We start from the raw sequence: 46,996 nt of genomic DNA, 5'->3' as shown, positions 1-46,996 counted from the left end.
CCTTAATATGGATAGCTTGTACTAGACAAGCGAGAAAGGACCTCGGAGAGGTCCGATTTGTTGTAGCCCCCGCGTCGGAGGGCAAAGCCCGAACGACCGGGGGAATAGNTATAGGGCACATTATATCGACCCCTTGTGGGTCGGACAATAGGACCTAGGATATCAAAATTAATCCTGGAATAGGTTGTCCGACCCGCAAGGGGTCGTGGATTTTGGTTGTCTTATTTACCCCCATTCATCGGCTCTGCGAGCCTCGAATGGGGGCTACAACAAATCGGACCTCCTACGGAGGTCCTTAACCATAGATACTCAGATGAATACTACTCGACAAGTCTTTTTCTAATGCGTAACCCCTGCCTTATCTCGGTTGAGGACCTACCCGATTGCTGAAATATGGGTATATTTGTGGATATTTTAATCAGCAACACACATATATTATATTGAGCAATATGGAGAGTAAAGAGCAAATCCGAGAGCACCTCTCGGTATATAATAGTAGGACGAGAGCAATAGAGCCCCTTCGACCCAAGCAGTCACCCCACGTGGGAATGTACGTTTGTGGTCCTACCGTTTACGGCGATGCCCACTTGGGGCATGCTCGCCCTGCCATCACCTTTGACCTCCTCTTCCGTTACCTTACCCACTTGGGCTACAAGGTGCGGTACGTGCGCAACATCACCGATGTAGGTCACCTAGAGCATGACGCCGATGAGGGAGAGGATAAGATTCAGAAGAAAGCACGACTAGAGCAGATAGAGCCAATGGAGGTGGTGCAGTACTACCTCACCCGCTACCATAAGGATATGGATCTCCTGAATGTGCTTCCACCCTCTATTGAGCCAATGGCAAGTGGGCATATTATTGAGCAGATTGCTTTAGTGCAGGAGATTCTAGACGCTGGCTATGCCTATGTTTCCAATGGATCGGTCTACTTTGATGTACCTAAGTACAATAAAGATCACCAATATGGCGTACTCTCGGGCCGTAATATTGAGGATATTTTGGAGAATACCCGCAGCCTAGATGGGCAAGAGGAGAAGCGGAGCTCTGTGGACTTTGCCCTTTGGAAAAAAGCAAGTCCAGAGCATATTATGCGTTGGCCTAGCCCTTGGAGCGATGGCTTCCCCGGCTGGCATGCGGAGTGTACGGCGATGGGACGTAAGTACCTTGGCGATGGATTTGATATCCATGGCGGGGGTATGGACTTGATCTTTCCTCACCACGAGTGTGAGATTGCCCAGGCAGTAGCAGCGGAGGGGCACGAGATTGTGCCGGTATGGATGCACAATAATATGATCACCATCAATGGGCAGAAGATGGGCAAGAGCCTAGGCAACTTCATCACATTGGAGCAATTTTTCTCTGGTGAGCATGAGTCGCTAGAGAAGGCGTACGACCCTATGGTGATCCGCTTCTTTATCCTTCAAGCCCATTACCGTTCAACAGTAGACTTTAGCAATGAGGCACTACAAGCATCGGAGAAGGGGCTGGAGCGCCTGATGAGTGCCTACGCTACTTTGGGCAAGCTAAAGCCAGCTAAGCAGGAGACCGAAGTGATGCCCAACTATAGAGAGCAGTGCTACGCGTCGCTTAATGATGACCTCAATAGCCCTAAGGTGATTGCGGAGCTCTTTGATGCCACCCGCAAAATCAATCAGGCGGAGAGTGGTGAGATTGGGCTGACGGCAGAGCAGATAGAGGAGCTCCACCAGCTCTTTGACACCTTCTTCTTCGAGATACTGGGTATGCGACCAGCTGGTGCAGGGGAGTCCTCGGCGCACCTCGAGGCATTTGGCAAGGCGATGGACCTACTTCTGGAGATCCGTCAGGGCGCCAAAGCAGCTAAGGACTGGGCGACCTCGGATAAGATCCGTGATGAGCTGAAGAAGATAGGCTTCGAGATCATGGATGGCAAGGAGGGAAGCACGTGGAGACTCTGACACTCATCACAGGTGGCAGCCGTTCGGGCAAGAGTAGTGAGGCGGAGCGAAGGGCTTTGGCACTTTCGCCTCGCCCCATTTATCTCGCTACGGCTACGGTGCAGGACGAGGAGATGGCCGATAGGGTGCGACGGCATCAGGAGCGGAGGGCCGACAAATGGGAGACCATTGAGGAGCCACTTTGGCTAGGTCGGCTCGACCTTTCGGGCAGGGTGGTACTGGTGGACTGCCTTACCCTATGGACCACCAACGTCTTTTTTCATGTGGGAGAGGACGTGGACAAAGCTCTTGCCTTTATAAAGGAGCAACTTAAGGAGCTTCTTAGCCACCCAGCCACTTATATATTTGTGACGAATGAAATAGGAATGGGTGGAGTCTCGAGCAATGCGATGATGCGGAAGTTTTCCGACCTGCAGGGGTGGGTCAATCAGTATGTAGCCTCACTCTCGGATGAGGTGGTGCTGATGGTTTCGGGTATTCCTTTGAAAATAAAATAAGAGTAGTCAATCATTATGAGACACTTTGAAATTACCCCGCTAGATGAAGCCTTTGGGCAGAAGATGCTGGAGTATATAGATGATATTGCGAAACCAAAGGGCTCGCTGGGGAAGCTGGAGCAGATCGCACGCCAGGTGGCGATGATTCAGGGCACGATACACCCTACTCTAGAGCGGCCACACCATATCCTCTTCTCTGCCGACCACGGCATTGAGCAGGAGGGGGTGAGCAAGTCGCCAAGGGCGGTGACGTGGCAGCAGACGATCAACTTTAAGCGCTCTGGAACGGCGATTGATTACCTCACCCGCCAGCATGATATTGAGTTGGTGGTCGTGGATGCAGGGGTTAATTACGACCTCCCTAAGGAGCTAGGGATTATCGATTGTAAGGTGCGGAAGGGGACCTCTAACTTCCTTCATGAGCCAGCAATGACCCGTGAGGAGGCTGATCAATGTATTGAGGCGGGAGCAAGGCAGGTGGAAATCGCCCACGACAAGGGGTGCAACATCATCTCTTTCGGGGAGATGGGCATCGGTAATACTAGCCCCTCAGCTGTGTGGATGCACCTACTGACAGGGATTTCTCTGCACGACTGTGTCGGATCGGGTAGCGGATTACACGGCGAGGAGATTTCGCACAAGGAGCGGATACTTGCCAAGGCAATTGCTAATGCGCCCAAAGATTTGAGTGCAGAGGAAGTGATGAGATACTTTGGTGGATTTGAGATGGTGATGACGGTGGGGGCGATGCTACGTGCCGCAGAGCTAAAGATGACGATTGTGGTGGATGGCTTCATCATGACTGCCTGTATGCTGATGGCGAGCAAGCTCTCTCCCAACGTACTTCAGTACGCTATATTTGGGCACAAGGGAGATGAGAAGGGACACAGCTTGATACTCAATTACCTCCATGCCGACCCGATCCTTAACCTAGGCATGAAGCTAGGAGAGGGTACTGGAGCAGTTTGTGCCTACCCGATCATCAAGTCGGCGGTGCTGATGCTCTCGGAGATGGCTCTATTTGGCAACACCAATCCTATTGAGAAGTATTTTTAATGAATAAAGTCCGGTACTATACTTACGATATCTTAGCAGCCTTCTCGGCACTGACAAGGCTTCCCATTTGGCGGATAGTCACGATCCCAAAGGAACACTACCAGAGGGTCGTCTACTACTGGAGTGTCGTGGGGTGGCTCACAGGCCCTTTGACCGCGTTGGTAATATTGGGATTAGGGCAGTTTCTCCCAGTCACTCTAGCAGTGACTATAGGGTTTATTTTCCGTATCCTACTCACTGGTGGAATGCACGAAGATGGCCTGATGGACTTCTTTGATGGCTTTGGTGGAGGGCGGACGCGGGAACGAATCCTGGAGATTATGAAGGATAGCCACTCAGGTGCCTACGCAATTATAGGCTTTGTGAGCTATGCAGCCCTTTGGATAGGGCTCCTCGGGTGGATGCCACTAGAGGCAGCCTTTTATACCGTAATGGTAGGAGACCCGATCAGCAAGTTTGTCGCTTCCAACCTGCCACGGCTACTCAAGTATGCTCGGAATGAGGAGAGTGCCAAGATGAAGGTGGTCTATGAGGATCGCCCGCACCGAGGACTCTTTATCCTAGCTGCACATTTTGGTCTTCTACCAATCTCTCAATGGTCGCCTGCTGGATGGTGGATGCTGCTATTCTCGGCCCTCACATTTGGTTTGCTTTACCTCTTGATGAAACGACGGGTCAATGGCTACACGGGCGACTGCCTGGGAGCAACCTTTCTTCTCTGTGAGGTGATGAGCTACTTAGCCGTTTGGATATTTATATTATGAAAGAGTTATTGGTTGTACGACATACTTCGGTGGATGTACCCCAAGGCATTTGCTATGGGGGGACAGATGTGCCACTGCAGCCTACTTTTGCAGAAGAGGCTGAGCTAGTAAGGCAAAGGCTGGAGGGCTATACCCCAGATAGAGTGCTTTCGAGCCCCCTTTCGAGGGCTACTCGGCTTGCCAATGCAATAGGGTACCCTGAAGTGGATACTGATGAGCGACTGCGCGAGCAGCACTTTGGCGCTTGGGAGATGAAAGCTTACGACGAGATAGAGGATCCTCAGCTACTTCGCTGGTATGAAGACTATGTCTATGAGCGGCCGACCGATGGAGAGAGCTTTGCTGAGGTGGTCGATCGGGTGGGGTCGCTACTGGAGGAGCTGAAGGTGAGTAATCACGAAAAAATACTAATATTTGCACATGGAGGTATTCAGATGGCAGTGGGGGCTTACCTAGGTCTGTATGAGCTAATTGACGCACCACAGCACTTCCAAGGCTACGGAAGCGTGATGAAATACCAGCTATAACCTTCTTAAAAGCTACTAAAAGAGGTAAGAGGGGAAAATAGAAAGGGATTACTTAGAAAAAAAAGAGTAACTTTGCGTGAATGTATATCTAGCTTGAGGCATTGAGACCTCAGGAGCTAGGACTAATAGGATATTTGAATGGCGTGATGAGAAGATATAAATGGTATGTGGTTGGTGCCACATTGATATTGACGGCACTGTTATTTTCGGCCTGCCGAAAGGATAATGGACCCCACACGACTCCAATCTATACGGAGTACACCTATCCAGCCTCTATAAAAGCCTCTTTCCCTAAACCTAAACAGAAAGAGGAGAAGGATAAGGACAAAAAGGAGGAGGTGAAGGGGCTACCGAACCTAGACTTCAACATCGACAATAGGGCGATGAGGGTGTGGAATAAGATACCCCTCCCCTACCAGAGCAAGTTTGACTCCCTCGACCTCACAATAGCGGTGACCTCAGAAGCGGTGGTAAAAATCATCAATGAAACCACTCAAAAGGTCACTGTATACGCATCAAATAGGCGTGCCCAGCGAATAGATGCCACAGGAGGTAAGCTCAAACTTACCGTGGAGATCGAAAAGAAGCCAACACTCACCTACGACCTAAGGATACTCACTTATGGTTATGACCCCGACAAGTTCACTTGGACTAAGGAGTCGGCTTCACTGCCTATCGCAGCAGAAGACGCCAAAGTGCTGAAGTACCAGAACCGTATTTTCTGGGTTGCTAGCCTCTCAGATGATTCTAGCAAACTGTATGAGTATGACCTTTCGAATAGCACATTTACCGAAGTGGAAGGAGCTGATATCCCAGTGGACCTACTTCCCTCTAGCATAGTAACAGATGGGAAAAAGCAAGTATGGGCTATCTCTAAGGATCAGAAGCTATATAGCAGCAAAGACCTTAAGTCTTGGCAAGCCCACGACCTCGGGAGTGTAAAAGTCTCTCAGATGATAGGCGAAGCAACTACCATTGATGGGAAGAGCAACCTGCTCGTCATAGGGCACAAGGAGGGCTCAGACCTCTATCAAACCTACACTATCACCTCAAGTGGAGCAGAGCCACAAGGGGTTCTGCCTGAAGGTTTCCCTGTGAAGGAGGCATACGTCTATTCCTACTCACAAGATGGAATCACGGCGATTACACTCTACAGTGGATGGAGAGCTGATAACAAGCCATCGACTAAGAGTTACTTCCTCTCTGGTAGCTTACAATGGGGTGAGACACCTTATCAAAAGGAGAAGAAGGTACTCCCAAATAGTGGTGGTCTCTTCTTGCCAACCGGTAAGGAGGCGGAGCTATTTGTCATCGGAGGGCTCTATGGAGAAGCCAAGCAACCCTCTAGTGAGATCAAAAGAAGTAGTGATAAAGGCATCACGTGGATAGCTCTCCCCAATCAAACAACCGTAGGTGGCGACCTCCTTCCACGTCACTCAGCATCTGGTATCGCGCAGGGAAGTGATAGATCGCTTAATATCTACCTACTTGGAGGGATTATTAATGGAGCACCGAGCCAGGAGATTTGGCATGGTCACCTCGATACTACCGGCGGAATCATCAATAGCTTTAATTGACAAAGTATGATGGAGAGTGCCCTAGCGAAGATAGATAAGGATCGCATCCCTCACCACATTGCAATCATTATGGATGGCAATGGGAGATGGGCTAAGCAACAAGGTAATAAGAGAACCTATGGACACGAGCGTGGGGTAGAAACAGTCAGAACAATCCTAAAGGCTGCCAACGAGCTTGGGGTGAAGACGCTCACGCTATACACCTTTTCGGAGGAGAATTGGAAAAGGCCGCAAGAGGAGGTGGAAACTTTGATGAGGCTACTTGTGACAGCAGTGGACAACGAATTAGAAGAACTGAAGAGCAACAATATACGTCTAGAGGTACTCGGAAATATGGCGGAACTCCCTAAAGAGCCTCGTGAAGCATTACAAATGGCGATAGAGGAGACCGCCTCTAATACTGGTTGCCAGGTAGTATTGGCAATTAACTACTCTGGCAGGTCGGAGCTCATACATGCCGCCAAGCAATTAGTCAAAAAGGGATGCACGGAGATTGATGATAAGCTCTTTGCAGAGAATCTATACCTACCAACGCTGTCGGATCCAGACCTGCTAATTCGCACTGGTGGGGAGTATCGGATTAGCAACTTCCTGCTTTGGCAATTGGCCTATACCGAGCTCTATTTTACCCCCACCTTTTGGCCTGACTTTGGGAAGGAAGAACTATTCAAAGCGATACTTGACTTCCAGCAGAGAGAAAGACGGTTCGGGAAAACAGGCGAGCAGGTAAGTGACAGAAAGATAGAGAGATAAGTATATAATGAGGAAGATGATAATGTGGGGCAAAATAATAGATAAAGCCATGACCATAAAACAACTATACCGACTTGTAGCAGCTGTAACGCTAGGTTGCGTGATGCTACCAAGTCTGCAAGCCCAAGACCACACCGATACACCAGTAGTCTCCTATGCTCGACCTACCAATAAGGTGATAGCAGGAATTGACCTCGTAGGTAATAAAAGCTACGACCGACAAGTGGTGATCAACATCTCTGGGCTCAAGGTGGGGCAAAGGGTTGCCATTCCTGGAGAAGAGATCACCCAAGCGGTGCAAAATTATGTACGCAATGGACTATTTAGCGAAGTAGGTATCTCTGCCTCTAAGATTGAAGGCGACTCGGTATGGCTAACCATCAATATCGCTGAACACCCACGACTCTCTAAGCTACAGATCAATGGCGTAAAGAAGGGCGAAGCAGACGACCTAAAGAAAGGTAAGTTACTCGCTCTACAAGAAGGGGTACAAGCCACTCCTAATATCATCAATCGGGCTGAGATAGAGATTAAGCGCTTCTTTGATGCTAAGGGATTTAGCACGGCAACGGTAGAAAGCCGAACCATCCCCGACCCAGACAAGGAGGGTTTTGTGCAATTGATCTTTGATGTAGAGAAAAACACCAAGACTAAGGTTCAGCAGATCCACTTCTACGGCAATGAAATGCTATCGGACAATCAGCTGAGAAAGGCGATGAAGAAGACCAATGAGCGCTTCAACCTTTTCAAGAACTTCATCCCGAGTATCTTGGAGATCTTTAGCCAAAAGAAGTTTGTGCAAGAGGACTACAAAGCGGATCTCAATAATATCATTGACCTCTACCACGCATACGGATATCGTGATGCTGAAATCATCAAAGATAGCATCTACCGTGCCGATGACAAGCGAATCAATATTGATATACATATCAATGAGGGTAAGAGGTACTACATCAAGGACATTAACTTTGTAGGAAATACCAAGTACACTACTGAGGACTTGGCAAGACTCCTAGATATGGAGAAGGGCGACATCTACGATCAGAAGAAGCTCAAAGAGCGTATGACCACTGACGAGGACGCCATCTACAATATCTACTCTAATAACGGCTACCTCTTTGCCAATATGACCCCTATTGAGACGGAGGTGAAGGGCGACTCAGTGAGCCTAGATATCCGCATCCACGAGGGCAAGCCAGCCACTATCAATAAGGTGATCATCAGTGGAAACGACCACGTATATGAGGAGGTAGTAAGGCGTGAGCTTTACACTAAGCCAGGAATGCTCTTCAATCGCGATTATATCATTCGTACCATGGAGCAGATCAATAACATGGGTCACTTCGACCAAGAAAAGATTGCTCCAGAGATTATCCCTAATGAGGATAGCGGTACCGTAGATATAGCGTGGAACCTTGTACCTAAGAGCAATGACCAAGTGGAGCTTTCTATCGGCTGGAGCCAATCGGGACTGATATTGATGGCGGGATTGAAGTTCAGCAACTTCTCCATGCGAAATCTATTCAACCCCTCCTCCTACAAAGGCTTCCTCCCCAGAGGCGATGGGCAAACCCTTGCACTAAGAGCTCAGACCAATGCTAGATACTATCAGAGCTACAGCATACAGTTTATGGACCCATGGTTTGGTCGTAAGCGTCCGAATATGCTAAGCATCTCCGCCTCCTACAGTAGGCAGACAGATATCAACCGTCGCTATTTCAACAACCAAATGTCTACCCTTCAGCAGTATAACCCATACGGCTATGGAGGTTATGGATATGGCTATGGCGGTTACCCCGGCTACGGCTATGGTGGTTACGGTGGGTATGGTGGCTATGGCTACGGAGGATATGGTGGCTACGGCGGTTATCCAGGTTATGGCTATGGTTATGGCATGATGCAGGAGCAGTATCAAGCCCTGTACGAGAGTGCCTATGACCCTGATAAGACACTGGATATGCTAGGCCTTAGCGTTGCTTATGGCAAGCGACTTACCTGGCCCGATGACCGCTTCCAGTTCCAAGCTGGTATCAACTACACTATGTACCGTATGAAGAATTGGAGCTCTATCTACTACAACTTTGGGATGAGTAATGGTACAGCAAATGATATCAACCTTAGCCTTACCCTATCTCGTAGCTCTATCGACAACCCAATCTACACCAGGATGGGCTCCGACTTTACCCTCAACCTTACCTCTACACTTCCCTACTCTCTCTTTGATGGGAAAGACTACTCCGATCCTAAGCTTTCCGACGCAGACCGCAATAGGTTTATTGAGTACTACAAAATCAAAGGAAAGGGTCAGGTGTACATACCACTTCTGGATCCTTCGGTCAACAAACGCACACCAGTGCTGATGTTTAGTGCCGAGTCGGGTATCATCGGTAGCTACAACGCCAATAAGCGCTCACCATTTGGCACCTACTATATGGGAGGTGACGGTATGAGCGGATATTATACTGGCTATCTCAATGAAATGGTAGGTCTTCGTGGTTACAAGAATGGTAGTATCGCTGGAGGTAGTGGCAGGGGAGCCTACGCCTATAGCAAGTTCTTTATGGAGCTACGCTACCCAGTAGTTTCAGAAAATAGCACCATGATTTGGATCCACACCTTCGCCGAAGCTGGTAATGCGTGGGAGAGAATTCAGGATATGAATCCATTCCAACTTAAACGCTCGGCCGGAATTGGCGTCAGATTTATGCTACCAATGGTAGGATTGATGGGAATCGACTGGGGTTATGGATTTGATAGGCCCGATGGCAGTGGCACAAAGGGAGGGAGCAATATCCACTTTATCCTAGGTCAGCAGTTCTAATCAACTACCTGCAAGTAGTCAATATATTATTCACCATTAGACGAAAGGATTGAATATGAAAAAGAACCTCATAAGACTAATTACCGCCCTAGCAGTGATGGCACTAGCCTTCACAGGAGCAAAAGCACAAGATGCTTCGGCACGCAACTACGCTCTGATAGATATGCAGTATCTCACGGAGCAGATACCACAATACAAGTCGGCCACCGAGGAGATAGAGAAAAAGGCAAAGGAGTGGAACAAAGAGATCAACCAACTCAATGAGCAAGCTAAGCAACTCTATGTCAAATACCAGAAAGACTACGACAAGATGACAGCCGACGACCGTGTAAAGCGTGAGAATGCTATCGTGCAAGTAGAGGAAAAAGCTGCAGAGCTACAGAATAAATACTTCGGCAGAAACGGTGAAGCAATGAAACTACAAGAGAAGCTCATCAAGCCTATCCAAGACAACATCTACCAAGCGGTTAAACTCATCTCAGAGCGTCGTGGTTACCAGATTGTCTTTGATCGTGCTAGCTCAGTAGGTAGCATCATCTACGCCGATCCTAAAGCCGATATTAGTAATGATGTACTCACCGTGCTCGGATACTCAGAATAAATAGGTACATTTGCCAAGAACATAATAAGAGAATATACTAACCCTTATAGAATAAGAATTAGAGATGAAGAAAATTTTAATGACTCTAGTAGCCCTAGTGGCTCTACCACTTGCTATGCTAGCTCAAGAGCAGAAGATAGCAATTGTCGACGTGACCTCGATCATTACACAAATGCCAGAGACAAAGGCAATGCAGACTGAGCTAGACAATCTACTCAAGAAGTACGAGGATACTCACGTAGCAATGCAAGAGGAGTTCCAAAAGAAGTACGAATCTTATGCTGCAGAGCGTGAAGGTTTGCTAGAGACTATCCGCACCCGTCGTGAGCAAGAGCTTCAAGATCTTGCTAAGCGTATTGAGGATCTTCAGCAAGTAGCACAGCAAGACTACCAAAAGAAGCAAGTTGAGCTACTCACCCCTATCCAGAAAAAGGTGCAAGAGGCCATCGCAGCAGTAGGTAATGAAAATAACTACACCTACATCGTTGATGCATCCACAGTGATATTTATGAATAATAGCACAGCCATTGATGCTACTGCCAAGGTAAGAGCCAAGCTAGGGCTATAAACCATTGAAGCATACATAGATAGAGGCTACTCACTACAGTGGGTAGCCTCTATTTCTTTTCCCTTATTACTTGACACCATAAAAATAACTGCTCTAAAATAGTGCTATATCAAAAAAAATGACTAAGTTAGCAAAGTAATCGAGAAACAGTGACTACGAATACTAATAGAATCATAGATAAACCAAAAAAGCCAAAGACATTATGACTAAAACACTTTCATTTAACGAGCTGAGAGCCTTCAAAAACAGTCTTCCTCACGGAACAATCGCTAGAATCGCCGACGAATTAGGCATCGAGGAAGAGACCGTCCGCAACTACTTCGGTGGTAGCAACTTCTCCGAAGGGGAGCCTACCGGTGCACACCTTGAGCCAGGTCCTGATGGAGGGATTGTAGTACTTGACGACCTCACTATTTGGGATAAAGCCAATGAGATCTTGGCTGAGCTGAAGGATTAAGAGCAATCAATAGCCAAAAACTTAAAGGGCGACCTAGGTATCCACCTGAGTCGCCCTTTTTATGTTGAAAAAGTTATTAGAGACTGTTGCACGAAGACGCGCTACAGCATTAAGAATATTCCAAGAAATGCCATAGCCCTGTCGTACCAGAAGGTACGCATTAGGAGAATGTTGAACGAAGTGCCATTCTCGCACATTTGAATCAAATGTGCTGAGACTTTGAACGAAGGATGAGGTGCAAGGCCTGAGGATGAGGGCAAGGTGCACGCAGGGCACCAAGGCCCCACCAGGGGCGCTGGGAGCGTACTAGCGTACATGACCGAGTTCAAATCCCGAAAGCAACGAAGCAGATCGCCTTCGTGCAACAGTCTCATTAGAAGAGCCAAGTCAAAAATCCAGCTAAAATAGGGTTGTAGATACCCCTACGCAACCGACTGTAATTCAATGCCATACAAAACCACTTGCCGAGATGCAACAAAGCAAATGCTTAGTTGCATCTCGGCAATTGCTTAGTTGCAACTCGTCGATTGCTTAGTTGCATCTCAACTTTTACTCTACTAGCATAGAAGTTTTATGAAGGTGACTAAAGATAGTTTTTTGTCCTTGATAAGACTATTTTACGAAGGACTTCAATGGCTCGCCATTCTAGAAGAGTAGTCTATCCCGATACTCCTGAAGATCCTCTCGACATCCTTACCCATAGATACTCCGATGAATACCACTCGACAAGATATTCTAATGTATAACCTCTGCGTCTCCTACCCTTCCAGGTATTAATGTCGGTTATAATACGTAGAGATAGGGGTATTTTTGGTAAGTTTGCCTTTGAGAACTATTTGTTATCCTTAACGAATGAGTAAGAATAAACAAACCAAGTTTGCAGAGCTGGATGCTTTGCCTAACGTGCTTCAGTATCCCTACAAGGTCCTCAAGAGCTTGGAGGGGCGTTTCCCTTATCGTGGGGTGTGGGGCACGAAAGTTTTTGGCAACGACCACCCCATTATTATTGAGCTTGGGTGTGGTAGGGGGGAGTATACAGTGGAGCTCGCCCGCAATCATCCCGAAAACAATTATATCGGCATTGATATCAAAGGGAACCGGATGTGGAGTGGTGCCACCACTGCCCACCGAGAGGGGCTGGGGAATGTGCGTTTCCTACGTGCAGAGATAGAGTCATTGACCTCCTTTTTTGGCGATGGTGAGGTGAGTGAGCTATGGCTCACCTTTCCCGATCCACAGATGCGCAAGGTGCGTAAGCGGCTCACCTCTACCCACTTTTTGATGCAATACAAGCAGATATTACGTAGCCCCAAACTACTCCACCTAAAGACTGATAGCCAGTTCTTATTTACCTATACCTCACTGGTGGCGAAGCACAACGGCCTAGAAGTTTTGGAGTGCTACAAGGATATTGATGAAGAGGTTAGTGAGACCTCAGACCTAAGACGCATTCAAACTTACTACGAGAGTCAGTGGAGGGGAAGGGGCATCTCTATTAAGTATCTGAAAATAGCTTTGGACAATCTTTCACACACTCCTATAGAGCCGACAGAAGAGGTGCCATGGGATAGTTATCGGAGCTATGGTAGAGAAGCACGTAACACAATGAATCAGACGAATCAAAAGATATGAGTAGAATTACAGAACAAAATATATTGGATGCCTTAAAGGCAATTACGTACCCTGGGGAAAATGAAAACATTGTCTCCAGCGGTATGGTGCAGAACGACATAAAGATCGAAGGCAATAAGGTCTCCTTTTCAATCCGATTCAGGAAGGCGAAGGATCCTTTCTATAAGTCAGTGATTAAGACAGCCGAGTCTGTGTTATTGAGCCAGGTGGATGAGTCAATGGAAATAAAAGGAAATATCACACCGATATTTCCTGAGCTTCCACCCACACCGGCAGAGGATAAAATCCTCCCTTATGTGAAGAATGTTGTAGCCATTCATAGTGGTAAAGGCGGTGTAGGTAAGAGCACGGTGACCTCCAACCTAGCAGTCTCTTTGGCCAAAGCAGGGTATAAAGTGGGTCTGCTAGATGCCGATATCTATGGTCCTTCTATCCCTCGGATGCTTCACTTGGAGGGGAGCCGTCCCGTCCTGGTAGAAGTGGATGGCAAGGAGCTGATTGACCCCCCAGTAAAATATGGGGTAAAGGTGCTCTCCATAGGTTTTTTCGTGAATAAGGAGGATGCTATTGTGTGGCGAGGGACGATGGCTTCGAATGCGATGGGGCAATTGATTAGAGAGGGCAATTGGGGTGAGCTAGACTATCTGCTAATTGACCTACCTCCAGGCACCTCTGATATCCACCTATCCCTTATTCAGATGCTAGGGCTAACCGGTGTGGTGGTGGTGACCACTCCGCAGAATGTAGCCACCGATGATGCCCGAAAAGGAATCAGTATGTTTCGTGACGAGAAGATCAATGTGCCCATCCTCGGTGTGGTGGAAAATATGTCGTGGTTTACTCCAGCCGAGTTGCCACAAAATAGATACTATATCTTTGGCAAGGATGGGGGTAAGATAATGGCTGAAGAACTTGGTGTGAAGCTACTAGGGCAGATACCACTCGTACAGAGTGTACGGGAGGCAGCAGACAGTGGCGATCCGATTGCCACTAGAGATGATGCGATTATGGGCATCGCTTTTCACAACCTTGCCGATAATTTAGTCGCTGCCGTGGAAGCGAGGAACTCGGAGTTTCCCCCTACATCAAAGGTGGAAATCACTCATAGATAAAGCAAACACAATAGTAATACACACACATATATAAATAAAGAATCCAATGCCAACAGTTGATACAGCCATACGAGGGACGAATCCCTTGAGACGCTTTACCAAATGGATCGGAGGAATTAATCCCTCTGTCTTTATGTTTTCCGCAGCAATATTGGCCATCATATTTGCCAATTCATCTCTATCGGGGCTCTACACACGCATTCTGGATGCTCCAGTTAATCTAGAGATTGGAGGCTATAAGTTTTTCCAAGTTCATGGCCGTACCATGACCCTCACGGAGTTTATCAATGATGCCTTGATGGTGCTCTTTTTCTTTAGTGTAGGACTAGAGATTAAGCGAGAAATGGTCAATGGCTCCCTCAGCTCCGTGCGGAAAGCGATGCTACCAACGCTTGCTGCATGCGGTGGTATCATTATGCCGGTGCTACTATTCTTGGCGATAGAAAATCAAGACCCTATCGCCCTGAGAGGTGTGACTATACCTATGGCTACAGATATTGCCTTTTCGCTAGCAGTACTCGGGCTACTGGGAAAACGTGTGCCAGTGACACTCAAGCTATTCTTGATGGCGTTGGCGGTGGTAGATGATATCGCAGGCATACTAGTAATCGCTATCTTCTACTCATCTGGAATTCAGTGGATCCCCTTGGCATTGGGTATAGCGACCATTATCATCGCCTACCTCTTCTCTAAAAATGGAGTGACTAAGAGCTCGACCTACTATATCCTTCTATTTATTGTGTGGACCTTCTTTATGCACTCTGGTATCCACTCCACGATTGCGGGGGTGCTGCTCGCCCTAGTTATTCCACATAAGCCAACGATTCATCCAAAAGATCTTGAGGAGGATATGAAGCGACTGGATATCCATGTGGCGACATCAAAACAGGAGGGCTATGTACAAAAAGATTTTCTTGATGACGACTACATAGGTGATATGCAGGTGACTCAAAGAAGAATACAACGCACCATCTCACCAGTGCAGATTATGGAGCACGAGGTATCGCCTTGGGTGCATTACCTGGTGTTGCCACTATTTGCCTTCTCCAACTCAGGTATCGCTTTTGGGGAAATGACAGGTTCGGCTGCGATAGGTGTAGCAATTGCCGTTGCAGTGGGTCTTTTCGTCGGGAAGACAATTGGTATATTCGGTTTCACTTTCCTAGCTACCAAGCTAAGACTAGTAAAGCTGACCCCAGGGGTCACCTACGCCAATGTATTTGGCATATCGATATTTGGTGGTATTGGCTTTACCGTTTCTCTTTTCCTTGCAGCTCTGGCTTATCAAGGGATAGGAGCAGAAGCGACTGAATACCTCAATATGGCTAAGCTGGGTATTATTGTCGGCACTGTGGTATCAGGCATTGTGGGGGTATTGGCACTCAGTGCTATCCTTAAATGGGAGGCGAAAAAGGGACGAGGGGCGGCAAGCCAAGAGTACAAGGAATACCTAGCAAGCAATAATTAATTATCAACAAGTTATATCAACAAGTTAAAAGTATATTTTATGGCATTTTTTGAAGAGTTTAAGGAGTTCGTATCTAGAGGCAATGTGCTAGATATGGCTGTCGGTGTAGTCATCGGCGGTGCTTTTGGTAAGATCGTATCATCGGTAGTGAATGATATAATAATGCCACCTATCGGTTTACTTCTTGGCGGAGTAGACTTTACAGACTTGAAAATAGTGCTACAGCATGAGAAGCTCAATGAGCTGGGCGAGGTTATTCAGCCACTTGTGACCTTAAATTATGGTTCATTCATACAGACGGTTGTAGACTTTCTAATCATTGCATTTGCGATCTTTACGATGGTGAAAGGAATTAATCAGCTGAAGAGAGCTGTGGAGGAGGAGAAGCCAAAAGAGCCAGAGAAGCCAGCAGCTAAGCCCGATGATGTAGTCCTTCTTGAGGAGATTAGAGACTTACTTAAGAAGCAATAAGACCGACTATAATTCTATCACAAAGTTGCCACAATTCACCACTCGGTGTTGTGGCAACTTTTTATTTTGGACAACTCGTCACAATACTATAGTCCATTAAACCTCCCAAATCGTTATAGACAAATACATTATATTCAACTGATAATCAACAACTATAGTAGCTACAACATACAATATATACTTCTTTCGCACAAATATAATGGTTAATTCTGGTCAACTTGTGAGATAATTCGGTTATCTTTGTTTGCAAAAATGGAGAACGCTTCAATGCTTATCTTTCATACACTTGACTGACTTACTAGGTTTTAATAGCCTATAATTAGATATAAACATATAGCACCAAATGGAAAAGAAGTATTACACCTTTGATGAAGCCTATAAAGCTACTCTGGAGTACTTTAAGGGCGATGAGCTTGCCACAAAAGTGTGGTGCTCTAAGTATGCACTAAAAGATGGGAAGGGGAGGCTACTAGAGTGCACGCCTACCGATATGCACCATCGTATTGCCTCTGAGATTGCTCGTATCGAGGCTAAGTACCCCAACCCCCTTAGCGAGGAGAAGATCTTTGAGCTAATGGACCACTTCAAGTATGTTGTGCCACAAGGAAGTCCTATGACTGGGATTGGCAATAACTTCCAAGTGGCGTCGCTCTCCAATTGCTTTGTGATTGGTATGGACGGACCTAGCGATAGCTATGGCGGTATATTCAAGATGGACGAGGAGCAAGTGCAGCTGATGAAGCGACGTGGTGGCGTTGGTCAAGACCTTTCCTATATACGTCCTGCGGGTTCACCTGTAAAGAATTCTGCACTGACCTCTACGGGTCTTGCCTCCTTTATGAATAGGTACTCCAACTCCACTCGTGAGGTAGCTCAGGATGGGCGCCGTGGAGCTTTGATGCTATCTGTCTCTATTCAGCACCCCGATAGTGAGTCTTTCATTGATGCAAAGCTTGAGGAGGGCAAGATCACTGGCGCCAACATTTCGGTCCGCATCAGCGACGAATTTATGAGGGCTGTGGTGGAGGATGGAGAGTACACACTACAATACCCGATTGAGGTAAGCGATCCGAAAGTAAAGAGGACTATCAAAGCCCGTGAATTGTGGAATAAAATCATCCACAACGCATGGAAGAGTGCCGAGCCAGGAGTGCTATTCTGGGATACGATCATTAGGGAGTCACTGCCCGATTGCTATGCCGACTTAGGGTTCAAGACCATCTCTACCAATCCCTGTGGAGAGATTCCTCTTTGCCCTTATGATAGCTGCCGTCTATTAGCCATTAATCTTTATGGATACGTTGAGAATCCATTTACAGATAAAGCAAAGTTCAATTTTGATCTTTTCAAAGAGCACATTGGATATGCCCAAAGGATCATGGACGACATTATCGACCTCGAGAGCGAAAAGATCGATGAAATCATTAAGAAGATTGAAAGCGACCCCGAGGGTGACGATATCAAGCGTACTGAGATGGAGCTTTGGCAAAAAATCAGACGTAAGACTTTGATGGGACGCCGTACAGGACTAGGTATTACTGGAGAAGGGGATATGTTGGCTGCCCTGGGCTTACGCTATGGCACAGAAGAGGCCACCGAGCATGCAGTGAAGGTACAAAAGACCTTGGCTTTGAGCGCTTATGAAAGCTCCGTTAATATGGCTAAGGAGCGTGGGGCTTTTGAGATCTATGATGCCAAGCGTGAGGCTAATAATCCGATGATGCTGCGTATTAAGGCGGCTGATCCTAAGCTATACGACAACATGGTGAAGTATGGTCGTCGCAACATCGCTTGCCTCACCATTGCACCTACTGGCTCCACCAGTATTATGACTCAAACCACCTCCGGCATTGAGCCAGTGTTTATGCCTGTATACAAGAGACGCCGTAAAGTCAATAGTAATGAGCTAGAAAATTCCAAGCCCACCTTCGTTGATGAGATGGGCGACCAGTGGGAGGAGTACATCGTGTACCACCACCACTTCAAGACTTGGATGAAGGCTAATGGCTATGACCCTGATAAAGACTATAGCCAGGAAGAGATAGATGACCTTGTAGCAAAGTCGCCTTATTACAAGGCTACCTCCAACGACGTTGACTGGGTGGCCAAGGTCCGTATGCAAGGTCAGATGCAGAAGTGGGTGGACCACTCTATTAGCGTTACCGTGAACCTTCCTAATGATGTAGATGAAGCACTCGTGAATGAGCTTTACATTACTGCTTGGAGTGAGGGCTGCAAGGGCTGTACTATCTATCGTGATGGGTCGAGGACTGGAGTATTGGTCGCTGCGGAGCCTAAGAAAAAGAGCACCCCAGCCGAAGCAGAGGATACTACCTCCATTCCATTCAAAATGCCACAAAAGCGTCCTACCGAGCTAGAGGCCGACATTGTTCGCTTCCAAAATAATAAAGAGAAGTGGATCGCCTTCATCGGTCTAGTAGATGGTCGCCCCTACGAGATCTTTACCGGTATCGACGATGAGGATGAGGGGCTTTATATCCCCAAGCGCATCAATAAGGGCTTAATCATCAAGGCTTATGACCCTGATGGCACCAAGCACTACGACTTCCAGTATAGCAATAAGAGAGGGCTCAAGGTGACTTGTGAAGCACTCGACACTAAGTTCAATCCAGAGTTCTGGAATTACGCCAAGCTAATCAGTGGAGTACTTCGCTACGGAATGCCTATTGACCAGGTGATTGCACTAGTACAAGGAATGGAGCTCAATGATGAGTCCATCAACACTTGGAAAAATGGTGTTGAGCGTGCACTTCGCAAGTATGTCGCTACAGGTCAAAAAGCAACTGGGCAGAAATGCCCCAACTGCGGTTCAGAAGATTTGGTCTACCAAGAGGGTTGCCTTATCTGTCAAAACTGCGGTAACTCCAAGTGCGGTTGATCGCATTCAGCAAATATCATTGTAAATGAAAGTAGTTGGTTCATTCAGAGATCCTATCTGATGAACCAACTATCTTTATTTTATAGCATTCAATGTAAATAAAGCTCAACATCCATATTGAGAGGAGAAAATCTCAAGATTTATATATAAATTTGTGCCAATGATAAGTGGGGGAAGGCAACTAGTAGAATAGTAATCAGTAAATAACATAATGATTTAAGTGATGAACAAAACAATTCAAGTATGGATTAGTGCTTTACTAATCGCACTGCTGAGTGGCTTTTCAGTCGCTTCAGCCCAAGATCAAGTAGCACCACTTCCTATTGACAAAGATGTGCGAGTTGGCAAGCTACCAAATGGGCTTACCTACTTTATTCGCCACAACCAACAGCCTAAAGAGCGTGCCAACTTCTATATCGTGCAGCGTGTAGGCTCAATGCAGGAGGAAGACAACCAATCAGGATTGGCACACTTCCTAGAGCATATGGCATTTAATGGCTCTCGCCACTTTGCTGGTAAAGGGATGATCAATTACCTTGAGAGTATCGGCGTGAAATTCGGTGCTGAGCTCAATGCATATACTTCTTTTGAGGAGACAAGGTACACCATTATGGATGCACCCGTGAGCGACACCTCAGTTATTGATTCTTGCGTCTTGATCCTAAGAGATTGGAGCGATGGCATTGCACTTCTTGACGAAGAAATCGACAACGAGCGCGGTGTGATCCAAGAGGAGTGGCGACAGAGCGAAGATGGCAACATGCGTACCATGACCACCATGCTCAAGAAGACCTTCCCCGACCTTCGTTATGGCCACAGACTTCCTATCGGAAGCATGGATGTTATTCGCAACTTTACCTACCAAGAGCTACGTGACTACTACCACAAGTGGTATCGTCCCGATCTTCAAGGATTGGTCATTGTAGGTGATGTAGATGTGGATTATGTAGAGCAAAAGATCAAAGATACTTTTGCAGATATGCCGGCTCCAGTTAATCCTGCTGAGCGCGTGTATTTAGAGGTTCCAGATCGTGAAGCGCCCATTGGTATTGTGGTGACAGATCCTGAGACCACTCGGACTATGATCTCATTCTCCTACTCCACCGATGCACTTCCAAGAGAGCTAAAGGCATCTGCAGTAGGGCCTGCAATGAATTATGTCACTTCCATCATCACGAGCATGATGAATGACCGCTTCACCGACATTGCCCACAAACCCAATGCACCATTTGTGTATGCAGGGATGTCCATGGGCTCTGTGATGGGATTTGTTCCTACTGAAGACGAAGCCAGCTTCATCGCGATCGCTCACGAAGGGCGTACCGAGGAGGCACTTAATGCCATTGTTGCCGAGATGAAGCGTGCCAAGGAGTACGGCTTCACAGCAGCCGAGTATGAGCGTGCCAAGGCAGACTTGATCAGTACATACGAAAACCTTCTGAATTCAAAGGATAACCGTACCAATACCTCCTACGCCGATGAGTATAGCGACTACTTCACCAAGGGTGGCTATATCCCTGGAATTGAGGTAGAGTATCAATTGATGAATAACCTTGCTCAAGGCTTTACTTTAGAGCTCATCAATCAGTATTACCAGCAGTATACAGAGCCTAAGAACCTAGTGGTTACCCTTATGGCTCCTGAAAAGGAGGGGGTTAAATACCCTACAGAGGCTGAGCTGCTAGAGCAATACAATAAAGCACTCCAGCAAGAGGTTGAAGCCTACACAGATGAGTTTGCTGGCGTAGAGCTGATGGAAAATCTACCAGAGCCAGGCAAGCTTCTTTCAGAGCAAACAGGCCTTAAGTTTGGTGCTACCTTGTGGACATTCAGCAATGGGGCAAAGGTATATGTACTTCCTACCGACTATAAGAAAAATGATATTCGCATCTATGGCGTAAGCCACGGTGGATATCTACAGTATGCCAACGAAATAGGTAGCATCAATACCCGTGCCTCAAGGCAATACGCCACTATTGGTGGGCTTGATAAGTTTAGTGCTACAGATCTGATGAAGGTATTGGCTGGTAAGGTAGCTACTTCCAACACAGGTGTATCCGAAGTCAAGGAGTGGGTCAATGGTTCATCATCAGATAAGGATATTGAGACGATGTTCCAGCTTGTATATCTCAATATGACCTCTCTCAGGAGCGATACCGAGGCGTTTGAGTCAGCCATCGAAAAGTCAAAAGCAATGCTCAAGGCAAGTGCTGCTGACCCTCTAACTGCTTTCTGGGATAACACTTCACGACTTATCTACCCAGATAACGACCTCACTTATAAGCTACAAGCCGAAGATCTAGATCAGATAGACTATGCGAAGATGCTAGAAGCTTACAAGGCTCGGTTTGCCAATGCAAGTGACTTCACCTTCTTCCTCGTTGGTAGCTTTGACCAAGAAAAGGTACTACCTCTAGTAGCTCGCTACATTGGTGGTCTACCAGGCAATCATACCGTAGAGCCCGACCAGTCGTCAAAGGCTTTTGCCAAAGCCAAGAATAGCCACCAAGAGAAAATGGAGCTAAAGGCAACAACCCCTATGGGACTTTCACTAGGTCTATTTGTGAAAGACGGTACTTATGAGTTGAAGGAGAATATGATTATCGATATCCTTGGCGAGGTACTCAGCCAGCAGTTCTTCAAGAGTATCCGCGAAGACGAGGGTGGCACTTATGGAGTAGCTGTACAGAGCAATACCAGCAGAGCGCCAAAGGGCGAAGAGTCTTTGCTCGTATTCTTCCAGACCAATCCTGAGCAACTCGACCACCTCAATGCTAAGGTAAAGAGCGAGCTCAATCAGATTGCTGAGGGTTCCATCAATATCGACGAGTACTTCAATAAGACCGTCCTCAATATGAAGAAGGGCTACGAGCAAAATCAAAGAGAGAATAGCTACTGGATGAATATCCTTGTAGACTACTACTTCAATAACGACAATGCCTACGACAATTATCTTGAGACACTTGATAGCATCACTATTGATGATATACGCAATGCGTTGAAGGATATTCTTGCCAACGGCCGTTACCTAGAGCAGATCGGTGTCACTGTAGAGAAATAAGCGACACCCCCATATATAATGCAGATAAAGCTCGGCTGGCACATACCAGTCGAGCTTTATTTGTTTTGGGACTTTGTACCAAGGCGATCTAAGGAAATACTTTGCCCACTACTAGCACTTTAAGTCTATTCTATGGGCCTTCATAAACTAATGGGGTATGAGGGCAAAAGTTGAGTTGCAACTAAGCATTTGCCGAGATGCAACTAAGCATTTGCTGAGATGCAACTAAGCAATCGGCGAGATGCAACTAAACTTTTGCTGAGTTGCATCTAAAGCAAGCACCAATTTATAATACTGAATTTCAGCACATTACAATTCTGCTTTTAGCACCCTCATTATTACACGAGAATGACGCACGAAGTGAGGTTTTTACACGATAGCACTCGGCTCGCTTATTAGTGGTAGAACGCTTTGATAGGATATGCCATCAATGGTCCGTCCCCTCAGCCGGGGTCGTAAGGTGGTGGGGGATACCTTCTTAATCCTCTAGTCGTTCGGGGCTTTGCGCCTCCGACTAGGGGGTAAGGGTAACCAACTACCCAACCCCACGACCTCCCCTTGTGGGAGGTCGGACAACCCTATCTAGGTCTGTCCCCTCAAGGCACCCCATGACAATTTGTAGCTCATTATTGCACAATCGGAGTTTTTTTTGTAACTTGCCACTAGGTAGTCTGTGAGATAGGTATCTTGCGGTTAGTGGTAGGATTAGGAGACAAGTTGCCATTCTCAAAGACTAATTTCATTATTAAATATACGGGTATTTTTACCTCCCCATTTTCTATCCTCCGACGTTAATCATGACCTATTGGAAACACGAACCGCTCATCATAAAGGGAGCAAGGAGCCTGCTCTTTTTGCTCTACTTCTTGATTTTGCTCTATCTCTCACACGACAGCTCTCCCCTCCTTTTTGGGGTGACAGCCGGTGGAATGATGCTTTATGCGGTGTTGATTGTAGGGTCGTTAATTTTGAAGAAAAAGCAAGGCTTAAAGTAGCTTTTACGCAAGAAACCTATACACATTATATATACTATTTTTGAACTAATCTAATAACATTTGATGATGAGTAGATGCAAAGAGATGTCGCTTAGTGCGGCGGTGGCGGAGATAGCAGATGGCTCCAAGGTGGTGCTGGGTCATGGAGCAGTGACCCCCAATTGTGTGGTGGAGGAATTAGTAAGACAGTGCGACCGCTTCAAGCAGTTGCAGATTTTCCACTTGATCTACCTTGGAGAGGCGGTGCACTTAGTGCCTGGTATGGAGCAGCACATGCGGGTCTGTTCACCTTTTTTGAGTGGTGCGGCGATGCGTAATGCAGTGCGAGAGGGGCGTGCCGACTTTATCCCCCGACATTTTTCGCAAGTGCCGATGCTCTTTGCTGAGGGAGGGGCTTTTCAGCCCGATTGGGCGGTGGTGCAAGTGACCCCACCCGATGCCGAAGGACGGTATAGCTGTAGCCTCTCCTCGGACTACACTCTGCCAGCAGCTCGATGTGCCAAGCGGGTATTGGCGGTAGTCAATCCCGAGCTACCCTATATTGGTGGCGACAACTTCCTAAAGGCAGAGGAGATAGATATTTTAGTGACCCATGCCTCGCCAGCACATACTCTACCAGCCGCTACACCAAGCGAGACCGATCTCGAGATCGCACGTTACTGTGCCGAGCTAATCCCCGACAGAGCCACGCTACAGATAGGCATTGGCGCACTACCCGATGCGGTACTAGGGCTATTGAAGGGACATAAGGATCTAGGCATCCACACTGAGCTACTCACCCCTGGAGTGCTAGAGCTCTACCAAAGTGGTGCCATCACAGGCAGTTACAAGGGGGTTCGCCCTGGGGTAATGACCGCCGCCTTTACGATGGGTGATGAGGCACTTTATCGCTTTTTGGGTGAGCACAAGGTGCTGGAGCAATATCCAGTGGATTGGGTCAATGACCCTTATGTGATTGGGCAGAATGAGCGTATGATCTCCATCAACTCGTGTATTGAGCTCGACCTCTACGGACAAGTGTGTGCCGAGAAGGTGGGTGGCCAGATGTTTAGCGGTTCGGGTGGTCAGGTAGATTATGTGCGTGGAGCTCGGCTCTCAAAGGGGGGTAAGAGCATCATTGCCCTTCCCTCTACGGCCAAAAAAGGCACCCTCTCACGCATAGTACCGATGCTAGGAAATGGCAATGTAGTGACTACAGGTCGCAACGATGTGGACTATATTGTAACAGAGTACGGAGTGGCTGCCTTAGCAGGTCGTAGCGAGCTTGAGCGTGCCGAGGCATTAGTCGCAATTGCTCACCCCGACTTTAGAGAGGAACTAGAGCGGAGTGTGTGCGAGCAATTTCCAGCCAAGAGATTTTGGAGTAAGTAATAAATAATTTATCTATAGAGAGTAATGAAGCAGGTAGGTGAAGGATATGCGATCTGTATAGGTCGTTCGTACGGCAGTGGTGGATATCGACTAGCAAAGAGGCTACACGAGCGTTTGGAAGTACCACTTTATGATAAGGAGCTACTCGATAAAGCAGCTGAGGATAGCCATATCCGTAGGGAGCTCTTTGAGCAAGCGGATGAGCAAAATGGATACGAAATGCCACTGGTGCTGAGTGGCACTCTTGGAATGCCCAATGCCTTTTATATGCCAGCTCAGAGCTATCTATCCAACGACCATCTATTCTCTATCCAAGCCGAGACGATCCAAAAGCTAGGAAGCAAGGGTTCGGCTATCTTTGTGGGGCGCTGCGCTGATTATCTTCTGAGGGAACACAAGCAACTACTCACCATATTTGTCACCGATGACCTCGAAAGGCGTGCCGAAGTGGTTCAAAAGCGTCTTAATCTTGATTCGCTAGAGGAGGCAACCCGTGAAGCCGAGCGGGTGGATAAGAGTCGGCGTGACTACTACAATTATTACACCTCGAAGCATTGGGGCAGGGCTGACAATTACGACCTTTGTCTGAAACTTTCGGCCATTGGCATAGATTATGCTGTAGAAATGATAATAGGCATTATACGGGAGAGGGGATTTGTAAAGGATTAAACCTGTGTGCGGGGAGGGAGCCTATTCCTTTTGCCCCACACAGCAAAGGAATAGATATGAAAGAGATGATGTATAGGAAATATAGCCAAGAGCTACTCAATGAGACTGCTACACCCTTTGGCGAAGAGCATGAGGGTGAGGAGGGGCTAGGAGGGCTCTTTGGTAGCCATGCCAAAGGTGAGGCGAGCACATCACGCACGGAGCAACCTACCTCTAGCGGGGGAGGTGGAGATCAGTCAAGTACCCCTACCCTAGATAAGTATGGCACTTGGCTCAATGCTCAGGCAAAGAAGGGGGTACTAGATCCCATCTTGGGGCGTGAGCAGGAGCTACTAAGGGTGGCACAAATACTCGCAAGAAAAAAGAAGAATAATCCAATCCTGATTGGAGAACCAGGGGTGGGAAAGACCGCAATCGTGGAGGCATTGGCTCAGAGAATTGTGAGCAACGAGGTGCCCATCTCTCTGCTCAATAAGCGAATCGTATCGGTAGACTTGGCTGGAATGGTAGCTGGCTCTATGTATCGTGGGCAGTTTGAAGAGCGGATGAAGGGAATCATCTCGGAGCTGAAGGCCAACCCTGATATCATTCTTTATATTGATGAGATACACACGCTCGTGGGGAGTGGCAATAGCCAAGGTGGGCTAGATGCCGCTAATATCCTGAAGCCAGCACTCTCTCGTGGAGAGATTAAGGTGATCGGAGCAACCACGCTAGAGGAGTATCGCAAGTCAATTGAGAAGGATGGTGCCTTGGAGCGTCGTTTTCAGAAGGTAATGGTGGAAGCACCTGATGCCCATGAGACACTGGATATCCTTAAGAAGCTAAGGCCGAGATATGAAGCTCACCATCACGTCTCCTACAGCGACGAAGCACTTCTAGAGGCAGTAAGGCTATCGGAGAGGTATGTGACCGATCGCTTTTTCCCTGATAAGGCAATTGACGCGATGGACGAGGCAGGTGCTTATGCATTCATTGCACATCAGAAGCCTTTGGATCTCTCTAGGTACGAAGAGAAGATAGCAGAGGCGGCAAAGCTGAAGCAGAAAGCAGTAGCAGAGAGTGACTACGAGCTGGCGATCAAGTACCGCGACGAGGAGAAAGCAGCCAAGACAGCCCTAGCAGAGTATAAGGGGCAATTGGAGCGAGGGGAGCTACTTTCGGAAAAGGTAGTGGTAGGGATCGCCGAGGTACAGAAGGTGGTCTCTATGGCGAGTGGCGTGCCAGTGGAGTCGTTTACGAAAGACGACCTCACTGCTCTCTCTGAGCTGGGTTCGAAGCTCAAGGCTCGGGTGAAGGGCCAAGACCATGTGGTGGATGCGGTAGCGAGCGCAATTCAAAGGAATAGAATTGGACTGCGTGACCCTAATAAGCCCATTGGCTCTTTCCTATTTCTTGGTTCTACAGGTGTGGGTAAAACCCTCTTGGCGAAACGGATTGCCTGCGAACTCTTTGGCAGTGAGGAGGCGATGATTCGGGTGGATATGAGTGAGTTTATGGAGCGACACGCAGTATCCAGACTGGTGGGAGCCCCTCCAGGATATGTCGGTTATGACGAAGGGGGTGAGCTCACTACTAAGGTGAAGCGTAGACCCTACAGTGTGATCCTATTTGATGAGATCGAAAAGGCACACCACGACGTCCACAACCTACTCCTTCAGCTTCTTGATGATGGTATTCTGACAGATAGCAATGGGGGCAAGGTGAGCTTTAAGAATACCATTGTGATCATGACCTCCAATGTGGGAACACGGCAGTTGGAGGAGTTTGGCACTGGTATCGGCTATCGAGACGCTTCATCGACCGACTATAGCCAACTTTCCAAAGAGGTGATCGAGAAGATGCTTAAGAAGAGCTTTGCCCCTGAGTTCCTTAATCGTATTGATAAGATTGTCACCTTCAACGCTTTAGGTAAGGAAGTGCTACGAGATATTGTAGATATCCAGCTAGGAGAGCTCACTGAGCGTCTGCAAGGATTGGAGCTCGAGATCACTTACTCCGACAAGGCAAGGGCCTTCCTTGTAGAGAAGGGATTTGACCCTAAGCTTGGGGCTAGACCACTCAACCGAGCAATCGCAGAGTATGTAGAGGATATGGTGACGCAAGCAATCATCGATGGCGAAGTGAAGTCACCTGGAGCCTATCTTGTAGATGTAGAGAAAGGCAAGGCGCCCTCAAAGCTACAGATAGTTTCCGCTTCATAAATAGCGTTACCTATATATAAGAGGGGGGGCTCAACCAATGGTTGAGCCCCCCTTTGTCTTACTGCATTCTAAAGAATGTTACACGAAGTATCATTCTCTCACGTGAGAGACTTTGCACGAAGGATGAGATGCAAGGCGCTGAGGATGAGGTCGAAGGGAGCGTACTCACGTACGTGACCGAGGCCGAATTCCGAAAGCAACGCAGCAGATCGCCTTCGTGCAAGAGTCTCTAATTACTTTGCAGAGCCATAATAGGCATCATCTGGGATGTAAGTCATCTCCTCATCTACGCCTATTCTCTGCCACTGAATACCGATTCTATTCCAGAAGGTTGGCCAGCCACCTTCGATGCGACCGATACTTACCACCTTCACCTTGTGCAGACCTTGTGCCAAAGCGATAGAGGTATCGTGGCGTGGCGTCTTCGTCACCTCACCCTCGTTATCAATCACTAGCTGATCATCAATCCACACCTTGTGGTGGAGCGAGCTCAGTCTATAGACGGCATCCTCTGGGAAGTTGATATAGCCCTCATAGATAGCGCCATAGTGGTTTACATTGCTCATCAGGTGCTCCAGCCTACTCTCCTTGTAGAAAGGTAGACCGCACTCCGACATCTTGCCACCCTCCACTACCATGAGGCTATCAGCAGGGAGATCCAGCACCTCCTCCACACTCTTGAAGTAGTGATCCGCCTTATAGCTAAAGCGAATACCAGGTTTGTATCCCTCGTCACCAACCTGAGCTTCGGCAGGGCCAAAGGTCTGGCGCAATACCTTAATCGTACGAACTGGGCTCATGCTACCACCCAATACCACAGAACGAATCTTCAGCTCGGCATCCTCATTAAACGTTAGTGGCTCACTATAGGTGATACCATTCTTGAGCATAGGCTCCGAACCATCCAGAGTGTAAATGATCTTATCCACGCTATTAGTGGTGGTAAACTTAAGGGTCACAGGGTCTACAAACGCTACGGTATTGAGGCTACCACCCTCCTGCTCTGGTTGTGGGATATAGTATCGAATATCGTGGTAGTCCAGTCGCTTTTGCATATTCTGTACCCTGCGCTCAAAGTCAGCAAAGTCCTTCTTCTCAAGAGGAGTCCAAGCCACTTCAGCAACAGCTAGCATACGTGGGAAGGCGTGGTACTCTACCTGCCAAGGCTCGTAGAAATACTCCGACCAATGGTTGCCCTGCACACCCAGTACATGGTGGCGCTTATCGGCATCAATCGCCTCAGGCATTGGATTGTACTTGTACACCTTATCCAGCGTAGAGTATCCACCAATCGCTTGTGGCTCAATATGGTAGTCGCCCTGATAGTGATCGTGATAGAGTCCCTCACTGCTAGGACACATAATCACATCATGACCCATATTGGCAGAGGTGATACCACCCTTTTCGCCCGTCCAGCTCATCACGATGGCACTTGGTGCTAGCCCACCTTCGAGGATCTCCTCCCAGCCAATCATCTTCTTACCATGGCTCAGTACAATCTCCTCAATACGATGGATAAAGTAGCTCTGTAGCTCATACTCATCCTTCAGCCCCTCAGCCTTGATGCGGGCTTGGCACTTAGGGCACTTCGCCCAAATACGCTTAGGTGCCTCATCACCACCAATGTGGATATACTCGCTATCGAAAAGCGGAATGATTTCATCGAGGATATTCTTAGCAAACTCAAAGACTTCGTCGTTACCGGCACAAAGCACCTCGTCCGAAACACCCCAGATATTTCTCACCTCGTAAGGGAAGTCCTTACCCCAGCAACCTAGCTCTGGATAGGCAGCAAGTACCCCCACGTTATGACCAGGGAACTCAATCTCGGGCATCACCACTACGTAGCGAGCCTTGGCATAAGCTACAATATCCTTGATCTCCTCCTGAGTGTAGAAGTAAGGTCCATAGGTTGAGCCATCACCTTCAATACGCTTGCTAGCGATCTCAGTAAGGCGTGGGTACACCTTGCTCTCAATACGCCACCCTTGGTCCTCAGTGAGGTGCCAGTGCATCGTATTGATCTTGAGCATCGACATAATATCTATCAGCTTCTTCGTCTCCTCCACCGTAATGAAGTGCCTACATGGGTCGAGGTGCATTCCTCGGTAGCCAAAGCGAGGCTCATCCTTGATCGATACATAAGGTAGTGTCCACGCTACATTACGCACCACCTCAGGGCTCTCAATCTCCGCTGGGAGCAATTGTAGCAAGCTCTGCAACCCCCAGAAGATACCACGAGGCGTCTGCCCCTGAATTTTGATCCCCTCCTTTGAGACCTCCAGGATATAGCCCTCAGCATTAGGCACCACATCAGCCCCAACGATCTCGAGTGCGATCTCCTGCTTAGGATTCTTGCTCTCACCGATGACTTGCCAATTAAAGCCGGTAGAAGTCTTCACCTTATCAGCAAAAAACTTAGCCACCTCGGTCAGTTCCCCCTCTGGAGCCACAAAGGAGATGTTTTTACTCAGGGTAAAACTGCTCTCCTCCTGCACCTCCATCTCCCGAGGCATCGGAATGATATGCGTCCCCTCATTGTAAGGGTGCTCTACCATCACCTCATCTCCGCAAGCTACCAACCCTAGTCCCATCACAAGGGTCAGTGCCAGCCACGCTACTTTCTTCATAAATAATAATCTTTAAGTGAATAGTTACACGACAAAGTTACCAATTTAATTGCCAATCAACTATTGGGAAAAAAGAGTATCTTTGTGGCACAACTAATATAAAACATAAGACGCTATGGAGGTAAATCAAACAACAGAAATGTCCACCAATCCCAATGGTGGCGATAAGAAGTCAACAGGATCCATATCCTTCGTGATTAAGACCCTCATCATAGGGCTACTGTGCCTACTACTATTGATTCCACTAGCATTCCTAAATGGGCTAGTCGACTCACGTAAGCGGGAGGGCGAAAAGGTAACCAGTGAAATCACCTCGCGCTGGGGGAAAAGTCAAAACCTAATGACGCCCCTCCTTGCCATCCCCTACAAGCCAAATCCAGCAAAGGCCGAGGAGACCTATCTCTACCTCATTCCCAATGAGGTGACCGCAACCGCTACCCTCGAGATAGAGAATCGACACAGAAGCATCTACCAGGTACCTGTCTATACCGCACACACCGAGGTCAAGGGGACTTGGCTGAAGCAAGATATTCAGCAGGCACTCTCGGAGGTGAAGGGGAGCTACGACCTCTCTCGAGCCGAGATATGCTACTCTATCAGCGACCCCACCGGTTACAAAGATCGGTGCCAGCTACAGGTCAATGGGCAGGCACTGAAGGTCAAAACAGAGATGGCACTCACCCTAGTGAGCTACATAGATGACGACGTCTACAACACTCCTCCCGGTGTAGTGGCCTTCAACGAATATGTAGGGGAGGGTGGAGAAGGTGGCGCACAATCGGCAAGCTACCCCCTCACCGAAGAGGAGCTGAGCGACCTCTCCTTCCAGCTTAAGCTAGAAATTGCCGGAAGCAAATACTTCGGAATCCTCGCCAATGCCAATAATGCCACCACACTCATCAAAGGCAATTGGTCCGACCCCTCTTTCCAAGGGAAGAGGCTCCCTACCGACTACCAGATCAGTAAGAATGACTTCGAGGCCACTTGGAATACCTTTTACGAGGAAAGCTGTATAATAGGGGATGAGGCGTTACCTAGTCTCTACAAGAATAGCCACTTTATCAGCTTTCTCAACCCTGCCGACCATTATGCCCAGACCTCGCGAAGCGTCTCCTACGGCATCTTGATCATCGTCCTCACCCTACTATCGGTATTCCTTATGGAGCTCTGGCTACGCCAGAAAGGTAGGAGTATCAATATTCTGCACTACCTACTCACCGGTATCTCACTAGTACTCTTCTATACCCTACTGCTCTCCTTTAGCGAGCTGATAGGCTTTAGATGGGCTTATCTCATTGCCAGTATCATGACCGTTGGGCTCAATACCATCTACTTCCGGCTCATTCTCAAGGATCGCAAAATGGCAGCACTACTCTGTGGTATCATGACACTTCTCTACCTGACCGTCTTCGTACTACTGCAGATAAAAGTCTACGCACTGCTCATAGGTAGCTTAGTCCTCTTTATCATCCTAGCCATCGTGATGTACACCTCCGTAAAGGTAATGCACGACTAATCTACCACTGAGTGGCTACAGACAGAGCGTTGATGGTCTACATAACCAAGTAGATCATCAACGCTTTTGGTAGATGCCCATCAATGGTAAAGAGTACCTTCGACCCATAGTCGTACCGCTTTATCCCCTTGATAAATATAAGTTTGAGATGCTCCCATAGTACAAAACCCCCAAAGCATTATCCACAGTAATAAAAAACGCTTCATCATCATAATAAAAAGAGTTATCCTAATTCCTTATAGGTCAAATATAGCTTTATTTTACATACAGAGTGCCCTATTTCTTAGGGTTGTCTGCTAGATAATTGGTATCTTAGCCATCTAAAACAGATAATAATCTTTAGATAAAAACAACAAGATGAGCAACACGAAAAAGAGCGTGCTACTGACCGGTGCTGGCGGTAGTATCGGTAGAGAGATAGTAAAGCAATTAGTAGCGAGTGGGCAGTATGAGCTGCGGGTCTTTGACCTCGACAACCCTCGCAACCGAGAGTTCTTCGACCGTTACGAAGGAGCCCTAAAGGTATATTTTGGCGACATTACCAATCCCGAGAGTCTGGTGGAGCCCACCACCGATGTAGATGTGGTGCTACACATGGCTTCGGTGATTCCTCCTTTGGCACACGACCGACCAGAGCTAGCTCAGAAGGTCAATGTAGAGGGCACGAAAAACCTGATCAATCAGCTTGAGCAGCACTCCCCCAACGCCTTTATCGCCATCGCCTCGAGTGTCGCCACTTACGGCGACCGTCTGCTCGACCCTTACATCAAAGTCTCCGACCCCCTCACCCCTGCGGAGGGCGACAACTACGCCGAGACCAAGATCGCTATGGAGCGGCTGGTACAAGAGAGTAAGCTTCGCTGGACCATCTACCGCCTTGCAGCGATTATGGGTGTCGGCAACCACCACGTAGGTAAACTCATGTTTCGGATGCCCCTAGAGCAGATTATGGAGATCGCCACCCCTCGTGATACCGCTAGAGCCTTTGTATATACTCTAGAGTACCTAGATAAGGTGGAGGGCAAGATATTCAACCTTGGTGGAGGCGCTGAGTGCACCACCACTTACGGTGAGTTTTTGGCCAAAAACTTTGAGCTCTTTGGCTTAGGAGCACTAGACTTCCCTTCTCACGCTTTTGCCACCAAAAACTTCCACTGCGGCTACTACGAGGATGGGCAGGAGCTAGAGGATATTCTCCACTTCCGCAGAGACACCCTCACCGACTACTACCAGGCGGTAGGGAAGAGCATCCCTTGGGTGGCTCGAGTGGCAGCAAAGGCAACACGCAAAATCGTGAAGAGCTATCTCCTCTCCAAGAGCGAGCCCTACAAAGCATGGGTGGAGCAAGATGAAGAGGCGATGAGCCTTTATTTTAGAGAGCTGGAAGAGAAATAATGTTATCACAAATCTATAACTCATTTATTATGTCAATCAGAAAGCTACTCCTAGTAGGAGCTACCAGCCTACTAGCCCTTTCGGCTCTAGCACAGAGCCACGAACCTCGCTGGGTGCGGCAAACTGCCCTAAGCCCCGACGGGAAGGAAATAGCCTTTACCTACATGGGCGACCTCTACACGGTGCCAGTATCTGGTGGATTGGCCAGGCAGATCACCTCTCACCCCGCTTACGACCAAGCACCCGTTTGGAGCAAAGATGGGCAAAAGCTCGCCTTTGCCTCGGATAGAGAGGGCAACTTCAATGTCTATATCACCTCACGTATCGGAGGAAATGCCACCAGAGTGACCCTCGGTAGCACACGACAGATCCCAGTTGCCTTTCTCGATGATGAGACCATTCTCTTTGATAGCTACATTCGCCCTGCAAAGGAGATGGGGCTCTTCCCCTCAGGAATGTTCACCCAGCTTTATCAGCAAAAGATATCGGGTAGCCGGCCCAAGATGTTCTCGGCTATCACGATGATAGAGCCCTCAATAGGTGCCGACGGACGCATTCTTTACACTGACCTCAAAGGGTACGAGGATAAGTTCCGAAAGCACCACACCTCCTCTGTGACTCGTGATATTTGGCTCTACAATCCTACCGATAATAAGCACCAAAAGCTCACCACCTTCAAGGGCGAAGACCGCAATGCCCTTTGGCTTCCTGGGCAAAGGGAGTACCTTTACACCAGCGAGGCAGATGGCACACTCAATATATATAAGGGGAGCCTAGAAGGAAAGGCACCAGTACAGCTGACCCACTTCGAGAAGCACCCTGTGCGCTATATGAGTATGGACGGGAGGGGCAACGTGGCCTTTTCGTGGAATGGAGAGCTCTACTATATGCCACTTGGTGGGGAGCCTACCAAGGTGGCACTGCAGGTAGTCGCCGACTACTCTAAGCCTGAGGTGGAGTATCGCACCATCACCCGAGGGGCGACGGACTACGCATTATCTCCCAATGAAAAGGAGGTGGCCTTTATAGTCCGTGGCGATGTCTTTGTCACCAATATTGAGTACGGCACCACTCGCCGCATCACCAATACCCCCGAGCAGGAGAGAGACCTCACCTGGAGCCCGGATGGCCGGAAGCTGGTCTACTCTGCCGAACGAGGTGGACAGTGGAATCTCTATATGACTGAACTGGCGAGGGAGGCGGATAAGGAGTTTGTCTACGCCAAAGAGTTCAAGGAGACACAGCTCACCAATAATAGCGAGCTACCTTCGTTCCAGCCCGAAATTAGCCCCGATGGCAAGGAGATCGCCTTCCTACGTGATCGCTCGGCTATCTACGTCCTCAACCTCGCCAGCAAGACGGAGCGAGAGGTGATGAATAAGAAGTACCAATACTCCTACTCCGATGGCGACCAAGACTTCGCTTGGAGCCCCGATAGCAAGTGGATCATCACAGAGTATATTGGCATCGGTGGATGGAATAATAAGGATGTGGCCATCATCAAGGCCGACGGCAGTGGCACCACCCACAACCTCACCGAGAGTGGTTACTCTGAAGGTGCCGGTCGCTTCGTACTCAATGGCAAAGGCATCATCTTTGCCTCCGATAGAGCCGGTTATCGCAGCCACGGTAGCTGGGGAGCGGAGTACGACCTCTACCTGATGTTCTTAGACCAAGAGGCTTACGACGCATTTATACTCGATAAGGAGGAGCGTGAGAAGCTACTGCCAAAGGAGGAGGAAAAGGAGGACGATAAGAAAGAGGATAAGAAAGGTAAGAAGGATAAAAAGGCAAAGGAGGAGACCAAAGTGGTCGCTCCACTTACCTTCGACCTCGCACAGCGTGATTATCGCACTGTACGACTCACACGCACCAGTGGCTTCCAAAGCGACTTTGCGATGAACCCTAAGGGCGATAAGCTCTACTACCTCGCCTATTTTGACGATGCTACCAACCTCTACGAGATGGATCTGGCCGAGAAAAAGACGGAGATGCTACTCGCCGACGTGGGTAATGGCCGGCTAGAGATGGGTAAGGATGGCAAGACGCTCTATCTATTCTCGGGAAGAGGTATGTACAAGATTGAGGGAAAGAGTCGCAAGCCGATCACCTTTGCTGCCAAGTTTGAGTACCGTGGTGCCAAGGAGCGTGAGTATATGTTTGACCACGTAGTGAAGCAGGTGGCGAATAAGTTTTATGATAAGGACCTGCACGGCGTTGATTGGCAAGGCTATGCCGATAACTATCGTGCTTTCCTCCCTGAGATCAATAATAACTACGACTATGCCGAGATGCTCTCCGAGCTACTCGGTGAGCTCAATGCCTCTCACACTGGGGCAAGATACGGTGGTCGCCCTGCTAATAGATCAACCGCTTCGCTCGGACTATTCTACGACGATAGCTACGAGGGGGTAGGCGTGAAGATCGCCGAAGTGATCCCTGGTGGCCCAATGGACAAGGCGAAGTCTATAGCTAAGCCAGGGGTGATCATCACCAAGGTGAATGGCGAAGAGATCGCCCCCGATAAGCCGATTGAGTACTATATCAATGGTCACACTGGTGAGTGGATGACGCTTACCCTCAAGGGCACCGACCAAAAGGAGGTAGAGGAGCAGGTTCGCCCCGCTGCCCGATGGGAGGAGAGTGAACTACTCTACCGCCGTTGGGTAGAACAGCGTGCTAAGATGGTAGAGGAGTGGAGCGGTGGCAAGATCGCCTACATTCACGTGGAGGGAATGGATAGCCCTTCTTTCCGCAAGACCTTCAAAGATCTACTCGGTAAGTATCGCCATTGCGATGCTGTGATCATAGATACCCGCTTCAATGGCGGTGGCTGGTTGCACGAAGACCTCGTCACCCTACTTACGGGCAAGCTCTATAGCAAGTTTGCACCAAGAGGGCAATTCATTGGCAATGACCCCTTTGCACAGTGGACCAAGCCATCTGCAGTGCTGATGAGCGAAGGCAACTACTCCAATGCCCACGGCTTCCCATGGGTTTATAAGACCCTAGGCATCGGCAAGCTCATAGGTGCACCAGTACCAGGAACTATGACTGCCGTATGGTGGGAAACCCTTGTAGACCCCTCACTGGTATTTGGTATCCCTCAGGTCACCGTAACTGATGTGGCGGGCAATGCACTCGAAAATCACCAGCTTGAGCCGGATATTCTCATCTACAACACTCCTGAGGAGGCTCAACGCAATTACGATGCTCAGCTCAAAGCAGCTGTGGATGAGCTGATGAAGAAGTAACTAAATACCAACCCATAATGACCGAAAGGTGGAGCTACCTCTGTGTGGCTCCACCTTTCTTTATTGTGCCTATCGGAGGGAGGAGGTACCTTCTTCGGACAGGTCGGACAAGTCGGACAGATCGGACAGGTCAGACGAGTCGGACGCCCAAATAGATAAGTGATAGATGGTAGTGTGTAGTTTTTCAGGAATAGAGGACACGAAGTGTCTACTTTTTCAGGAATAGCGAATAATTGGTGTACACCATATCAGGGATACTTATATCAGATTAGCGATTAAAAGGGCTACCACATCAACCTCATATTCCGCACGCGTGCGGAATGGATTCCGTAGCCCTGCGGAATAGATTCCGTATGCGTGTGGAATAAGGGGTTGATAGGGTCTCCCCAAATGACGCAAGCGTTTCCCCCGGTCATTCGGGGGCTTACCCCCTCCGAATCGGGGGCTAGGATCCGTCGGACCTCCTCGCGGAGGTCCTTACTCATAGACACCTAAAAACCATACGGCAAGACGTTTCTAATGCGTAACCCCTGCTAACCATAACCTTTTATTCCCCGATCTCAACTATTTTTATTATCTTTAGACACGGGTTAAGCACATTGATTTTATTTCAATGACCTAAATACTATGAGGATAGATAAGATACTATTTGGTTGGTTACTTCTCACTTTGGTGGTAGGTACTACTGCTTCAGCACAGGAGAAGGAGATGGTGCGGGCAAGGGTACATTATACGGCTATCTACCATCAATTTGAGGAGCAAAAGGTAGCTATTAAGGATGAGGCGATCCTAGACATTGGGGATAAGGTATCTCACTTTTATGGTCTGAATAATGTCCAACGGCAATTGATTCAGGATCGGGTTTTGGCACAAGGAGGTACCGTAGGCGATGTGATGAATGCATGTGAGCGCGCTGGCTACCGCAGGTCTCGGCTGATGTATCAACTGTGGAAAAACTATCCCGCTACCAACCAGCTCACCTTTGTAGAGAAGACTTTCAAGCATCTGAGGTACACGGAACCGATGATGCGACCCGAGTGGACCTTGGTGCCAAAGGATAGCATCATAGCAGGCTATCACTGCCAGCAAGCGACCACTGATTATCGGGGCCGGCATTGGACGGTATGGTTTACTCCTGAGATCCCCTACAGCGATGGCCCGTGGATGCTCTATGGGCTACCAGGACTTATCTTGCAAGCGGAGGAGAGCGAAGGGCTTTTTTCATTCTCCTGTACTCAGATTGAGCGCATTGAGGGGGAGCCTCTCTTCTTTCCCAATCGAAAATATGTGGAGTGTACGCGACAAGAGTACCGCGACCTGATGAAGTTGTTTTGGAAATCGCCAGATGCACTATTTGAGAAGCTAACTGGATTTAGGAGCCGAGGAAAGGATCAGCTGGGCAATGATATCGTCCACCCAGAGAGGACAGCCCTATTTTTGGATAAGGAATGATGGGAAGTAGCATGCGTTGGATTTCTTTATGCCTAGGGATATTATTCTCGCTATTGTCAGCTCAAGCCATAGCTCAAGAAAGCTATTATGGGCGGGTAGTGGATGAGAAGGGGACCCCTATCCGAGATGTCAATGTATTGCTCTACCGCACCGAGACTTCACTCCTAGCATACGGTTTTACTGGGGAGGATGGGAGATTCCAGATAACCACCAAAGAGGGTGCTCGCCCAGTGGCGATAGGCTTTATGCTACTCGGCTACGAGACGAAGCGGATAAAGATAGAGGAGTACAGAAATGGTAAGGATATTCAACTGCAAAGTACCACTTTCGAGCTAAGGGAGGTGGATATCCGACCCGAGAGGGTTCGGCAAAGTCAAGACACGTTGGTTTATACCGTATCTACCTTTAAGCTGAGTCAGGACCGAAGCATCGCCGATGTGATCAAGAAGATGCCTGGGCTATCGGTTCGTACCGATGGTCGCATCACCTTCGAGGGAAAGCCGATCAATAAGTTTTACATAGAGGGGCTCGACCTGCTCGGTTCGAAATATGCCCAAGCGAGTGAAAACCTGAATGCCGATATGATCCAAGAGGTGCAGGTCCTACAAAACCACCAACCGATAAGGAGCTTAATGGGGGTGCAATTTAGTGAACAAGCCGCCCTCAATATTATCCTCAAAGAGGAGGTGAAGAACACCTGGACCGGCATCCTCAATGCGGGGATAGGCACCACAGCACAAGGGGCGAGTGAACTGCTCTATAGAGGGCGACTGATGGGGATGATCTTTGGACGGCGGATGCAAAACCTTTCGATGTACAAGTGCGATAACACTGGGAAGGACATCACTAAGGAGGTACGAGACCTTACGACGGAACTACGAGGCAATCTGGAGGAAACAGGACTTCTGAGGAGGCTGGTAGTGCCGGCTGCTGCCATAGAGAGGGAGCGCTCTACCTTTAATCAATCGCATCTTGTTGCTACCAATCACCTCATTAAGACTAAGAAGGACAATGACCTCCGCTTTCAGCTCTCTTACTTCTGGGACAGAGAGAGAGGGAATCGATCGCAGGTAACGACGTACCTGGAGCATGAGGGAAAAGTTCTAAGTGAGGAGAGTAGTGTCGGCTCAAGGGTGAGTACCCTAAAAGGGGAATTGACCTACAATATCAATAAGGATCGGAATTATATCAACAACCGCCTTTACGGTAGCTTTACAGTAGATAAAAGTGACGGGCTCTCTCTTTTGCAACAAAAGCAGGTAGAGCAGAGCGTGCAACTAAAGAAAACTTATCTCACGGAGAATTTTGAGATCATTCATCGCCTTGAGAATGGTCATACCCTTGAGGGAGCCTCCTTTAATACTTTTAGTCATCTGCCTGGGCAGCTACTGACGGTCGAGGGGTTTACTGAGCGGCTAGATCTATCGGCCTTTCAGTCGGATAATCATATCGCTTTCAATCATACTATAAAGGGATTTACACTGAGCGAACGGGTGGGCTATCAACTTAAGTACCAAGAGATGGATATTCATTACCCAGCGGTAGATAATAAAGAGCGGTACACTCAGCAGAATTGGTATCTATCTACAGGGGTGAACTACCGAAAGGATCCATTGGCACTGAGGGCAACGGTAAAGGCAGATGTTGTCCATCGGCAGTATGGAGGAATGAAAAAGATTCGGGCAACTTTGCAACCAAGTCTATGGATGCAGTATGATTTTAGTGCCATCACTAGTGCATCCCTCTCCTATAATTACTTCGAATGGCCCGATGCCCTTACTGCACTCTACCGCACACCTATATATACCTCCTATAGAATGGTCACGGCTCACAGTGGCAGCTTGGAGCATCGGGGAAACCATGCAGTAGCTCTAAGACTTAAATATCAGCATCCGATCAAGGGGCAATTTGCCACGCTCAACGCTTCGTGGAATAGGCGCACTAATGAGGTTCTTTACCAAAGTACCTTACAATCCTCGATTTACAAGCAAACACCTACCGAAGAGCGGTATAATGCCTCTAGCTATTCTCTGAGTGCCGACTTGGCAAAGTCTTTCTTTAGGTGGCGAACACTTATCACCCTCAAGGGGCGACAGGTTTGGAGTGATTACTACCTTTTGATAAAGAACCAGCAAGAGCCATGGCAGTTGCAGGATAGCGAACTGAGCCTAGCCCTTTCTATGCAACCGTCGAAGGTGATTTCCTATGAGCTGAGTAGCAAAATGAAGAGCTACAAGCAGATAAATAGGAGAGACCCCTCCATCTCCAATCCTCGGATCACCACTTTCACGCACGCTCTGGAGCTATTTATCTTCCCGATGAATAAGTTGGAGATTGGGTGCAAGAGTGAGTTCTATCATTACACAGATAAAAAGCTACAGAGCCATCTATTTACCGATGCTCACATCGCCTATAAGATGGATCGGTACGACTTCCGGCTCTCCTGTAGGAATATCTTTGGCAACAATGAGTATCAGAGGCGGTGGCAGACCTCTACCACCGATGTCTACTCCCTTTACTACCTCCGTCCGAGAGAGATCTTTTTCGACTTCACCATTACCCTTTAAGCTGTAGCCCTTTTGGTTGAATCTCTGTTTATGTCGCCATTTTTATCTACCTTTGAGTGGTAATAAGATAGACTTAACAATTAATGATGGCTTTTAGATATAAATTGATGGATAAATGGGGGCTCACCCTACTCTCTATGGTGGTAGGGCTAGGGCTTCTTTACTTCGTAAGCGGTGACGTGATTCCCTCAGCCTCTGCTCAAAGTGGGCTGGAGGAAGCGGGGGTGGTGGAGATCAACCAAGCACAGTTTGCGGAGCTGGTTTATGACTATTCTCAGGAGGGAGAGTGGCAATTCAAAGGAGATAAGCCTGTGATAGTCGACTTTTATGCCGTTTGGTGCGGTCCCTGCAAAAGGCTTCGCACACGGTTGGAGCAATTAGCACGCGAGCAGAAGGGCGAGGTGATTATCTACTCTATTGATGCGGAGAAGGCAGTGGAGCTCTCACGGCGGATCGGTATCAGAGCTTTCCCTACCCTACTATTCATCCCGGTAGAGGGGACGCCTACCCTATCGGAGGGGCTACTTTCGCTGAAGGATCTCCGGCAACAGGCAGATAAGATCAAGGGGGTCGCTAGCAGATGAACGAACGGATCTATCTACTCCAAGAGGCCGACCCTCAGGTATTTTTCGGGGTCAATAACCGCAACCTCTTGCTCCTGAAGGAGACCCACCCGAAGCTACGGATTATGGCTCGTGGCAATATCATCAAGGTGATTGGGGAGCCTGGGGAGCTGAAGGCGTTTCTAAGGCTACTCAACCAAATGGAGGAGCACGCCACAAAGTTTAATTCGCTTACCGAGAGTAGCATCGAGGCGATGATCGCTGGCGAGGAGAGCCGTGATGAGGCTTCGTCGGAAGGGGTGATCATTTATGGAGCGGGGGGCAAACCGATCACCGCCCGCACGCCTAATCAATCGAAGCTGATTGAGCTGATTGAGTCGCACGACTTGGTCTTTGCCACAGGGCCGGCGGGCTCGGGCAAGACTTTTCTCGCCATAGTGATGGCGGTGAAACTACTCAAGATGAAGGAGGTGCGAAGGATTATCCTCAGCCGTCCAGCAGTGGAGGCGGGGGAGAAGCTCGGTTTTCTCCCTGGAGAGATGAAGGATAAGCTGGACCCTTACCTCCAACCGCTTTATGATGCGCTACAGGAGCTGATCCCTGGCATTCGGCTAAAGGAGTATATGGAGAGTGGTGTGATACAGATTGCTCCGCTCGCCTATATGCGTGGTAGGACGCTAAATGATGCGGTGATTATCCTAGATGAGGCGCAGAATACCACGCCACACCAGATGAAGATGTTCCTCACCCGACTGGGGCAGAGTGCCAAGATGATCATCACGGGGGATATGACGCAGGTAGACCTCCCTAGGGGCGTCCCCTCGGGTCTAAGAGAAGCCCAACGCATACTCAAGCAGGTGGATGGCATCGGGTGGCTCACTTTTGAGAAGAAGGATATTATGCGTCACGGTCTGGTTCAAGCGATCGTGGAGGCGTACGACCGAAATGAAGGAGCAGGAGAGGAAACAACGGAAGAATAAAATACAACACACTTAATCAAACATATATTATGGCTAAAGCATTGACCAACACTGATCTTCAGTTGCCAGGGATCAAAAATCTATATCATGGCAAGGTAAGAGACGTCTACACCTTGGAGGGGGACCTCCTAGCAATGGTGGTGACCGATAGGATTTCGGCATTTGATGTGATTCTGCCTGAGGGAATCCCTTATAAAGGGGAGATCCTCAATAGGATTGCAGCCAAAAACCTCGACGCTACAGCCGACATTGTCCAGAACTGGAAGATAGACACTCCCGACCCTATGGTGACCATCGGGCACAAGTGCACGCCCTTTAAGGTGGAGATGGTGATTCGTGGTTATATCACTGGTAGTGCATGGCGCACCTACAGCTCGGGCCAGCACACCATTTGTGGCATCACCCTTCCTGAAGGACTGAAGGAAAATCAAAAGTTCGACCGCCCAATTATCACTCCTACCACCAAGGCGGATGAGGGTCATGACGAGGATATCTCTCGTGAGGAGATCATCGCTTCGGGATTGGTCTCTAAGGAGGATTATGAGGAGCTAGAGCGTATCACCTACGCCCTCTTTGAGAGAGGCACGGAACTGGCTGAGAAGCACGGTCTGATCCTAGTGGATACGAAGTACGAATTTGGCAAGAAGGATGGTAAGATCTATCTGATTGATGAGATCCATACCCCCGACTCCTCACGTTACTTCTACAAGGACTCTTATCAAGAGCTTTTTGAAAAGGGGGAACCACAGCGCCAACTCTCCAAGGAGTTTGTGAGGAAGTGGCTGATTGAGCACGGCTTCCAAGGCAAGGAGGGGCAACAAATCCCTGAGATGACTCCGGAGTACTGCGACAGCGTTACGGATAGATACATAGAGCTGTATGAGCACTTGACGGGGGAGTCCTTTGAGAAGCACCCCACTGAGGATATTCACTCTAGAATCGAAAAGAACCTAACTCAATGGCTAAAGGCGAGGAAGTAAGGGAAGATACATTTGCAGGTCGGATAAGGGCTATGTTTGACGACATAGCCCCTACCTACGACCTCCTCAATCGGGTGAATAGCCTCGGGCTGGACCAACTTTGGCGTAAAGACCTGGTGGAGCACGTGGCGGTGGAGCGGCCAGAGCTGATTCTGGACTTGGCCGCAGGGACTGGCGACCTCACCCTTCTCCTCGCAGAGCAATGCAAGGGGGCAACGGTGGTGGTGAGTGACCTCTCTATCAACATGCTGGAGATAGGGGTTCAGAAAGCACTCCGGAAGGGGCTGAGCCAAGTAAAGGTCTCGGTGGAGGATGCGATGGATCTCTCTTTTGAGGAGGAGCACTTCGATGTGGTCACTTGTGCCTTTGGGGTACGCAACTTTGAGTCGATCGCTCGTGGTTATCAGGAGATGTACCGTGTACTTCGGCCAGGCGGTATGGTGGCGGTGCTGGAGCTTTGTGTGCCAACCAATCCAATCACTAAGGCGGGGTACAACCTGCACGTGGACCAAGTGATTCCTTTCATCGGTCAGCTACTGGGGAGGAATAAAGCGGCCTATCAATATCTAGGCGAGAGCATTCGCAAGGTGCCCCAACGACGTCAGATGGAGGGACTGATGCGGATGGCAGGTTTTATCAACACCTATTACAAAGTCTATCTCCCTGGAGTGACTGCTTTGTATGTGGGATATAAGCCTAAGAGTGATGCCTTTGCTGGCATTTATAGTGAGCTCTCAAAGATCAAAAGTGCCGAAAGGGTACGATGAATAGATACGCTTTGCTCGGCAAGGGGATTGGCTACAGCAGGTCTCCTGAGATCTGGAACGCCATTTGGGCTAAGGAAGGGGTGACGGATGGCTCCTTTGAACTGGTGGATTGCGATGACCCCGACCGCTTTTTGCAAGAGCTCCAAGAGAAGGGCTCGTGGAAGGGCGTTATGGTGACCACTCCTTACAAAGAGCGGATGTACGAGCAGGTGGACATTGCTTCGGATATCGCTAAAAGTGTGGGGGCGGTTAATGCGGTAAAGCGGGTTGGGCAACAATTATTCGGGTACAATACCGATGTGGTAGGCTTTGCCAAGTCGCTTCAGCACTTAGACTTAGATACCACCCGAAAGGCACTGATACTGGGAAGTGGTGGAGCTAGCAAAGCGGTAGCTTTTGCACTTAAAGGCCTGGGCATTGACCCGATCATGGTCTCTCGTCACCCGGCAGAGGGGGGTGGAATGATAGCGTATGAGAGCCTCACTCCTAATTATATTAAGGAGGAGGTGCAACTCATCGTCAATGCGACGCCACTAGGAGGACCTAAGATGCCACATGAGGTACCCCCCATACCTTATCACGCTGTGGGGAAAGGGCATATACTCTACGACCTTTCTTACGATAGTCACTTTGCTGGTTTCCTCAATGCAGCCCCCGAGGGGTGTATTAAAATGAATGGTGAGCGTATGCTCTACCTTCAGGCCGAAGCGGCGTGGCACATTTTTAGAGAATAGGAATAGGGAGATAGTGATTAAATTGGTATCTTTGCCAGAAGTATTAAAAGTATGATGGCTCACTTATATGAAGCAAATATCTAGATTTTCACTCATTGGTTCACTCATTGGACTACTCTTCGTGCTCCTACTCTCCTCGTGTAACGAGCTGACGAAGGTGCAGAAAAGCACCGACCTGTACGAGAAGTACTCCTATGCCAAGAAGTTTTACAATACTGGAAAGTACGAATGGGCCGCTCAAACGCTTGAGGAGATACTCCCCTATTTCCGCGGTAGTAGCGAGATGGAGCAAGCACTCTACCTCAAGGCTCAAGCCTACTACAAGGCAAAGGATTATGTGCAGGCACAGACGGCTTTTAGCCAATACTATACGGAGTTTCCAAATGGTGAATACACTGAATTGGCACGCTTCTATTCGGGCTATGGCTTAGCTCAGGATATCCCCGACCCTCGTCTGGATCAAGCAAAAACCATTGCAGCAATGCAAGAGCTACAGCTATTCCTAGACTATTATCCACAGAGCGAAAAAGCGGAGGAGGCAAAGCAACTACTCTTTAGCCTTCAGGAGAATCTAGCGGAGAAGGAGGTGCTCAATGCCAAGCTTTACTACAACCTCGGCAATTATATTTTCAATAACTACGAGAGTTGCATCATCACCGCTCGCAATGCAATGAAGAGCTACCCCTACTCTATCCACAAGGAGGAGATGCACTACTATGTGGTGGCATCGCTCTATCAGATAGCCAAGAATAGTGTGGTGGAGAAGCAGCAGCAGCGACTGAGAGACCTCCGTGATGAGTACTACAACTTCATCAACGAGTTCCCAGAGGGAAAGTATCGCAAGACGGTGGATAAGTACTTTGAGTATGCCGAAAAGAACATTGACCCCAATGCGGACTGGCAATAAAATAGGATGACCAAATAGATAAGATAGATAGATGATGAAAAAGAAGACAAATACCCCATCAACAACTGTGACACGCGACTTGGAAAAGTTTAGCGAGCCTACAGGCAACCTATACGAGTCGGTAGTGATTATGAGCAAAAGAGCCAATCAGATCTCGGCAGATATGAAGAGTGCTCTGGAGCAAAAGCTACAGGAGTTTTCGACCTACACTGACACTTTGGAGGAGTACACTGAAAACCAAGAGCAGATAGAGATCTCCAAGTACTACGAGCGTCTTCCTAAGCCCTCTCTCGTGGCAGCAAAGGAGTTTGAGGAGGGGGAAGTCTACTTCCGTAATCCACTGGAGCAGGTTGAGGAGGAGGAGGATCAAGGTCTCTAAATCACCTAATAAGTATAAGCAGTGGATAGATTGTCGCCACACCATGCGAGGTTGTGAGGACTGCTATTCACTGCTTTTTTATTCAGATAAATAGATAACTCAATATGATACAGAGAAAACAAACCCTCTACCTCCTAGCATCAGGACTACTGATGCTAGCGATGCTATTCCTCACCTTTGCAAAGGTCACCACACAGGATATGGTCTACGCGTTCAAAGCGACTGGGCTTGAGGATCTTTCGGGAGAAATCGTACAGCCCTCCTGGGTGCTTTTCGGCCTTACCGCCACGATTACTCTAATTAGTTTCATCTCCATTTTCCTCTACCGTAAAAGGATCCTTCAGATGCGACTCACCATATTCAACCTGCTTATTAAAGTAGGCTTCTACCTCTTGGTCTTTTTAGTCTATCGTCCTAGCTTCATTGAGGCCATAGTAAATACTACTACACAAGATTGGTGGTCTATGAGCATCACCCCTTGGCTGGCATTTCCTATCGTGGCAATGATATTTGATTATCTTGCTTACCGAGGCATTGCGGTCGATGAAAAGACCATCAGATTTATGGATCGCCTACGCTAAGGGGCGCAGGGGTTACGCATTAGAGAAGAGATTTACCTTGAATGACCTCCCCTCGTGGGAGGTCAGACGGATCATAGCCCCTAGTCGAGGCTCGTAGAGCCGATGACTAGGGGACAAAAACCCGAACCACCACTACCATTCGACCCCTTGTGGGTCGGACAAACCATTCTAGGATTAATCTGATGCGGTTGTCCGACCCGCAAGGGGTCGTGGGCTAGGGGGATGACCGTTGATCCCCCGGTCGTTCGGGGGGCTTGCCCCCTCCGACTCGGGGGCTAGGATCCGTCGGACCTCTGCCGAGGTCCTTACTCATATATATACCCCGCTAAAAACCATACGGCATGAACTTTCTAATGCGTAACCCCCTAAGTTCTAAACCGAAGTGCAATTTTTGAGGTACTAGGGACTGCCTTTTTCACGGCTTATTTGGTGGCCGTACGGCCACCAAATAAGCCGTGAAAAAGGGCAAAGAAGGGAGTGTGGATTCATAAAACAAAAATGGGAGGCCGAAACCTCCCATGGGATTAGTATATTTGTTTTATGAACAAAAAAAAGTACAAACATCTAACCCTTGATCAAAGATACATAATTGAGAGCGGTCTAAAAAAGGGTTTGTTGAAAAAAGAGATCGCTGAGCTTGTAGGAGTCTCNCCATCTACCATTACTAGGGAGATTAAGAGGAATGCCAACAAGAGTGGAAGATATACCCAAATGCACGCCCAAATGCTGGCCAATGAGGATAAGGAAAGGGTTAAGCGAAACAAGAAGATAGGGAAAGGTGTGTGGAAGAAAGTGATCGAAAAGCTAAGAGAGGATTGGTCTCCACAGCAAATTTCTGGTTGGCTAAA

At 48.3% G+C, this 46,996-nt stretch carries 35 protein-coding genes; 34 read left to right on the top strand and 1 reads right to left on the bottom strand.

What is annotated here, in order from left to right; genetic code table 11:
• Nucleotides 1-449 precede the first annotated feature (449 nt).
• The 20 genes from cysS to A3GK_RS10450 all read left to right on the top strand — a co-directional run bounded on the left by cysS (nt 450) and on the right by A3GK_RS10450 (nt 27,443).
• Entirely contained in the window at nt 450-1,940 is a 1,491-nt protein-coding gene (gene cysS / locus A3GK_RS0104755; protein ID WP_018028333.1) for a cysteine--tRNA ligase, read from the top strand.
• The gene (gene cobU / locus A3GK_RS0104750; RefSeq protein WP_018028332.1) at nt 1,928-2,437 is read left to right on the top strand and encodes a bifunctional adenosylcobinamide kinase/adenosylcobinamide-phosphate guanylyltransferase; all 510 of its coding nucleotides are present in this window, start codon (nt 1,928-1,930) and stop codon (nt 2,435-2,437) included. The genes cysS and cobU overlap by 13 nt, the downstream gene beginning before the upstream one ends.
• A gap of 15 nt (nt 2,438-2,452) precedes the next feature.
• Nucleotides 2,453-3,493: a nicotinate-nucleotide--dimethylbenzimidazole phosphoribosyltransferase gene (gene cobT, locus A3GK_RS0104745; protein WP_018028331.1), complete on the top strand. Its 1,041-nt coding sequence runs from the start codon at nt 2,453-2,455 to the stop codon at nt 3,491-3,493.
• On the top strand, nt 3,493-4,257 hold the full coding sequence (locus A3GK_RS0104740) for an adenosylcobinamide-GDP ribazoletransferase (protein WP_018028330.1): 765 nt from the start codon (nt 3,493-3,495) through the stop codon (nt 4,255-4,257). Before cobT ends, A3GK_RS0104740 begins: the two co-directional genes overlap by 1 nt.
• The gene (gene cobC, locus A3GK_RS0104735) at nt 4,254-4,784 is read left to right on the top strand and encodes an alpha-ribazole phosphatase family protein (RefSeq protein ID WP_018028329.1); all 531 of its coding nucleotides are present in this window, start codon (nt 4,254-4,256) and stop codon (nt 4,782-4,784) included. The genes A3GK_RS0104740 and cobC overlap by 4 nt, the downstream gene beginning before the upstream one ends.
• A 146-nt stretch (nt 4,785-4,930) precedes the next feature.
• Nucleotides 4,931-6,361 carry a DUF6242 domain-containing protein gene (locus A3GK_RS0104730; protein WP_018028328.1) on the top strand — a complete coding sequence of 477 codons (1,431 nt, stop codon included), beginning with the start codon at nt 4,931-4,933 and terminating at the stop codon, nt 6,359-6,361.
• Nucleotides 6,362-6,367: 6 nt separating this feature from the next.
• A complete protein-coding gene (locus A3GK_RS0104725) occupies nt 6,368-7,114 on the top strand; it encodes an isoprenyl transferase (RefSeq protein WP_018028327.1) in 747 nt (248 codons plus the stop codon).
• A 103-nt stretch (nt 7,115-7,217) separates the two neighbouring features.
• On the top strand, nt 7,218-9,935 hold the full coding sequence (bamA, locus tag A3GK_RS0104720) for an outer membrane protein assembly factor BamA (protein ID WP_018028326.1): 2,718 nt from the start codon (nt 7,218-7,220) through the stop codon (nt 9,933-9,935).
• 55 nt (nt 9,936-9,990) lie between these two features.
• A complete protein-coding gene (locus A3GK_RS0104715) occupies nt 9,991-10,536 on the top strand; it encodes an OmpH family outer membrane protein (protein WP_018028325.1) in 546 nt (181 codons plus the stop codon).
• A gap of 64 nt (nt 10,537-10,600) precedes the next feature.
• Nucleotides 10,601-11,104 (top strand): OmpH family outer membrane protein, encoded by a 504-nt coding sequence (locus A3GK_RS0104710; protein WP_021902866.1) that lies wholly within the window; start codon nt 10,601-10,603, stop codon nt 11,102-11,104.
• A gap of 202 nt (nt 11,105-11,306) precedes the next feature.
• Entirely contained in the window at nt 11,307-11,561 is a 255-nt protein-coding gene (locus tag A3GK_RS0104705) for a hypothetical protein (RefSeq protein ID WP_018028323.1), read from the top strand.
• Nucleotides 11,562-12,413: 852 nt separating this feature from the next.
• Nucleotides 12,414-13,193, top strand: a complete 780-nt coding sequence (trmB, locus tag A3GK_RS0104700; RefSeq protein ID WP_018028322.1) for a tRNA (guanosine(46)-N7)-methyltransferase TrmB — start codon at nt 12,414-12,416, stop codon at nt 13,191-13,193.
• Complete coding sequence (locus tag A3GK_RS0104695) at nt 13,190-14,305, top strand: Mrp/NBP35 family ATP-binding protein (protein ID WP_018028321.1); 1,116 nt, start codon at nt 13,190-13,192, stop codon at nt 14,303-14,305. The genes trmB and A3GK_RS0104695 overlap by 4 nt, the downstream gene beginning before the upstream one ends.
• A gap of 46 nt (nt 14,306-14,351) precedes the next feature.
• Nucleotides 14,352-15,773 carry a Na+/H+ antiporter NhaA gene (nhaA, locus tag A3GK_RS10455; RefSeq protein ID WP_051052306.1) on the top strand — a complete coding sequence of 474 codons (1,422 nt, stop codon included), beginning with the start codon at nt 14,352-14,354 and terminating at the stop codon, nt 15,771-15,773.
• A 39-nt stretch (nt 15,774-15,812) separates the two neighbouring features.
• Nucleotides 15,813-16,244 carry a large-conductance mechanosensitive channel protein MscL gene (mscL, locus tag A3GK_RS0104685; protein ID WP_018028319.1) on the top strand — a complete coding sequence of 144 codons (432 nt, stop codon included), beginning with the start codon at nt 15,813-15,815 and terminating at the stop codon, nt 16,242-16,244.
• A gap of 343 nt (nt 16,245-16,587) precedes the next feature.
• Nucleotides 16,588-19,143: an adenosylcobalamin-dependent ribonucleoside-diphosphate reductase gene (locus A3GK_RS0104680; protein ID WP_018028318.1), complete on the top strand. Its 2,556-nt coding sequence runs from the start codon at nt 16,588-16,590 to the stop codon at nt 19,141-19,143.
• Nucleotides 19,144-19,366: 223 nt separating this feature from the next.
• Complete coding sequence (locus tag A3GK_RS0104675; RefSeq protein WP_018028317.1) at nt 19,367-22,204, top strand: M16 family metallopeptidase; 2,838 nt, start codon at nt 19,367-19,369, stop codon at nt 22,202-22,204.
• A 1,058-nt stretch (nt 22,205-23,262) separates the two neighbouring features.
• The gene (locus A3GK_RS0104665) at nt 23,263-24,570 is read left to right on the top strand and encodes an acetyl-CoA hydrolase/transferase family protein (protein WP_040575982.1); all 1,308 of its coding nucleotides are present in this window, start codon (nt 23,263-23,265) and stop codon (nt 24,568-24,570) included.
• A gap of 24 nt (nt 24,571-24,594) precedes the next feature.
• On the top strand, nt 24,595-25,239 hold the full coding sequence (locus A3GK_RS0104660; protein WP_018028314.1) for a cytidylate kinase-like family protein: 645 nt from the start codon (nt 24,595-24,597) through the stop codon (nt 25,237-25,239).
• 56 nt (nt 25,240-25,295) lie between these two features.
• Entirely contained in the window at nt 25,296-27,443 is a 2,148-nt protein-coding gene (locus A3GK_RS10450) for an ATP-dependent Clp protease ATP-binding subunit (protein WP_018028313.1), read from the top strand.
• A 233-nt stretch (nt 27,444-27,676) separates the two neighbouring features.
• On the opposite strand, the gene A3GK_RS0104645 is transcribed toward A3GK_RS10450, so the two are convergent.
• The gene (locus tag A3GK_RS0104645) at nt 27,677-30,073 is read right to left on the bottom strand and encodes a family 20 glycosylhydrolase (protein WP_018028311.1); all 2,397 of its coding nucleotides are present in this window, start codon (nt 30,071-30,073) and stop codon (nt 27,677-27,679) included.
• 115 nt (nt 30,074-30,188) lie between these two features.
• Here A3GK_RS0104645 and creD point away from each other — a divergent pair, with 115 nt between their 5' ends.
• The 14 genes from creD to A3GK_RS0104575 all read left to right on the top strand — a co-directional run.
• Entirely contained in the window at nt 30,189-31,589 is a 1,401-nt protein-coding gene (gene creD, locus A3GK_RS0104640) for a cell envelope integrity protein CreD (RefSeq protein WP_018028310.1), read from the top strand.
• Between the two features lie 357 nt (nt 31,590-31,946).
• On the top strand, nt 31,947-32,984 hold the full coding sequence (locus A3GK_RS0104635) for an NAD-dependent epimerase/dehydratase family protein (RefSeq protein ID WP_018028309.1): 1,038 nt from the start codon (nt 31,947-31,949) through the stop codon (nt 32,982-32,984).
• Nucleotides 32,985-33,013: 29 nt separating this feature from the next.
• Complete coding sequence (locus A3GK_RS0104630; protein WP_018028308.1) at nt 33,014-36,238, top strand: S41 family peptidase; 3,225 nt, start codon at nt 33,014-33,016, stop codon at nt 36,236-36,238.
• 627 nt (nt 36,239-36,865) lie between these two features.
• The gene (locus A3GK_RS0104625; protein ID WP_018028307.1) at nt 36,866-37,690 is read left to right on the top strand and encodes a GLPGLI family protein; all 825 of its coding nucleotides are present in this window, start codon (nt 36,866-36,868) and stop codon (nt 37,688-37,690) included.
• On the top strand, nt 37,687-40,257 hold the full coding sequence (locus A3GK_RS0104620) for a TonB-dependent receptor (RefSeq protein ID WP_018028306.1): 2,571 nt from the start codon (nt 37,687-37,689) through the stop codon (nt 40,255-40,257). The genes A3GK_RS0104625 and A3GK_RS0104620 overlap by 4 nt, the downstream gene beginning before the upstream one ends.
• 83 nt (nt 40,258-40,340) lie before the next feature.
• Nucleotides 40,341-40,841, top strand: a complete 501-nt coding sequence (locus tag A3GK_RS0104615; RefSeq protein ID WP_018028305.1) for a thioredoxin family protein — start codon at nt 40,341-40,343, stop codon at nt 40,839-40,841.
• Nucleotides 40,838-41,800: a PhoH family protein gene (locus A3GK_RS0104610; protein WP_018028304.1), complete on the top strand. Its 963-nt coding sequence runs from the start codon at nt 40,838-40,840 to the stop codon at nt 41,798-41,800. Before A3GK_RS0104615 ends, A3GK_RS0104610 begins: the two co-directional genes overlap by 4 nt.
• 29 nt (nt 41,801-41,829) lie before the next feature.
• The gene (locus A3GK_RS0104605) at nt 41,830-42,780 is read left to right on the top strand and encodes a phosphoribosylaminoimidazolesuccinocarboxamide synthase (RefSeq protein ID WP_018028303.1); all 951 of its coding nucleotides are present in this window, start codon (nt 41,830-41,832) and stop codon (nt 42,778-42,780) included.
• A complete protein-coding gene (gene ubiE / locus A3GK_RS0104600) occupies nt 42,759-43,547 on the top strand; it encodes a bifunctional demethylmenaquinone methyltransferase/2-methoxy-6-polyprenyl-1,4-benzoquinol methylase UbiE (protein ID WP_155799433.1) in 789 nt (262 codons plus the stop codon). Before A3GK_RS0104605 ends, ubiE begins: the two co-directional genes overlap by 22 nt.
• The gene (locus A3GK_RS0104595) at nt 43,544-44,281 is read left to right on the top strand and encodes a shikimate dehydrogenase family protein (RefSeq protein WP_018028301.1); all 738 of its coding nucleotides are present in this window, start codon (nt 43,544-43,546) and stop codon (nt 44,279-44,281) included. The genes ubiE and A3GK_RS0104595 overlap by 4 nt, the downstream gene beginning before the upstream one ends.
• Before the next feature lie 67 nt (nt 44,282-44,348).
• Nucleotides 44,349-45,188, top strand: a complete 840-nt coding sequence (locus A3GK_RS0104590; protein WP_018028300.1) for an outer membrane protein assembly factor BamD — start codon at nt 44,349-44,351, stop codon at nt 45,186-45,188.
• Nucleotides 45,189-45,219: 31 nt separating this feature from the next.
• Entirely contained in the window at nt 45,220-45,567 is a 348-nt protein-coding gene (locus tag A3GK_RS0104585; protein ID WP_018028299.1) for a DNA-directed RNA polymerase subunit omega, read from the top strand.
• 104 nt (nt 45,568-45,671) lie between these two features.
• Nucleotides 45,672-46,148, top strand: coding sequence for a DUF4293 domain-containing protein (locus A3GK_RS0104580; protein ID WP_018028298.1), 477 nt, complete (start codon nt 45,672-45,674; stop codon nt 46,146-46,148).
• Between the two features lie 540 nt (nt 46,149-46,688).
• A partial coding sequence (locus A3GK_RS0104575) for a helix-turn-helix domain-containing protein (protein ID WP_018027675.1) occupies nt 46,689-46,996 on the top strand: 308 nt, incomplete at its 3' end.

The organism is Porphyromonas somerae DSM 23386, assembly GCF_000372405.1.
GTDB classification, from domain to species: Bacteria; Bacteroidota; Bacteroidia; order Bacteroidales; family Porphyromonadaceae; genus Porphyromonas_A; species Porphyromonas_A somerae.
The sequence above is the reverse complement of the archived record's forward strand: the minus strand, read 5'-3'. Positions and strand labels throughout refer to the sequence as shown.

Coding starts and splice junctions, on each gene's coding strand:
- cysS (WP_018028333.1), top strand. CDS start 450: ATGGAGAGTAAAGAGCAAATCCGAGAGCACCTCTCGGTATATAATAGT.
- cobT (WP_018028331.1), top strand. CDS start 2,453: ATGAGACACTTTGAAATTACCCCGCTAGATGAAGCCTTTGGGCAGAAG.
- A3GK_RS0104740 (WP_018028330.1), top strand. CDS start 3,493: ATGAATAAAGTCCGGTACTATACTTACGATATCTTAGCAGCCTTCTCG.
- cobC (WP_018028329.1), top strand. CDS start 4,254: ATGAAAGAGTTATTGGTTGTACGACATACTTCGGTGGATGTACCCCAA.
- A3GK_RS0104730 (WP_018028328.1), top strand. CDS start 4,931: ATGAGAAGATATAAATGGTATGTGGTTGGTGCCACATTGATATTGACG.
- A3GK_RS0104725 (WP_018028327.1), top strand. CDS start 6,368: ATGATGGAGAGTGCCCTAGCGAAGATAGATAAGGATCGCATCCCTCAC.
- bamA (WP_018028326.1), top strand. CDS start 7,218: ATGCTACCAAGTCTGCAAGCCCAAGACCACACCGATACACCAGTAGTC.
- A3GK_RS0104715 (WP_018028325.1), top strand. CDS start 9,991: ATGAAAAAGAACCTCATAAGACTAATTACCGCCCTAGCAGTGATGGCA.
- A3GK_RS0104710 (WP_021902866.1), top strand. CDS start 10,601: ATGAAGAAAATTTTAATGACTCTAGTAGCCCTAGTGGCTCTACCACTT.
- A3GK_RS0104705 (WP_018028323.1), top strand. CDS start 11,307: ATGACTAAAACACTTTCATTTAACGAGCTGAGAGCCTTCAAAAACAGT.
- trmB (WP_018028322.1), top strand. CDS start 12,414: ATGAGTAAGAATAAACAAACCAAGTTTGCAGAGCTGGATGCTTTGCCT.
- A3GK_RS0104695 (WP_018028321.1), top strand. CDS start 13,190: ATGAGTAGAATTACAGAACAAAATATATTGGATGCCTTAAAGGCAATT.
- nhaA (WP_051052306.1), top strand. CDS start 14,352: ATGCCAACAGTTGATACAGCCATACGAGGGACGAATCCCTTGAGACGC.
- mscL (WP_018028319.1), top strand. CDS start 15,813: ATGGCATTTTTTGAAGAGTTTAAGGAGTTCGTATCTAGAGGCAATGTG.
- A3GK_RS0104680 (WP_018028318.1), top strand. CDS start 16,588: ATGGAAAAGAAGTATTACACCTTTGATGAAGCCTATAAAGCTACTCTG.
- A3GK_RS0104675 (WP_018028317.1), top strand. CDS start 19,367: ATGAACAAAACAATTCAAGTATGGATTAGTGCTTTACTAATCGCACTG.
- A3GK_RS0104665 (WP_040575982.1), top strand. CDS start 23,263: ATGATGAGTAGATGCAAAGAGATGTCGCTTAGTGCGGCGGTGGCGGAG.
- A3GK_RS0104660 (WP_018028314.1), top strand. CDS start 24,595: ATGAAGCAGGTAGGTGAAGGATATGCGATCTGTATAGGTCGTTCGTAC.
- A3GK_RS10450 (WP_018028313.1), top strand. CDS start 25,296: ATGAAAGAGATGATGTATAGGAAATATAGCCAAGAGCTACTCAATGAG.
- A3GK_RS0104645 (WP_018028311.1), bottom strand. CDS start 30,073: ATGAAGAAAGTAGCGTGGCTGGCACTGACCCTTGTGATGGGACTAGGG.
- creD (WP_018028310.1), top strand. CDS start 30,189: ATGGAGGTAAATCAAACAACAGAAATGTCCACCAATCCCAATGGTGGC.
- A3GK_RS0104635 (WP_018028309.1), top strand. CDS start 31,947: ATGAGCAACACGAAAAAGAGCGTGCTACTGACCGGTGCTGGCGGTAGT.
- A3GK_RS0104630 (WP_018028308.1), top strand. CDS start 33,014: ATGTCAATCAGAAAGCTACTCCTAGTAGGAGCTACCAGCCTACTAGCC.
- A3GK_RS0104625 (WP_018028307.1), top strand. CDS start 36,866: ATGAGGATAGATAAGATACTATTTGGTTGGTTACTTCTCACTTTGGTG.
- A3GK_RS0104620 (WP_018028306.1), top strand. CDS start 37,687: ATGATGGGAAGTAGCATGCGTTGGATTTCTTTATGCCTAGGGATATTA.
- A3GK_RS0104615 (WP_018028305.1), top strand. CDS start 40,341: ATGATGGCTTTTAGATATAAATTGATGGATAAATGGGGGCTCACCCTA.
- A3GK_RS0104610 (WP_018028304.1), top strand. CDS start 40,838: ATGAACGAACGGATCTATCTACTCCAAGAGGCCGACCCTCAGGTATTT.
- A3GK_RS0104605 (WP_018028303.1), top strand. CDS start 41,830: ATGGCTAAAGCATTGACCAACACTGATCTTCAGTTGCCAGGGATCAAA.
- ubiE (WP_155799433.1), top strand. CDS start 42,759: ATGGCTAAAGGCGAGGAAGTAAGGGAAGATACATTTGCAGGTCGGATA.
- A3GK_RS0104595 (WP_018028301.1), top strand. CDS start 43,544: ATGAATAGATACGCTTTGCTCGGCAAGGGGATTGGCTACAGCAGGTCT.
- A3GK_RS0104590 (WP_018028300.1), top strand. CDS start 44,349: ATGAAGCAAATATCTAGATTTTCACTCATTGGTTCACTCATTGGACTA.
- A3GK_RS0104585 (WP_018028299.1), top strand. CDS start 45,220: ATGATGAAAAAGAAGACAAATACCCCATCAACAACTGTGACACGCGAC.
- A3GK_RS0104580 (WP_018028298.1), top strand. CDS start 45,672: ATGATACAGAGAAAACAAACCCTCTACCTCCTAGCATCAGGACTACTG.